General features: G+C 69.7%; 57 protein-coding genes (2 of these 57 running past the window's edge). 37 read left to right on the top strand and 20 right to left on the bottom strand.

Features of this window, described 5'->3' with window-relative positions; genetic code table 11:
• Nucleotides 1-836: the 5' portion of a helix-turn-helix domain-containing protein gene (locus ACGFIE_RS00840; RefSeq protein ID WP_393289650.1), read on the bottom strand. The gene continues 427 nt to the left of window position 1, outside the view; 836 of the gene's 1,263 nt are visible here — the first part of the coding sequence; the start codon lies at nt 834-836; its stop codon lies off the left edge, out of view.
• Nucleotides 837-997: 161 nt separating this feature from the next.
• Between ACGFIE_RS00840 and ACGFIE_RS00835 the strand changes: the two genes are divergently transcribed.
• Entirely contained in the window at nt 998-1,615 is a 618-nt protein-coding gene (locus ACGFIE_RS00835) for a class IV adenylate cyclase (protein WP_393289648.1), read from the top strand.
• A 425-nt stretch (nt 1,616-2,040) separates the two neighbouring features.
• Complete coding sequence (locus ACGFIE_RS00830; RefSeq protein ID WP_309232006.1) at nt 2,041-2,751, top strand: creatininase family protein; 711 nt, start codon at nt 2,041-2,043, stop codon at nt 2,749-2,751.
• Nucleotides 2,752-2,857: 106 nt separating this feature from the next.
• On the opposite strand, the gene ACGFIE_RS00825 is transcribed toward ACGFIE_RS00830, so the two are convergent.
• The 8 genes from ACGFIE_RS00825 to ACGFIE_RS00790 all read right to left on the bottom strand — a co-directional run bounded on the left by ACGFIE_RS00825 (nt 2,858) and on the right by ACGFIE_RS00790 (nt 10,225).
• Entirely contained in the window at nt 2,858-3,316 is a 459-nt protein-coding gene (locus ACGFIE_RS00825; protein WP_393289646.1) for a PPC domain-containing DNA-binding protein, read from the bottom strand.
• A gap of 10 nt (nt 3,317-3,326) precedes the next feature.
• Nucleotides 3,327-4,361: an asparaginase gene (locus tag ACGFIE_RS00820; protein WP_393289643.1), complete on the bottom strand. Its 1,035-nt coding sequence runs from the start codon at nt 4,359-4,361 to the stop codon at nt 3,327-3,329.
• Nucleotides 4,362-4,421: 60 nt separating this feature from the next.
• Nucleotides 4,422-5,942: a helix-turn-helix domain-containing protein gene (locus ACGFIE_RS00815; protein ID WP_393289640.1), complete on the bottom strand. Its 1,521-nt coding sequence runs from the start codon at nt 5,940-5,942 to the stop codon at nt 4,422-4,424.
• 212 nt (nt 5,943-6,154) lie between these two features.
• Nucleotides 6,155-6,949 carry an endonuclease/exonuclease/phosphatase family protein gene (locus ACGFIE_RS00810; protein ID WP_393289637.1) on the bottom strand — a complete coding sequence of 265 codons (795 nt, stop codon included), beginning with the start codon at nt 6,947-6,949 and terminating at the stop codon, nt 6,155-6,157.
• A 15-nt stretch (nt 6,950-6,964) separates the two neighbouring features.
• Complete coding sequence (tmk, locus tag ACGFIE_RS00805; RefSeq protein WP_393289635.1) at nt 6,965-7,564, bottom strand: dTMP kinase; 600 nt, start codon at nt 7,562-7,564, stop codon at nt 6,965-6,967.
• Complete coding sequence (locus tag ACGFIE_RS00800) at nt 7,561-8,664, bottom strand: radical SAM protein (RefSeq protein ID WP_393289633.1); 1,104 nt, start codon at nt 8,662-8,664, stop codon at nt 7,561-7,563. The genes tmk and ACGFIE_RS00800 overlap by 4 nt, the downstream gene beginning before the upstream one ends.
• Nucleotides 8,661-9,641: an aminoglycoside phosphotransferase gene (locus ACGFIE_RS00795; RefSeq protein ID WP_393289631.1), complete on the bottom strand. Its 981-nt coding sequence runs from the start codon at nt 9,639-9,641 to the stop codon at nt 8,661-8,663. Before ACGFIE_RS00795 ends, ACGFIE_RS00800 begins: the two co-directional genes overlap by 4 nt.
• Nucleotides 9,638-10,225, bottom strand: coding sequence for a metal-dependent phosphohydrolase (locus tag ACGFIE_RS00790; protein ID WP_393289629.1), 588 nt, complete (start codon nt 10,223-10,225; stop codon nt 9,638-9,640). The genes ACGFIE_RS00795 and ACGFIE_RS00790 overlap by 4 nt, the downstream gene beginning before the upstream one ends.
• A gap of 36 nt (nt 10,226-10,261) precedes the next feature.
• Between ACGFIE_RS00790 and ACGFIE_RS00785 the strand changes: the two genes are divergently transcribed.
• Nucleotides 10,262-10,708 (top strand): hypothetical protein, encoded by a 447-nt coding sequence (locus tag ACGFIE_RS00785; protein ID WP_278124660.1) that lies wholly within the window; start codon nt 10,262-10,264, stop codon nt 10,706-10,708.
• On the opposite strand, the gene ACGFIE_RS00780 is transcribed toward ACGFIE_RS00785, so the two are convergent.
• Entirely contained in the window at nt 10,698-11,288 is a 591-nt protein-coding gene (locus ACGFIE_RS00780) for a hypothetical protein (RefSeq protein ID WP_393289627.1), read from the bottom strand. The two genes, ACGFIE_RS00785 and ACGFIE_RS00780, sit on opposite strands and share 11 nt — an antisense overlap.
• Nucleotides 11,289-11,667: 379 nt before the next feature.
• Here ACGFIE_RS00780 and ACGFIE_RS00775 point away from each other — a divergent pair, with 379 nt between their 5' ends.
• The 17 genes from ACGFIE_RS00775 to ACGFIE_RS00695 all read left to right on the top strand — a co-directional run bounded on the left by ACGFIE_RS00775 (nt 11,668) and on the right by ACGFIE_RS00695 (nt 27,477).
• Nucleotides 11,668-11,883 carry a hypothetical protein gene (locus ACGFIE_RS00775; protein WP_203147232.1) on the top strand — a complete coding sequence of 72 codons (216 nt, stop codon included), beginning with the start codon at nt 11,668-11,670 and terminating at the stop codon, nt 11,881-11,883.
• Between the two features lie 20 nt (nt 11,884-11,903).
• A complete protein-coding gene (locus ACGFIE_RS00770; protein WP_393291231.1) occupies nt 11,904-14,402 on the top strand; it encodes a nitrate- and nitrite sensing domain-containing protein in 2,499 nt (832 codons plus the stop codon).
• On the top strand, nt 14,399-14,806 hold the full coding sequence (locus ACGFIE_RS00765) for a roadblock/LC7 domain-containing protein (protein WP_393289625.1): 408 nt from the start codon (nt 14,399-14,401) through the stop codon (nt 14,804-14,806). The genes ACGFIE_RS00770 and ACGFIE_RS00765 overlap by 4 nt, the downstream gene beginning before the upstream one ends.
• 24 nt (nt 14,807-14,830) lie before the next feature.
• Complete coding sequence (locus ACGFIE_RS00760) at nt 14,831-15,391, top strand: hypothetical protein (protein ID WP_278124655.1); 561 nt, start codon at nt 14,831-14,833, stop codon at nt 15,389-15,391.
• Nucleotides 15,388-16,743: an ABC transporter substrate-binding protein gene (locus ACGFIE_RS00755; RefSeq protein ID WP_393289623.1), complete on the top strand. Its 1,356-nt coding sequence runs from the start codon at nt 15,388-15,390 to the stop codon at nt 16,741-16,743. The genes ACGFIE_RS00760 and ACGFIE_RS00755 overlap by 4 nt, the downstream gene beginning before the upstream one ends.
• Nucleotides 16,744-16,763: 20 nt before the next feature.
• Nucleotides 16,764-17,579 (top strand): class I SAM-dependent methyltransferase, encoded by an 816-nt coding sequence (locus ACGFIE_RS00750; protein WP_393289622.1) that lies wholly within the window; start codon nt 16,764-16,766, stop codon nt 17,577-17,579.
• Between the two features lie 24 nt (nt 17,580-17,603).
• Nucleotides 17,604-18,482, top strand: a complete 879-nt coding sequence (locus ACGFIE_RS00745) for a branched-chain amino acid ABC transporter permease (protein ID WP_393289620.1) — start codon at nt 17,604-17,606, stop codon at nt 18,480-18,482.
• Nucleotides 18,479-19,468, top strand: coding sequence for a branched-chain amino acid ABC transporter permease (locus ACGFIE_RS00740; RefSeq protein WP_393289619.1), 990 nt, complete (start codon nt 18,479-18,481; stop codon nt 19,466-19,468). The genes ACGFIE_RS00745 and ACGFIE_RS00740 overlap by 4 nt, the downstream gene beginning before the upstream one ends.
• Nucleotides 19,465-20,976 carry an ATP-binding cassette domain-containing protein gene (locus ACGFIE_RS00735; protein ID WP_393289617.1) on the top strand — a complete coding sequence of 504 codons (1,512 nt, stop codon included), beginning with the start codon at nt 19,465-19,467 and terminating at the stop codon, nt 20,974-20,976. The genes ACGFIE_RS00740 and ACGFIE_RS00735 overlap by 4 nt, the downstream gene beginning before the upstream one ends.
• Before the next feature lie 202 nt (nt 20,977-21,178).
• Nucleotides 21,179-21,541 (top strand): hypothetical protein, encoded by a 363-nt coding sequence (locus ACGFIE_RS00730; RefSeq protein ID WP_393289615.1) that lies wholly within the window; start codon nt 21,179-21,181, stop codon nt 21,539-21,541.
• Between the two features lie 14 nt (nt 21,542-21,555).
• Nucleotides 21,556-22,347, top strand: a complete 792-nt coding sequence (locus tag ACGFIE_RS00725; RefSeq protein ID WP_393289613.1) for a methyltransferase domain-containing protein — start codon at nt 21,556-21,558, stop codon at nt 22,345-22,347.
• Nucleotides 22,348-22,481: 134 nt separating this feature from the next.
• The gene (locus ACGFIE_RS00720; RefSeq protein WP_393289611.1) at nt 22,482-23,153 is read left to right on the top strand and encodes a hypothetical protein; all 672 of its coding nucleotides are present in this window, start codon (nt 22,482-22,484) and stop codon (nt 23,151-23,153) included.
• A gap of 18 nt (nt 23,154-23,171) precedes the next feature.
• The gene (locus tag ACGFIE_RS00715; protein WP_393289609.1) at nt 23,172-24,314 is read left to right on the top strand and encodes a tetratricopeptide repeat protein; all 1,143 of its coding nucleotides are present in this window, start codon (nt 23,172-23,174) and stop codon (nt 24,312-24,314) included.
• On the top strand, nt 24,311-25,048 hold the full coding sequence (locus ACGFIE_RS00710) for a hypothetical protein (RefSeq protein WP_393289607.1): 738 nt from the start codon (nt 24,311-24,313) through the stop codon (nt 25,046-25,048). Before ACGFIE_RS00715 ends, ACGFIE_RS00710 begins: the two co-directional genes overlap by 4 nt.
• 214 nt (nt 25,049-25,262) lie before the next feature.
• On the top strand, nt 25,263-25,514 hold the full coding sequence (locus ACGFIE_RS00705) for a hypothetical protein (RefSeq protein WP_393289605.1): 252 nt from the start codon (nt 25,263-25,265) through the stop codon (nt 25,512-25,514).
• Between the two features lie 349 nt (nt 25,515-25,863).
• Nucleotides 25,864-26,556, top strand: coding sequence for a hypothetical protein (locus ACGFIE_RS00700; RefSeq protein WP_393289603.1), 693 nt, complete (start codon nt 25,864-25,866; stop codon nt 26,554-26,556).
• Nucleotides 26,557-26,952: 396 nt separating this feature from the next.
• Nucleotides 26,953-27,477 (top strand): GNAT family N-acetyltransferase, encoded by a 525-nt coding sequence (locus ACGFIE_RS00695; protein ID WP_393289601.1) that lies wholly within the window; start codon nt 26,953-26,955, stop codon nt 27,475-27,477.
• A gap of 410 nt (nt 27,478-27,887) precedes the next feature.
• Here ACGFIE_RS00695 and ACGFIE_RS00690 read toward each other — a convergent pair whose 3' ends face one another.
• From ACGFIE_RS00690 to ACGFIE_RS00645, 10 genes are all read right to left on the bottom strand, one after another.
• Nucleotides 27,888-28,430, bottom strand: a complete 543-nt coding sequence (locus ACGFIE_RS00690; protein WP_393289600.1) for a hypothetical protein — start codon at nt 28,428-28,430, stop codon at nt 27,888-27,890.
• Between the two features lie 31 nt (nt 28,431-28,461).
• Nucleotides 28,462-29,460, bottom strand: coding sequence for a hypothetical protein (locus tag ACGFIE_RS00685; protein ID WP_393289598.1), 999 nt, complete (start codon nt 29,458-29,460; stop codon nt 28,462-28,464).
• A 1,465-nt stretch (nt 29,461-30,925) separates the two neighbouring features.
• Nucleotides 30,926-31,492 carry a hypothetical protein gene (locus tag ACGFIE_RS00680; RefSeq protein WP_393289597.1) on the bottom strand — a complete coding sequence of 189 codons (567 nt, stop codon included), beginning with the start codon at nt 31,490-31,492 and terminating at the stop codon, nt 30,926-30,928.
• Between the two features lie 353 nt (nt 31,493-31,845).
• On the bottom strand, nt 31,846-32,298 hold the full coding sequence (locus ACGFIE_RS00675; protein WP_393289596.1) for an XF1762 family protein: 453 nt from the start codon (nt 32,296-32,298) through the stop codon (nt 31,846-31,848).
• Nucleotides 32,295-33,452, bottom strand: coding sequence for a DNA-methyltransferase (locus ACGFIE_RS00670; protein ID WP_393289595.1), 1,158 nt, complete (start codon nt 33,450-33,452; stop codon nt 32,295-32,297). The genes ACGFIE_RS00675 and ACGFIE_RS00670 overlap by 4 nt, the downstream gene beginning before the upstream one ends.
• Entirely contained in the window at nt 33,449-34,330 is an 882-nt protein-coding gene (locus ACGFIE_RS00665) for a hypothetical protein (protein ID WP_393289594.1), read from the bottom strand. The genes ACGFIE_RS00670 and ACGFIE_RS00665 overlap by 4 nt, the downstream gene beginning before the upstream one ends.
• Nucleotides 34,299-34,811: a DNA cytosine methyltransferase gene (locus tag ACGFIE_RS00660; protein ID WP_393291229.1), complete on the bottom strand. Its 513-nt coding sequence runs from the start codon at nt 34,809-34,811 to the stop codon at nt 34,299-34,301. Before ACGFIE_RS00660 ends, ACGFIE_RS00665 begins: the two co-directional genes overlap by 32 nt.
• 28 nt (nt 34,812-34,839) lie before the next feature.
• Nucleotides 34,840-35,730: a hypothetical protein gene (locus ACGFIE_RS00655; protein ID WP_393289593.1), complete on the bottom strand. Its 891-nt coding sequence runs from the start codon at nt 35,728-35,730 to the stop codon at nt 34,840-34,842.
• A complete protein-coding gene (locus tag ACGFIE_RS00650) occupies nt 35,727-36,644 on the bottom strand; it encodes a TRM11 family SAM-dependent methyltransferase (protein ID WP_393291226.1) in 918 nt (305 codons plus the stop codon). The genes ACGFIE_RS00655 and ACGFIE_RS00650 overlap by 4 nt, the downstream gene beginning before the upstream one ends.
• A 49-nt stretch (nt 36,645-36,693) precedes the next feature.
• Nucleotides 36,694-37,596 (bottom strand): hypothetical protein, encoded by a 903-nt coding sequence (locus tag ACGFIE_RS00645; protein ID WP_393289591.1) that lies wholly within the window; start codon nt 37,594-37,596, stop codon nt 36,694-36,696.
• 1,323 nt (nt 37,597-38,919) lie between these two features.
• On the opposite strand from ACGFIE_RS00645, the gene ACGFIE_RS00640 reads away from it, so the two are divergent.
• The 17 genes from ACGFIE_RS00640 to ACGFIE_RS00560 all read left to right on the top strand — a co-directional run.
• Nucleotides 38,920-39,786 (top strand): hypothetical protein, encoded by an 867-nt coding sequence (locus ACGFIE_RS00640; protein ID WP_393289589.1) that lies wholly within the window; start codon nt 38,920-38,922, stop codon nt 39,784-39,786.
• Between the two features lie 613 nt (nt 39,787-40,399).
• Entirely contained in the window at nt 40,400-40,783 is a 384-nt protein-coding gene (locus ACGFIE_RS00635) for a pilin (RefSeq protein WP_393289587.1), read from the top strand.
• Between the two features lie 13 nt (nt 40,784-40,796).
• The gene (locus ACGFIE_RS00630) at nt 40,797-41,714 is read left to right on the top strand and encodes a type IV secretion system protein (RefSeq protein WP_393291223.1); all 918 of its coding nucleotides are present in this window, start codon (nt 40,797-40,799) and stop codon (nt 41,712-41,714) included.
• A gap of 35 nt (nt 41,715-41,749) precedes the next feature.
• Nucleotides 41,750-42,670 carry a PrgI family protein gene (locus ACGFIE_RS00625; RefSeq protein WP_393291221.1) on the top strand — a complete coding sequence of 307 codons (921 nt, stop codon included), beginning with the start codon at nt 41,750-41,752 and terminating at the stop codon, nt 42,668-42,670.
• Entirely contained in the window at nt 42,670-44,460 is a 1,791-nt protein-coding gene (locus ACGFIE_RS00620; RefSeq protein WP_393289584.1) for a VirB4 family type IV secretion system protein, read from the top strand. Before ACGFIE_RS00625 ends, ACGFIE_RS00620 begins: the two co-directional genes overlap by 1 nt.
• Nucleotides 44,457-46,991, top strand: a complete 2,535-nt coding sequence (locus ACGFIE_RS00615) for a type IV secretion system DNA-binding domain-containing protein (RefSeq protein WP_393289582.1) — start codon at nt 44,457-44,459, stop codon at nt 46,989-46,991. Before ACGFIE_RS00620 ends, ACGFIE_RS00615 begins: the two co-directional genes overlap by 4 nt.
• A 254-nt stretch (nt 46,992-47,245) precedes the next feature.
• Entirely contained in the window at nt 47,246-48,169 is a 924-nt protein-coding gene (locus ACGFIE_RS00610) for a replication-relaxation family protein (RefSeq protein ID WP_393289580.1), read from the top strand.
• Nucleotides 48,170-48,689: 520 nt separating this feature from the next.
• The gene (locus ACGFIE_RS00605) at nt 48,690-49,037 is read left to right on the top strand and encodes a hypothetical protein (RefSeq protein WP_393289578.1); all 348 of its coding nucleotides are present in this window, start codon (nt 48,690-48,692) and stop codon (nt 49,035-49,037) included.
• A 305-nt stretch (nt 49,038-49,342) separates the two neighbouring features.
• Nucleotides 49,343-50,176 (top strand): hypothetical protein, encoded by an 834-nt coding sequence (locus tag ACGFIE_RS00600; RefSeq protein WP_393289575.1) that lies wholly within the window; start codon nt 49,343-49,345, stop codon nt 50,174-50,176.
• Nucleotides 50,177-50,301: 125 nt separating this feature from the next.
• Nucleotides 50,302-50,877: a hypothetical protein gene (locus ACGFIE_RS00595; RefSeq protein ID WP_393289572.1), complete on the top strand. Its 576-nt coding sequence runs from the start codon at nt 50,302-50,304 to the stop codon at nt 50,875-50,877.
• A gap of 357 nt (nt 50,878-51,234) precedes the next feature.
• Nucleotides 51,235-52,158 (top strand): hypothetical protein, encoded by a 924-nt coding sequence (locus ACGFIE_RS00590; RefSeq protein ID WP_393289569.1) that lies wholly within the window; start codon nt 51,235-51,237, stop codon nt 52,156-52,158.
• A gap of 112 nt (nt 52,159-52,270) precedes the next feature.
• Nucleotides 52,271-53,077 (top strand): MarR family transcriptional regulator, encoded by an 807-nt coding sequence (locus ACGFIE_RS00585; protein WP_393289568.1) that lies wholly within the window; start codon nt 52,271-52,273, stop codon nt 53,075-53,077.
• Nucleotides 53,078-53,174: 97 nt separating this feature from the next.
• On the top strand, nt 53,175-53,810 hold the full coding sequence (locus ACGFIE_RS00580) for a GGDEF domain-containing protein (protein ID WP_393289566.1): 636 nt from the start codon (nt 53,175-53,177) through the stop codon (nt 53,808-53,810).
• An 81-nt stretch (nt 53,811-53,891) separates the two neighbouring features.
• Nucleotides 53,892-54,488, top strand: a complete 597-nt coding sequence (locus ACGFIE_RS00575) for a hypothetical protein (RefSeq protein WP_393289564.1) — start codon at nt 53,892-53,894, stop codon at nt 54,486-54,488.
• Nucleotides 54,489-54,784: 296 nt separating this feature from the next.
• The gene (locus tag ACGFIE_RS00570) at nt 54,785-55,297 is read left to right on the top strand and encodes a hypothetical protein (RefSeq protein WP_393289562.1); all 513 of its coding nucleotides are present in this window, start codon (nt 54,785-54,787) and stop codon (nt 55,295-55,297) included.
• Nucleotides 55,294-56,331: a hypothetical protein gene (locus ACGFIE_RS00565; protein ID WP_393291219.1), complete on the top strand. Its 1,038-nt coding sequence runs from the start codon at nt 55,294-55,296 to the stop codon at nt 56,329-56,331. Before ACGFIE_RS00570 ends, ACGFIE_RS00565 begins: the two co-directional genes overlap by 4 nt.
• 243 nt (nt 56,332-56,574) lie before the next feature.
• Nucleotides 56,575-57,054: the 5' portion of a hypothetical protein gene (locus ACGFIE_RS00560; RefSeq protein ID WP_393289560.1), read on the top strand. Its footprint extends 189 nt past the window's final position; only the first 480 of its 669 coding nucleotides appear in the window; the start codon lies at nt 56,575-56,577; its stop codon lies beyond the right edge, outside the window.

Raw genomic sequence — 57,054 nt, 5'->3', positions numbered from 1 at the left:
AGCCGCAGGGCGGCATAGGCCTGGGCCTGCTCGGCGGCTATCCGAGCTCGTGCGGCGGGACTGAGATCTGTGGATGCCTGGTCGGCCTCGTCGAGCAGCCGCAGGCCGATCATGACGTCACCATCGGCTTCGATCAGCGTTGCAGCTTCGAGGTTGCTCTCGAACATTCGTGCGGTCGCGCTGATCCGGCGGTCACCGAGCCTGTCGCCCAGCTGGCGGGCGTAGGCGCAGTGAGCGATTGCGAGAGCACGGTTACCCCGCGCGCTCCACAGCCTGCTGGCGACGACCGAAGCTTCGCCGAGCATAGCTCCGATATCAGCACGGATGGGCGCACGGCCGGCTTTGCGATAAAGCGTCGACAGGCATTCACGGTGCGCCTCAATCAGCCCCAGAAGCACGTCAGGTGACACAGCCTGGCGTTGCTGCGCAAGCATGTTGGTCAGAGTAGAGAAAGTGTTCCACTCGCCCACCAGGTAGTCGCCGCGTGGCCTGAGGGCAAACGTCTCAAGAGCTGTGGAGGGCGACGGCCCCGGCGTAACCTCGAACGGCTGAGGTGCAGGCATGCCGCTCGGCACCTGCCCGAAGCTGATGTGCCGGATTCGATCGTACTCTCGGGCCAGGCTGCCGCCGGTGCGCAAGATCTCATCGCTTCGGGACCAGAAGCTTCGTCCCACTCGCTGACGTCCGGTTTCCACGTTCGCGATCGTGCTTCGTCCGTAGTTGGTGAGAGGCGCGAACGTCTCTTGTGTGTAACCGGCGACTTTGCGGCTGCGGGCGAGCATCTGACCAAGAGTGAGCCATGCCGCGGCGATTTCCTGGGGTGAATCGTTCGGCATCAGCGGCTCCGGATCGATACGACGAACGTCCGCGCGAGGCGAGACGCGGTGGCGTGAGGGCACTGTAGCTGCAGAGGCGCCGTGCGTCGGGTAGTCGCCGGCTGGTTCCAACATTCTTCCGACAAAGTTCCGACATCACCGTCGCGGTGTTTCGAATCCGCGTGACCGCGATCCTCGTATGCTGCCTGCTCGTGACCCGCGCGCTAGCCAACAATGATCATGAGGTTGAAGCCAAGTACCACGTCAGCGACCTAAGAGAGCTGATCAAGGCGCTCGCCCAGCGGCAGGTGGCGTTGACAGAGCCGTCGGTACAGGACGACCAAGCGTACGCGCCAGCCGGCTGGACGTACGGGATGTCGAAAATCGGCGTTCCGTTCGCGCGTCTACGCACGCAGGAAGGGCGCCATCTGCTCACTGTGAAGAAGCCGATCGACAACGAGATGGCATGTCTAGAGCACGACTGCGTCATCCACGACCGTGACGCGATGCACGCTGCTCTCACCACGATGGGTTGGGTGCCAACCGTGCGAATCGTCAAGCAGCGCCGAACCGGCGAGTGGGACGGCGCGACGGTATGCGTAGACGTAGTCGACGGCCTCGGCACGTTCGTCGAACTGGAGCGTCTGGTTAGCTCCCAGCATTCGGGCGAGCAGGTGCAGCATGGGCTTGATGCGATGATTCGTTCACTGGGCGTGCCGGTGCTGCGGATCGTGGACACCTACGACACGTTGATATGGAACCTGGCGAGCGCTGCTGCTAGAACATCGGCCCCGGCCTGACGTGGTCGAACCCACGCCTGACGCCGTCCCGGCTGCGAACTGACCGCCAGGCTGGATCTGCTGATGACACCGGTCAGCCTGAACTGCGGCACCCGTTAATCGTGCACCGCGATCGGGCTTTTTACAGGGACGGCATCGCTGCCGACGCGGGTGGTCGGTGTGATGGGAGCGAACTGCTCGCCACCCATCGGCCCGCCTGACCATGGCCGCCGCCTGCCCATCGGCGGCGGACTCGCCTGAATAGATTCGCGGTTCCGCTCCAGGCGCAGCACCTCTGCGAGGTCCGGCGGGACGAGCTGCCGCACCTCGGCATTGCTGGCCAGCAGAAGATTGCGATGCTGCGGAGTGCGGAGTTTGAAAGGGCTTCCGGAGAGATCGCTCGGGCGCGCGGACAAGGCCGTCGCCGCTCGTGGCAGGCTGTCCGGGTGACCTTCCTGCTTCCGACCGCGACGTCTGGTGACGAGCGTGTCCGTGCTGCGCGGACGGCGGTGTTGCCGGTGGGCAGCTTTGAGCAGCACGGAGAGTTCCTGCCCTTGATCACGGACACGGCCGTTGCGTGTCTGGTGGCTGGGCGGGTTGCTGAGGACTATCCGGTGTTCTTGCTACCGCCGCTGACGATTTCGTGTTCGCACGAGCATGCGGGGTTCGCCGGGACAGTGAGTATTAGTGCGCGCACATTGCTCACGGTGATCGAGGATGTCGACGAGTCCTTGCGGGCTTCGGGCGTGGAGAACTTGGTGATCGTGAACGGGCACGGGGGGAATTACAGCCTTCGCAACGCTGTTCAGCAGGCCACGACGGTCCGGCGGCGGATGGCGTTGTTCCCTGCCGCGGAGGAGTGGAACACCGCGCGGGTCGAGGCGGGGTGTGAGACCACCGCTCACGAGGACATGCATGGCGGGGAGCTTGAGGTCTCCCTGCTGCTGCACGGGGCGCCGCAGTTACTGCGCGAGGGATACCAGGCGGCTGACCATTTGGCGGACGAGCGCCCTGATCTGCTCACGATTGGGATGCGCGCGTACACGTCGTCCGGGACTATTGGGCGGCCGTCGATGGGCAGCGCGGCCAAGGGTGCGGCGGTGCTGGACAGTCTGTCTCGGTCGTTCGCCCGAGTGCATGAACTGCTGGAGGGGTGAAGCGGTCGTCGACGCGCCGTCCTGGGTCACGTCACCGATGCGCTGCCACACCCTCTGATCAGGTACGTCAACTAGGTTTTCGTTACGCCGTCGCAATCGATCGTCTTCAGGGGAACTGTAGGAGTGGCACTCCGTAGAGGTCGGCTTGGCGGACGCGCGTCATGGTTGGTTCGACAATCTCCACGATGATCATTTCGGTGAGGAATTGAACGGTCGCGGCGAGCAGGTGGCTGGTGTGGGCGGTGGCGCTGTGTGCTTTCAAGCCGACGGTGAGGTGGATGTGCGGCTCGATTGTGTCGGTGTCGGGGTTGTAGGCGAGGGTGCCGCCGCCGAGGGCCTCGATATTGGTCAGGTGGACTTTGGTCCACACGGGGGCGTCGGGGTTGTCGAGGCGTTCGCAGGTGCCGACGATGTCGGCGGTGGCGAGGCCCGCAATAAACGTGGGGATGTAGCCCTGGCGGATGTCATGGGTGCGGCAGGTGCGGTCGAGGGCGTCGTAGAAGTCTTCCCCGTGGTCGAAGACGGCGACGATGGTACGTCCGGTGACGACTTCGCGGCTGCGCAAGGGGGCTCCTTCAGACGGTCGGGGCGTTGGTGGGCGGCTGCTGCGGCCATGGCCACGGCTCGCCGGGGTAGGCCACGGCGCGAAACGCCGCTGCCGCCTCGTGGGCGGTGGCACCTGCGGCAAGGGTGAGATGGAGCAGGATCCGGGCCTTGTAGGGGTCGAGGAAGCCTGCGGGAATGAGTCCGCGTTCGGTGAGATCCCGCTCGGAGCCTGGGAAGCCGTAGGTGCTGGTGAGCACAGGTCCCGCACCGATGCGGGAGGTGAGGACCACGGGTATCTGCTGGGCGAGCGCCGTGAGGGTGGAGACCCAGGTGTCCGGGACGTGCCCGACGCCGAAGCCAGCGATGACGAGGCCGTCAAAGTGGGCTGCCGTTGCGGACAGGTAAGTCGCGTCGTCGCCGACTGTGGCGGTGTAGAGGCCCACGCGCGGCTGGCGTACGGGTGTCGGTACAGCGTGGCGGTGGGCGGTGTGGCTGAGGAAGCGGGGTTCGCCTTCCACGACGTACCCGAGTGGGCCGCCGTTGGGTGAGGTGAACGCCTGAGTGTTGACGGAGTGCGTTTTCCGGACACGGTCGGCGGCGTGGATCTCGTCGGCCATGACGACGAGAGCGCCGCGGTCTCGGGCATGAGGGCTGGCAGCGACCCTGGTGGCGGCGAGAAGGTTGGCGGGCCCGTCGGGACCGGCGAGGGTGGGGTTGCGCATGGCACCGGTGACGACGAGGGGCTGCGGTCCGGTGTGCAGGAGATGCAGGTAGTAGGCGGTTTCTTCGAGGGTGTCCGTGCCCTGGGTAATGATGATGCCGCAGGTGCCTGCGGCGGCGGCCTGGTGGACGCTCCGGGCCAGGTCAGCCAGGTCGGCGAATGTCAGGGAGGCGCCGGGGCGGCTACGGAAGTTGACGACGTCGACCGCGATGCCGGTATCGGCAAGGCCGGGCACAGCGGCCACAAGATCGCCGGCGGTCAGTGCGGGGACGACGCCGTTGCCCTCTGAGGTGGTCATGGCGATAGTGCCGCCAAGCCCGAAGACCGTCACCCGCGGCGACACTCGCTTTCCCGATGACAATGTTCTGGCCTCCCGACGGCGACGATCATCGCTGTCGGAAGACTAGTCGGTCAATGCCGCGGCGTCGGCGAGGTAGCGGCAGGCGCGGTCGATGCCGGCGGTAGACAGATGCCTGCTGCGGGGCTGCACAACCTTGGCGCACCCCTGGTCGGCGAGGTCTCGGCAACGCCTGGCGAGCGTCTCCCAGTTCAGATCCAGGTACTCGGTCAGGACACGCAGGCGTGCGGGCGGAGACGCAGCGGCGATAACCGACCGGCCGCTGGCGTGGTTGATGGCCGCGCCGTACTGGCGCACGGTGCGGTGGTCGTCGGTGACGTCGACATGCCAGATGCCTTGGGCGCCAACCCAGTTGGCGAGCACCGCATGACGGTCACGATCCGTCACGAAGCCGGGTGTGCCTGCGTACTCCGGCTCGTCGGTGATGACGACCTCGATGCCGTACGACTCCATCAGTGCCACCGCCAACAGCAGGAGAATCCGCTCGCCGCGGGGGGAGGCGTCGACTGCCGCGCGAGGAATGCAGAACGCGCGGATGATGCGGTGACTTCCGGCGCGCGCGGCGGTGAGGTCCAGATACCTCTGCTTATGAGCGAACAGCAGCCAGGTGCTGGCTTCCTCGCCACGTTGTTCGCGGGTCCAGTAGGCGGGGGTCGAGGTGAGGGCGTCTGCGTGTCGGTGGATGTGTCCGGCGCAGAAGACCGACCCGAGCCACATCCTGCCGACGTCGCTAAGATCCGCGGCAAGATCGTGGCTGACCGCGGATCGGCTCATCTGCTCGTAGGAGGCCAGTTCAGCGGTGGCCTGCTCAATACGGGCGTCGTCGGCCAGAAGCGCTTCGTCAAGGTTCGCCACAGCCCACAACAGTGCGAGGACCAGCTCGTCAAGCTGGTACGCCTGCGGGATGACGAGCCGCGCGTCAGGGGCCGCCTGGGCGAGGCGTTGGCGGGCATGGCGGGCGTCCAAGCCGAACAGTTGGACACCTTGATCAGTTTCGATCCGCCCTACCACCAGACTCCGTCGCGGGGTGCGCAAGAGCCGGTCGTCGCAGTAGCCGGCCGGTACCGCCGCGAGAACTCGGCTGTCCTCGGCCACCGCAGGATGAACGTAGGCCGGTATCGCCAGTCCAGGAAAGAACCTGCCGTCAGGTGCCCACAGGTCAACGGCGTACGTCTGGGGGGCGAAATCGCCATTTGCTGCCTGGGGCGCGAGCAAGGAAAGCGCCGTTGGCCCGGGTGTTTCTGTGCGGGTGGCGACCGTGGCCCCGCGTGTGCGTCCACCGTCGAAATGTCCTGCGGTGTTGCGCGTTACCAATACTCGGAGCCGGTCGTACTCCGCTGCGAGCACACCGCCGGTATGCAGGATCTCGTCGCAACGAACCCAGAAGTCTCGGCCGATGCTCTGGCGACCGCGCTCCACGTTCGCGATCGTGCTGCGGACGTAGTGCGTTAGCGGCGCCAGCGTCTCTTGTGTGTAGCCGGCGGACTTGCGCGCTTCGGCGAGTCTTTTGCCGAGGTCAGCACGGGCTTGGGCGAGCTCCGGCGGCGGGGCAGCGGACACGATCACGCTCCGAGGAGGACGAGCGGGACAAGCTATCAAGACATGAGCATTGAGGTGACCTACCGTTACGACTCTAGCTGGATTCCGTAAAGAATCGTGCCAGGGAAGTCCGGGTTCACGAGGCGCAGCCCGCCGTCCGCTCTGCTCGGCTCCTTACCCCCAGCAGGCGGGAAGCGGACTCGGCGATGACCGCAGACGGTATTCGAGGCCGACACTGTTTAGAACAGTGCTGGCACGGCAGTAGTTAGCCGCTCGGCAACGGCGCGCGGGGTGACGTTGAGGGAGGCGGTGAGTGCCGCATGGTCGGTGAGCTTCGCCTGGCGGGGCTGGTGTAGGTAGGTGCTGGACACCACCGTAGGCATGAGCGCGGCGCCGACGTGGAGATAGTCGAAGCGGTAGCCGCTGCCATTTCTACCGATCCAGCTGTACGCCTGCTCGTCCGGGTGCAGGGTCCGGTGGACGTCGGTGAGCTTGAGCGCGGCGAGGGCGTCGAGGAATTCGTACTCGAAGGATTGGAAGCCGGGGTAGCGGGGTTGGTGGTCGCGGCTGATGACGTTGTAGTCCCCGCCGACGATCAGGTGTGCGCGGTCGTCGGCGGATAGCCGGATCAGGGCGTCGGTGACGGTGGTGAGGAAGGCTCGTTTTTTGGCGAGTTTGGCTGGTGCTCGGTCGCTGGAGGGGACGTAGAGGCCGAGGATCGTGATGTTGGGGTGGGTGTCGAGGGTGACGGCGGGGGCGCGGCCGGGCAGGCTGAGTCCGGCGGTGAGGTCTGGGGCGGGCCGGGTCGTGATGCGGCTGGCGATAGCGCAGCCTCGGTCGCCGTCGAGTGAGGGCTGGTGGGTGACGGACATCCCGGCCGCGCGGAGGCCGGTGAGCAGGTGCCGGGTGCCGGGTCCGTTGCTGGTTTCGGTCAGGATGATCAGGTGGTCGTCGCGCTGGAGTAGCCAGGTCAGTAGGTTCTGCGCGCGTGCGAGCGCGGCGGCCTGCACGTTGATCGTCAGGATGGACAGCACGGTGAGCCTCGCTGGTCAGGGGCCGTCGGCGGGTAGCAGGTCGAGGATAGTGTCCACGACCTGCTCGGGGGTGTGGCCGTGGCAGACGACGACGTGTTGGCGCCACTGCTGCCGGTGCAGGTGGGTTGCCGCCTCGCGGTAGAGGGCGAGCTCCTTCTCGGGTGAGCCGGCGAGCTCCAGCCTGGTGAGGTGTGGCCGAGCTGCCAGGCGGGTGCGGATGACCTCTGGGTGGTCTTCGAGGTAGATGACGGTGGCGGGTAGGACGTAGCGGTTGTAGGACCAGATCTCGCCGAGGTCGAGCCCGTCGATGCGTTGCAGCACCAGTGAGGAGGCGACATACCGGTCGGTGACGACGTGCAGTCCGTCGTCGAGGCGGGGGATGATCTCTGTTTCGATATGCGCTGCGCGGTCGGCGGCCAGGGCGAGGGCCAGGGCCTTGCCGTGGAGGAAGGACTCCTGCCGACGCAGGAGTTGGCCCAGGGGTGTGCGGGTGGGCTCGCCGGTCAGGTGGACCCCGGTCGATCCGTGTTCGGCGAGACGGTCGGCCAGGAGGCGGGCGATCGTGGTTTTGCCGACGCCATTCGGGCCCTCGACGGCGATGAACAGACTGCTCACCCCTTCGATGGCGACAGCGGCAGCAGGCGACGGCCGCTGGGTGCGGTGATGGGGCACTGCTCGGTGTCGACGTCGCCGATGCGACCACCTGCGGCGACGACCGCGGCCGGGCAGCCCTTGCCGCACTGCCCGGCCATTTGGCAGGAGCCGCAGGTCGGGTTGGCGCCGAGCCGGTAGCGGGTGTGGAAGTCGTAGGCGTCGAGGCTGGGAGCGGCCTCCCCGTCGAGGATGTTGCCAGTCAGGAACTCGGTGTCGCGGTGCGCTGAGGCGGGCGTGCGGGCGGCGAAGACCAGGTAGGGGCAGACGGCGACCTGCCCGTCAACGAAGACGTAGATCAGCTTGCCGGCGTCGCAACCACCCAGCGGAAGGTTGTCGTTGGGGAAGCGAATGCGCACGAGATCGAGCTGGTCAGCGAAACGGTCGGTCACCGCCCGGATCGCGTCCATGGCAGTCGTGGTCGCGGCGAGCTTGCTGCGGCTTTTCACTCCTCGGCCGAAGGAGGAGAGCGGGTTCATCAGCACGTATTCGGCGCCGACGTCGACGGCGAACGCGCACAGATCGGCGAACTCCTCGGGCGTGGTCAGCGCGTTGGGCGTGGACAGCAGGCCCTTGAGTAAGCCGGCGTCGGCGAACTTGCGGGTGGTCGCGACGGTGGTGTCGAACGACGACCGGTCGCCGCGGAATTTGCCGTGGCTTTCGGGCCGGAATCCGTCGAAGGACACGTTGATGTGTACGTTGCCGAGGGCGGCCAGGGCGTCGATGTCGGCGTCGCGGGTCAGCGTCGCGTTGGTGCAGATGCCCAGCGGTAGTCCTCGGTCGGCTACTGCCTGGCACATGGCGATCAGGTTGGGGTGCACGAAGGGCTCGCCCCCGGTGAGCGTGAGGCGTTCGACGCGGGCGTCGAGCAGCCGCGGCAGCACGCGGGTGGTGAAGTCGACCCGGGACAGGTCGGAACCGGCTGCGGTCGAGGACACGAAGCAGTGGGCGCAGTGCAGGTTGCAGCGTTCGGTGATCTGCACCAAGGCCTTGCGCCCGTTGCCTCCGACGGAGGTGCGGAAGTAGCAGGACGAGGCGTGGGTGTCGACGACGAGGCGCTTCACGAGGATCTTCCTGTAGTAAGTGATGGGCGGCTAGCGCTAATGGGCGGCGGTGCTCCAAACAGGTCCACTGCGCCCTGGAGTTGCCGGAGGACGACTTGGGTATGGCGCCGATCGGCGGAGGCAGGGTGGTGGCCAGCGGCGGCGGTAGTGAGCAGCCACCAGGCAGCCCACACGCGGTGCCAGCCCAGCGCCCATCGGGCAGCGGGAAGCCCGCCCCGGTCGGCTTCGGCGTCGGGATGGCCGCCTGCGGCGACGTAGGCGTGGATGAGTTTGGTGAGGAGTCGGGGTTCGGTGGGTGTGCGGGTGCCGAACCAGGTGGCCAGGTCGAGTAGGCCCGGTCCGGTGAATGCTTTGGCCCAGTCGACGAGGCGGCAGCCGGTGCGGCTGACGTGCAGCGACGTGCGGTGGAATTCGCCGTGGCACAGTCCGAACGGTGGTCGCTCGGCACCGTCGGCTCTGTGTTGTGCGGCGGCGGCGAGTCGCTGCAGCACCGCTTCGATCCCTTTCGCGTCGTGGGTGAAGCGCCCTTGTCGACGGAGCTCGTCTAACGCGTCGAGTCCTTGCTCTGGTAGCCGCGCCAGGCCCGCTTCGTCGAAGGCCGGGAGGTTGGGGATGGCCGCAGTGGCGTGAACCCATCGGGCCGTGGCGGCAGCCTCCGCGAACGTCGCGGTCCGGCTCGCCTCGCCCAGGTCTTCCATCAGCATGCCCACCCCGTCGGGGCGCATCGTGTAGCCGTTCAGCAGCGGGACTGGGGCTTGCTGGTTGTTGAGCGCGCGAAGGACGGTCGCTTCGCCGGTAAACGGTGTGGTGGCGATTTTGCAGATCAAGCTGCTGCTATCGAGGAAGAACCAGCGCTCTACCGAGGACAGCTCCCATGTCTGGATGATGTGTCGCCGCGTCGGTACTCGTCGTGATGCGGCGAGCAGGTCGCCTCGTAGCTGCGTGCAGAGCTGCTCGTCGAGCTTGTCGCTGCTCACCGCGCACCCACTCGCTGTGCAGCAGCAGTGGCGCGCTCGAGCGGCGTGAGGGCGGCGTCGAGATGCGCCGACATGCTGGCGGGCAGCTGAGGATGTGCGGCGTGTTGGAAGGCCCGGAAGTGCGGCAGTAGCCCGCACAGCACCGGGCGCCGGTCAAAGAAGTCCGGTGCGTTGCCCGTGCTTTGGGCCCGGCGTAGCAGCGAGGTCAGGGCGACAATCTTGTCGGCGGTGGAGGCAAGTAGCACCGGTTGGTCGTCGACGCGGATGGGCGGGTCGGGTTCGTCAAGGGCGCGGTGTTCGACCTGAAGGGCGGCGATGATCCGGGTGACCTCGGTCCCGTAGCCAGCGGTGAGGGTCTGGTAGACGTCCCGCTCTGTCGGGGCGAATTCCGGTGCGTCGTGTAGGAGCGCGGCGATGATGACGTCCTGTGCTGGGGCGGGGACGTGTTGCCCGATGGTCACTGCGACGCGCAGCGCGTGGACCAGGGCTGGTCGGTCGTCGATGGTGTGTCCCGCGCACCAGGTTCGAGCGTCGCGGAGGGCGCGGTCGATGGCGGCGGGGCGGGGAGGCGATAAGACCGTCATACCCTGGTACCTCCTGATTGCCGTACGATCGGCGGCATGTCGGGGCCCCTTCCGCAGTGGTGTGAACAGACCTGCGTGGTGTGTCCGGCTCAGCAGTTGGGGCCGGGCCAGTTCGATGTCATCGACCGGCCGGGACCCGAATTCGCGTACCGACCTGCGCTCGGGTGGCGGGCAACCGCGGACGGGGTCGCCGTCTGCGTTCATCCGTTCCGGGTGGGCCTTCCCGCCGGCCGGTACGCCTCGCAGGGGGAACTAGTCCCCGATCAGGCGCCCCGACCGACGCCGACGGCGGCGGCGCTGGAGATGCCCGCCGACGTGGTGGACCTGGAAGGCTGGCTCGTAGCCGTCTTGCGGCAGGCACCCGCCGAAGGGATCTTCGCCGCTGTTGCCCGCGCCGAGCGGCTTGCCGCCGAACGGTTCGGAGCGAAGAAGGCGGTGACGGCCCTGCGGCGGGTGCTATCAGTGGAGTTGGCTAACCGCTGACCCCGGCGCCGACCGGCTCGTTGGGGTCGAAGTCGAAGTCGTGGCTGCGTCCGTCGCGGCCGAGGCCGGCCGCCTGGTAGTGCTCGTTGAGCAGGTTGAGACGTCGGTTTACCTCGGCCGAGTCCAGCCAGTACCGCAGTGGTTGCTCTCCCCACCCGGCGGCGGCGTAGTAGGCGTCGGTGATGCCGCCGCGGGTATAGGTGAACTCCTCCAACTCGGTGGCATGGGGGAACACGACGCCCAAGTCAAGCTGCAGGCGCGTCATCAGCGTGAACTGGGCCAGCACGGCGTGGATCATCTCGTCCACCGGCGCCGGCACCAGCAGTTCAGCGGCGCGCTCGTCACCCCCGGAAAGGTCGAACACCGCTGCTTTGAGCGCCAGCACGCGCAGCGCTTCGTCCAGCAGCGGAGCGGCATCGCGCTCCAACGACCAACGGCTGATAGCCGGGTAGCCGGTGAACGTGGCCCAGCAGGTGGAGTACCTCATCGACGAGCTCTGCAGCCGGCCGTAGGCCGGGTGCTCCTGCATCTTGTCGAGGATCTCGGCAGCGCGACGGCCAACCTCGTCGACCTCTGGCATGGATGAACTGGTCATGGTGCATGCCCTCCCAAGGGGGTCGTGGACACGACGGACCGTCGCGCCGCATCGCGGCTGCGGTCCCTCATCGCCTGCTCAGTCGACGCGGGCGGTGACTCAAACATCAAAAGGCGTCACCGGTGGTGTCGATAAGGGATGTCATCCAGTTCCGACAATCCGCTGACATTCATCTTCGACGGATATTGCTGATGCCGGGAATGTTGGCGGATTGTCAAAACTGCTTGGCAGGGCTGGCCGACATTGATCGATCTCGTCTTAGGTCGCTCTATGCCGGCGTCACCGCCGCTGCTGCGCTGTACACACCAGCCAGCGATACCAACTCACCGAGGGAAGGTTCGCCGTGCCTGTTGCCAGGAGGTTCATGCCTCTGCTGATCACGCCGCTGGTGGCGCATTTGGCCATCGCGCCGCAGCTGCTGGTGTCGACCGGCCGGCAACTCTCCGCCGGCAGACCCGTCAACGAGCAGGCGCTTGCTACGGCGACCCTGTCGGCGACCGGGCGGCGCTCGCCCCGTGACACGGCGTGGAGCAGGCGTGGCTGCCGGGCCGCATCCACGGACAGTCGGGCGGCGGTGTGAGCGCGACCAGTGGCGGTGCGATGCGGGTCTCACGGGTCAGAGTGGGCCGCCGGTTGGCGGATATGTCGGTGCGGTGGAAGGCCGCGCTGATCGTGCTGCCGACTGTGCTCGTCGCGATGGTGTCGGCGGGCTTCGGACTGTGGTCCTCCGTGGGGGAAGCCCGGACCGCCGAGGGGGCCGGGGACTTGTTCTCCGTCGGTGCGTCGGCGACCGAGGTGACTCAGCGACTGCAGGCGGAGCGGATTACCGCAGTGGGTCTGCTGCTGCCGGGGTCGAAGGTGACGCCAGCGGATTTCGAGCGGGCCGTGCAGCGCGCCGATGAGGCGATCTCCCGATTTCGGTTTCTGCGAGGAGAACTCGAAGACCCGCCCGGGGGCGTGCGCGCTGTCCTGGCCCGCGCTGACGCCGGGTTGGCGGATGTGCAGGCGCAGCGGCAGCGGGTGCGCGGAGACGGCCCGGTGGCGCTGTCCGCCGTGGCATTCGGGTACCGGGTCGTTCTCGCTGATCTCGGTGATCTGCTGTCGGCGGTGGCGCAGAGCGGTGTCGAACCGCAGTTGGCGGATGAGATGCGGGCGTCGGCGGCGGTGTCGCGGGCCCGTGAGGCGGTGGGTCAGCAGCAGGTGGCGGTGTTGCAGGCAGTGGCGGCGCGCCGGTTGACCCCGGCGCTGCACGCGGAGATTGTGGCCGCCCGGTCCGGCCAGGACGAGGCGCTGCGCGAGTTCGACGCCTTGGCGCGCCCGTCATGGAAAGCGCGGTTAGGGCGGACGTTGACCGGCGCGGACGTCCTCGCCGCGGTGCGCCTGGACGGGCTGGTCTCCGGCACCGGCGTGTATGAGCCGGTACGGCTTCCGGGCGGCGCCGAGCAATGGAGCCGGGTGATGACCACTCGGGCAGACCTGTTGGCCCAGGTACAGGCAGCGGTAAACGCTGACATCGCGGCTGCCGCTGATGACCTGTGGATGGCCCAGGTGCGCGCGGCGGCGGTGCAAGCCGCGGTCTTGATGGTGATGTTGCTGGTCGCCGCGGTGACGGCGGTGCGCGTGGCCCGTTCGCTGGTTGCGCAGTTGTCGTCGCTAGAGCAGGGCGCACGCCGAGTCGCGGACGTGGAACTGCCAGCCTTGGTAGCGCGGCTGCGGGCGACATCGGATCCGGCGGCGGCCCAGCGGCTGGCCGAGGGCACCGATGGAGTGGCGGTGCCGGTTGTCGGCCGGGACGAGGTCGGGCAGGTCGCGAACGCGTTCAACCTGGTGTTGGCCGCGGCGGTAGACGCGGCGGTGGGGCAGGCACGGGGACGCGCCTTGGTCAGCGCCATGATCACCTCTGTCGGCCGGCGAGTACAGGCGCTGACCGATCAACTGCTCGGCAGCATCGATCGTCTCGAGCGTGACGAGGAAGACCCGGATCGGTTGGAGATGGTGTTCGCCGCTGACCAGCAGGCGACCCGGCTGCGCCGCTTTGGGGCGAATCTCCTGATCGTTGCCGGTGGTGGCCCAGGCCAGTCACAGCCGCATCCGGTGGTGCTCGCGGACTTGGTCAACGCCGCGTTGTCGGAGATCGAGGGCTTCGTCCGAATCACGATGGAGCAACTGGTCGAGGTCGAGGTCGATGCCCGCGCGGTTGACGCCGTGAAGTCGATCCTCGCGGAGCTGCTAGACAACGCGACCCGGTTCTCTGCCGCGCAGGTGCGGGTGTTCGCGGGGTGGTTGGGACATGACGTGCAGATCCTTGTTACCGATTCCGGTCTCGGGATGGGTGTGGAGCAACTCGCCCGTGCCAACGCAGTGTTGGCGAGCCCGGAGATGGAGGTTGCGGTCACTGACCAGATGGGCTTGGTCGTGATTTCCCGGCTGGCGGCCGAGTTCGGGGTGCGGGTACGCCTAGGTGCTACCCAGCCGACCGGCGTCACCGCCGAGGTCATAGTGCCGGCCGAATACGTCACCCGGGTGCACGTACGCGAGATCGTCGTACCGAGCCAGATCCAACGCCCGACGCGGCCTGCTCCCGCGCCGGCCGCTCATCCGGTCGCGGCGCCGTGGACGGGGACTGGCTGGACCGGTCCGACCAGGCAGACCCCGTTGGTGCCGGCGCCCCCAGCACCCCCGCAAACGGACGCGACGATGGAGCTGCCGCCCGTGCCCCGCCAGCGGGGCCCGATGTCCTTGCCGGTCGGCGCGCCGCGACCGCCCGATCCACCGATGTTTCAGGCGATGGCAGCCCAGTCGCCATGGCTGTGGCCGCCCCGCAGCGACGAGCGTGGCTTCAGCACCGATGCCGACGCGGGCTGGCAAGCGGCGGCGTCCGCCGCCGAACCAGCAACCGATGGACGCACTCCCTCCGGTCTGCCTAAACGTCGTCCCCAGGCGCACGTCGTCCCCGGTGGCCTCCCGGCGCAGCGGACCCCCTCGGAGCCCTACGTGCAGATCGACCCGGCGGCGATCCGGGCGCAGGTCGCCGGCACGATGCGCGGCCTGCGAGCCGCGCCGTCCACTGCCCCCCTCTCGACAGGAGAACGCCGATGAGCCTCGCCACTACTGCTCGCAATGCGCAGCTGTCCACCGTTCTGAACACTCTGGCCAACCAGATACCCGCAGTGGCCCACGTCGTCGCGGTATCCGGCGACGGCCTGCTGCTGGCCAGCACCGATGCGCTGGACACCGACCGCGGTGACCAACTCGCGGCGATCGTGTCCGGCCTGGTCAGTCTGGCGCGCGGGGCCACCGACCTGCTGCAGACCGGCGGCGTGCACTTCCAGATGCTGACGATGCGAGACGGGATCCTCGTCGTGCAGCAGGTGCCCGACGGGTCGTCTCTGGCGGCGCTCGCTCGCATCGACTGCGACCCGTCGCAGGTCGCCTACGAGCTGGCCACCATGGCGACGCGCATCGGCGACGCGGTCAGGCCAGGGCCGCGAACGGCCGGCTGAGCCGGCGTGCGGGCGGCGATGAGCATGAGCGCGGACTCGGGCGTGATCGGACGTGCCGCCCCGACGGTCAAGGTGCTGGTGACCGGCGGCGCGGGTGTGGGCAAGTCCTGCTTTCTGCGGGCCGCTCAGCGTGGCCGCTCGACGCTACCCGGCCAGCCGGGAGAGGTCGGAGAGATCGGTTACGCAACCCTGTCTACCGGCGCCACCGTTGTCCTGCACGTGACGCCGGAGCTGCGGCGCTGGTGGTGGATGTGGGACCACCTCGCGCTGGGCGCCACAAGCGCGGTCGTGCTGGTCGACACCACCCGCCTGCCGGTGTCCTATCCGGCGATGGACTACCTCGACGCCCGTGATCTGCCGTACCTGGTCGCGATCAACCGGCCGCTCGGCGGCACCCGCAACCGCCACGAGATCCGCGATGCCCTACAGGTCAGCGCGCAGGTGCCGGTCCTGACCTGCGACGCCACGGAACCCGCCTCCGTCCTGGCCGTCCTGCACCGCTCGGCCAGCCCTGTCGTACCACCCCAGCACCACGCACGGCCCTCGCACCATCCCCTCAGAACGGAAGGACGTCGACTCTCGTGACTCCTCAACCAAACGGCCGCCGGCACCATCGCTGGCGAGCGGCGATCGCCGTCATCGCTGCCACCACCCTGCTCGTTGTCGCCGGCTGCGCCGGATCGAGTCTCAGCGACGCGGATACCACCGCCACCGAGATCCGCATCGGCTTGATCGTGCCGAAGAGCGGGCCCTACAAGGCGATCGGTGATGACCAGGCCGCGGGGTGGCGGCTGGCCTTGGACAAGTTGGGCGGCAAGCTCGGTGGTCGACCCGTGAAGGTGATTGAGGCCGACGAGGGCGACGGCAAGGCCACCGCGCTCGCGTCGGCGCGCAAGCTCATCGAGCAGGACAAAGTCCTTGCCCTCGTCGGCGGGGGGACCGCCGACACGGTGCAGACCTTGTATCCGCTGCTGAACGAGTCGAAGGTGCCGCTGATCGGCATGGGTGGGCGGCCCTCCACGATCGCCGACCCGACCTATCTGTGGTCGACGTCGTGGCTGAGCCAGGAGACCGGCGCGTCGATCGCCGGCTACCTGCGCACGACGGTCGGCAACGGCCGGGTGTGGGTGATCGGCCCGGACTACATCGGCGGTCGTGATCAGATCGGTGGTTTCGTCACCGCCTTTCGCAAGGCGGGTGGGCAGTTGGCGAACCCGGGTGGAGAGCCGACGTGGACGCCGTGGGCGCCGGCGCCGACGACCGAGTTCTCCCCGTACCTGACGAAGATCAAGGAGGCCAAGCCGGCGGCCGTCTACACCTTCTACGCCGGTGCGTCCGCGATCGAGTTCGTCAAGCAGTACCGCCAGTACGGCATCACCACGCCGCTGTACGCCTCGGGCTTCCTGACCGAAGGCGCGCCACTGGCGGCGTTGAAGGAGCAGGCCAAGGGTATCTACACCGCCCTGAACTACTCGCCGACGCTGGACAACGCGGCCAACAGAGACTTCGTTCGCCGGTTCACCGCAGGTAACGACGGGAAGCTGCCGAACGTGTACCACGTCTGCGCGTGGGACGCGGCGCTCGTGTTGGACAGGGCCATCTCGGAAGCGCTCGCTCAGCCTGATGCCCCCGCGACTACACCCAGCACCACCGGCACCGCATCCGCCTCCAGCAGCCCTGCACCGAGCGGCAGCCCGGCTGCCAGCCGCCCGGCTGCGTCGTCCGCCGCCGCGAGTGGGGCGGCCACCGGGCTGACCTCGCAGACGCTCACCGCGGCGTTGCCGCGGGTGGGGTCGATCGATTCTCCTCGGGGCGCCTGGCAGTTCGGGCCGACGAACCACACCCCTGTGCAGGCGTACTACCTGCGGGAAGTGGCCCAGGACGGGCAGGTGTGGGTCAACCGCACCGTGCAGACGCTCACCACCCTCGGTTCCTGACTCCGAAAGGCATAGACACTATGAGCGCGACGACGACCGGTGAGCAGCAGGCCGGGTACATGTTCGACAACGCCACGGACGAGGCCGCCAACCAGCTTCGTCACCTCGCTGTGATCCTCGACGCTGGCACTCGCCGGACCCTGTTCGAGCTTGGGGTCGGGCCGGGCTGGAAGGTCACGGAGATCGGCGCCGGGGCGGGCACGCTGACGACCTGGCTGGCCGACCAGGTCGCCCCGGACGGGCACGTCACCGCCGTGGACCTCGACCCCCGATACATCCCCGGCGGCCCCAATGTCACCGTCCGGACCGGCGACATCCGTCAAATGGAGCTTGAGGGGTCGCAGCAGGCGATCGTCGCCCGTCTGGTGCTGATGCACCTGCCGGAGCGGGAGCAGGTCCTCGCCGACCTGACGCGCGCTCTCGCCCCGGGCGGCGCGATGGTGGTGGCGGACTGGGACTGCACCTGGCGGGACATGATCCGCCGCAGCCCCAGCCCTCGGGCCACCGAGCTGATCGAGCGGTTCCAGGACGCCCTGCTCGCCTTCGGCGAGTCCCGTGGGGCGGACATGGGCTGGGCGCAGCGGGCGCCGGAGGTGATGCTGCGCCTCGGCCTGGTCGACGTTGACAGCCGCATCGAGTCCCGCTCGTGGCGCGGCGGCACCGGCATCTGCCGGCTGCACCACTCCAACTCGATTCAGCGCGAGGCTGAGCTGGTCGCTGCCGGCATGAGCCTTGACGACCTGGTCGAGCTGCGGGAGGTGCTGATGGATCCGGAGCTGATGCTGTCGGGCTATCTGATGCACACCACCATCGGCCGGTGCCTCGCCTCCGCCTGACCTGCGTTCGGAAGGAGAAGTGCCGTGGGCCTGAGCGGGCTGGTCAACCCCTACACGATTACCGCGGTGGACGGGGTCGCGTACGGACTGCTGCTGTTCGTCATCGCGGCCGGACTCACGCTGATCTTCGGCGTGGCCGGGGTGTTCTCGATGGCCCACGGCACCCTCTACCTCGCTGGCGCGTACCTCGCCTGGCACCTCGCCGATGGCGGTTGGACCGGCCTCGGCCTGGCCCTCACCGCCGCGATCCTGATCGGCGCACTCGGGGGCGCGGGCCTCGCCGCAGCCGTGCGCCCCCTCACGGACCGGCCGCTGGACCAGGTGCTCGCCACCCTCGGGCTGGCGTATATCGCCGCCGACCAGTTCAGCACCGTGTTCGGCGCCGAACCGCGCTCCGTCGACCCACCCCGCGCGCTCGCCGGGTCGGTCAGCCTCGGCGGCTACCAGTACCCGGTCTACCGGCTGGGGTTCATCGCGGTCGCCGCCCTGATCGTGGTGCTGCTGTTCTGGCTCGTCGAGCGCTCCCGCACGGGAGCGGTCGTGCGGGCCGTGGTCGCCGACCCCGCCATGGCCGCCGCCACCGGACTACGCACCCGCACGACTAGGGCCGCCGTGCTGGTCGGTGGGGGAGTCCTCGCGGTCACCGCCGGCGTGCTCGGCGCCCCGGTTATCGGCCCGGCCCCCGGCGTGGACACCACGATCCTGGTCTACTCGCTGATCGTCTGCGTGGTCGGCGGCCTCGGCAGCATCCGCGGTGCCTTGCTCGCCGCCCTCGGTGTCGGACAAATCCTCACTCTCGGCGTTGCTCTCGTTCCTGGCGCCGCCGCGTTTGTCCTTGCCGCCGCGATGCTGGTCGCCCTCACCGTCCGGCACCGCCCTTCGCTTGCGGGACGGCCTGCGTGACCACCACCCTCACACCCGCACCCAACACCGCCACGACGGAACACCGACCCGTCGGCCGGGCGGCGCGCCTGATACCCGTCGCTTCGGGGATCGTCATCGTGGCGGCCGTGGCGCTGCCGTGGATGGTCAACGCCTACGTCGTCTCGCTCGCCGCCACCGCCCTGGTGATGGCCGTGCTCGCGATGAGCGCGCAGGTGCTGGTGGGGCTGGCCGGGCAACCACCGCTGGGGCAGGCCGCGTACCTCGTCGTCGGCGCGTACACCGCCGCGACCCTCGCCACGGTGACCAGTCTCGGTCCGGTTCAGTTGCTCGCGGCGAGCGCCGCCGGGGCCGTCGCTGCGGCCGTGACCGGCGTGCTCGCGGTGCGGGTCCGAAGCACCACTTTCCTCATGGTTACCTTCGGGCTCGGTGAACTCGTGAACGCTGCCGCTGGTCAGTGGGCGCCGGGTGGCAGCGAGGGCACCCACACCTCACCGGTGGTGGCGCTGCCCGGCCTGGCACCGATGGTCCGGCCCGGCTGGGTGTACCTGTACGTCCTGGCCTGCACCCTGATCATTGGCGCCGCCGTCATCGTCATCGCCCGCACCCGTTTCGCCTTGCTCCTGAGCGGCATCGCCGCCCACGAGCCCCGCGTGCAAGCCACCGGCCACCACACCAGTCGACTCCTTCTCGCCGCGTACGCCCTTGCCGGGGCGATCGCTGGCGCGGCCGGCGCGCTGCTCGTTGCGGTGACCCGCTACGTCTCGCCCGCTGACGCCGCCTTGGGTATCTCCGCGATCGCCCTCGCCGCCGCGCTGATCGGGTCCGGCAGCATGATCGGCGCCTGCGCCGCCGCGATCCTCCTCGTGGCCGCCCGGGACTGGGCTGGCGGCCTGCTCAGCGGCCACGGGAGCACCCTGCTCGGCCTGAGCTTCCTCGCCCTGGCCTACCTGCCCCGACACCGGCTGGCCGGGCTTGTCACCCGACGCGATCGGGAGCGGACATGAGTACACCGCTGCTGCGACTGGACACCGTCAGCCGCGCCTACGGCGCCCGCCGAGCCGTCGACGAGGTCAGCCTCGACCTGCACCCGGGGGCCCGGCACGCGCTCATCGGACCTAACGGCGCCGGCAAGAGCACCCTGCTGCACCTGATCGCCGGCACCCTGCGCCCGACGTCGGGGCGCATCCACTACGCCGGACACGACATCCACCGCTGGCCGGCCCACCGCCGCGCCCGCGCCGGAATCGCCCGCACCTGGCAGCATCCCGCCCTCGCCCGGCCGCTGACCGTCGCGCAGAACGTGCTACTCGCCGTGCCCGGGCAGCACGTGGCCACTCTGCGCCTGCGGCCCCGCGCGTCGGCGGCGGCCCTGGACGCCCTGGCCCGGGTAGGGCTGGCCGAGCAAGCCCAGCGGACCACCAGCCAGCTCTCGTACGGCGACCAACGCCGCCTCGAAGTCGCCGTCGCCCTGGCCGCGCAGCCGCGACTGCTCCTGCTCGACGAACCCTCCGCCGGCCTCGCCAGCACCGAGGTCACCCGCCTCGCCGAGCTGATCCGCGCACTGCCCAACGACATCGCCGTGCTGCTGGTCGACCACAACCTCGACTTCGTCACCGCAGTCGCCGACACCGTCACTGTCCTGCACCACGGCCAACACCTCACCACCGGCATCCCCAGCGAAGTGCGGGCCCACCCCGACGTGCGCCGCGTGTACCTCGCCGAGGCAGACTCCACCAACCACGTGCCCACAACGCCGGGGGTCACCACCAACTCGCCCGCAGCTGCGCCGCCCGTCCTGCGGGTGCGCAACCTGCGCGCCGGGCACCACGGCGCACCCGTGCTCACCGGCGTCACCCTCGATGTGCAGGCCGGGAGGGTGAGCGCCGTCGTCGGCCGCAACGGCGCCGGCAAGACCACTCTGATCAACACCATTGCTGGCCTACACCCCGCCCTGCCGGGCACCGAGATCCTCCTGCACGACCGACTGGTAATCGGACTCGATGCCCGCCGCCGCTGCCGCGCCGGCATCGGCCTCGTTCCACAAGGACGCCGCCTGTTCGCGGGACTCACCGTCGCCGAGCACCTCGCGCTGCCCCGACCGCAGCCCGGCCGCACCCGCACCATCACCGCACGGCAGATCCTCGACCTGTTTCCCGCGCTGGCCGAGCGCCGTCACCACCGGCCCCACCAACTCTCCGGCGGCGAACAGCAAATGCTCGCCTTGGCCCGCGCCCTGCTCGCCGGGCCGCAGGTGCTGCTGCTCGACGAACCCTCCGAAGGCCTCGCCCCCGCCATCGTCGGCCAGCTCGCCGAAATCATCACCAGCCTCGCCGCGACCGGTAGCGCTGTCCTGCTCGCCGAGCAGAATCTTGCCCTGGCCCTCGACATCGCGCACGACGTCGCCGTCCTCGACCGGGGCACCATCGCCCTGCACGCCCCCACAGCAGACCTGCGTGCCAATCCCGACCGGCTGCACGACGTGCTTGCCGTACCCACGGGATCCCCACGATGACCGCCAGCGCCACCGTCCGCAGCCCGGCGAGGCGACCTCGGCGCCTCGCGTACGCCCCTGCACCTGGCGGATCCGGCCCCACCAGGTGCAGGGCCGCCGTCCGAGCATCCAGCGCGGGCGGCGGTGGGTGGTTGGCGTCGCCGACCCGAACGGCGCCGCCGACCACCCCACCCCCCTTCAAGCAGGCAAAGGCGGTGACATCGTGAACGACGACGACACTAGCCTCTGGCTGCTTACCGACCTGGCCCGCTGCACCACCTGCGAGCAGTACCTCCAGCCCTACGCCGCTGCCCCGCGTCGCCGGTTCTATGTCTGCTTCTGCCCTGGGGTCCTGTACGACGCGGCGCATCTGGAAGCGCTCGTTGTCGGCTTCGCCGCCGCCTACGACCGGCGCACCTCGGCCACCCGGCCACTCATTACCTACCAGCGATGGCAGGAGTCCACCCGAGCCGACCTACGCCAACACCTGATCCGGCTTGTCGAGCAGGCACTCGTCCAGAGCCCTGAATCCGTCGAGCTGCGTTGGACCCACAGCGCCACTAGCGTTCTCGCGAACCAGGGTTGAACCAGGAGGAACCGATGACGTCCACCCACCAGCGCCACCAGTTCTACAGCAGCACGCCGCCCCGAGACCTGCCGAACGTGTTCGACCCGATCACGACACGCGAGTTCACCCGCATCGGGATCAAGGATGGGCAGCGCGTCCTCGATGTCGGCGCCGGAGCCGGTTCGCTCACGCGTCACCTCGCCGGCCTGGTCGGATCGTCGGGTCGTGTCGTCGCCGTGGACAGCAACGCGAAACTGCTCGACCCCACCGCGATCGTCCACGTCTACGAACGCGACCTGCGCCACGGGCTGCAACTACCCGCCGAAGCCGCGCCGTTCGATCTGATCAATGCGCGCTGCGCGCTGGCGCCGCTTGCCAACCGAACCGATGTGCTCGACGAGATGATGTCCCTACTGAAGCCGGGCGGATGGCTCGTCCTCGGCGATATCGTCTACTCCCGCATGTGGGTGCACCGCGCGCCCTCCCCCGAAGACGCGGAACTACTCGCCACCGTTGTGCACCGCGTCCTCGACGTCCTCGCCAGCCAGGGCGTCGACCTGCACTGGGGCGACAGGGCAGCCTCCCTGCTGCTGCACGCCGGGATGAACCACGTACACGCCCGCACCACCGCCCGCACCTGGACCGGCGGCGGCCCCGGCTGCCAGCTCTACGCCGACAACGTCCACCAACTGGCCGACCAGCTGCTGGTCGACGGTGCGACGGAAGAGGACCTGGACCGCTTCGCCGAGCTGATGGCCGACCCGATGGTGGTGCTGCGCTCCTACCAGTTCACCTCCACCATCGCCCAAGCCCCCGCCCACTAGCGCGCCCGCGCCAGAACGAAACCTCAGCGCCCGGCCGCCACTGCAGGCACACCGACGTGAGTGGGCACCTGGCGGCGGCTCGCGCCTAGCCCCACAGTCCCCGCCAGCCCGTCGACTAACGCAAGGGAATAACCGTGCACCTCACGATGCCCCGGGCACCGCAACCAGCGCGAGGGCTCTCCCAGACGCCCGCTCGCAGGGCAATCGACCACGCCGCCGAACGACAGACGCTCGGTGATCTCCATGACGCCTACCAGTGGGCGGTCTACGCCCACACGCTCGCTCACCGCAGCAATCATTCCGCGGAGCGCCTCGACGCGACGGCGATGCTGGCACCCCTGGCCGCGCTGACCGGACACGCCGACCAAGCCGTCACCGCCTACCGCGACCTGGTCGACCTCGCCACCGCCGAACTCGGCGCTAGCCACGAGCGGACCCTGTACGCCCGCGCCGGCATGGCCGAGGCGCACCACCGCGTCGGCCGCTGTGAGAAGGCAATCCGAGACCTTGCCGACGTCTACACCACTGCCGCAGAACGGCACGGACCCGAAGCGCCGGTCAGCCTGAAAACGCTCACACAACTCGCGTGCCTCTACCGCGACTGCGGGTGGCACGACGTCGCCCACCGCTGCCTCGCCGCCGCCACGACGATCGCCGCCCGCTACCTGCGCAAAGGCGATCCCATTCGCGCCCGCGTCACGAACATCGCTCAGACGCCCGCCGGTGAAAACCACCGCGCCGTCTGCACCCAGGCAACGCCCTCATGGCCAGCACCGAGTGGCTTGTCAACCGCGAGAACCACCTGATCAGGGAAGGAACAGGCCATGCCGTCGCGGACCTCACCGGCTACCCCATGGACGCCGGCGTTCGTTGCCGACGCGGTCGCCGCGACGCTCAAGCGCGCCGCCGAGCACGACCTGCACCATGCGATTACCGAGGTGGCCCGCGAGCGCGGCTTGTCATCGGCCACGATCGACGAGTGGGTGGCCCGAGCCCGCGCGGTGCCAGCCGCACCAGTCCCGCCGGGACTGGTGACCTGCCATGACTGCCACCACCCGATGATCCTGGTGCAGCTTCCCAAGTGCCCGCCGGTCTACCTGTGCATGCCGGCCTGCGGCCGGGCACCCGTGCCGGCGCAGTCGCTGCGCGACGCGGTCGCCCGGGCGGTGCTGCACCGCGCCCCGCACCTCGTGCCCAAGGACAAGATCGATGCCGCTGCCGCGTACGCCCCCGGTGGCATTCACCGGGTCGCAGTCGGTGCCTCGCCCAGCGATCTGCACTTCACGTGGCGGTCCAACCCGCGGCAGCTCGTCGGACCGCGGATGTCCCCGGCTCAACGGCTCAACTATGCCCGTGCTCGCGCCAATCATGGTGATCGTGCACGCGCCATCGAGGTTCTGCACACCGGCCTGCTGCACACCGACCCCACCGATGACAGCTCCGCCCTGGACGTCGCCACTGCCAACTCTGCCGCGTTACTCGCAGAACTCGCTCTCGCCGACGGCGACCCCAACGCCGCGATGCCATGGGCCGGGTGGGCGCACCGATCCCTACGTCGTCTGCGCGGTGCCACGTCACCGGAGGCGACTGCCGCGCTTAAGGTCCTCGCCGCCGCGTACCGCCGTACTGGCAACCTCCCCGAAGCGGCCGACTGCTACCGCGATCTCATCCGCCACCACACCTCCGCCGACGGCCCCCGGGCATTGCCCACCCTCGCCGCCCAAGCGACTCTCGCGCTCGCCCTTTATCAAGACGGGCACTGCGCCCAAGCGCGCCAACTCCTCGCCCGGGCCGTCGCCGAGCACCGCGCCGCGCACCCAGGCCACCGCGACGGCCCGCGCCTGCGCCAAGAACTGAACCGCATGCGTGCCACCTGCGTCGACCAACGCCACGGCCACCCGGCCGGAATCGACGACCCGCCGCACGACATCGCGGCGGCACTCACCAAGGGGAGCTCAACACCTTGACTCACAGCACTAGCCACGCTGATCAGAACAACGACACCGACGCGCCGATCGGCGGACAGCAATGGCGCACAGCGGCACAAACAACACTCACGCGACTATTGACCGACCAACTGGACCGGGTCAACGTCAGCACCGGGCACCGAGTCTTGGACCTCACCGGCGCCGCCGACATCGCGCACGTGTCCCGGCTGGTCGGCCCGAGCGGACACCTCACCGCCGTCGACGCTCCAAGCGGGACGGATCTACCCGCTGATCCACGCGGCTTTGACATTGTGCTCGCCCACCGTCAGCCAGACCAACTCGACGCGATCGCACCGATGACCGCATTGCTCCGCTCCGAAGGCTGGCTCATCCTCGCCGGCACCATCGTCGCCCCGCCGATCGTCTACAGCGCTGTCCCGGGTGGCACCACCGTCATCGACTTGGTTATCCGGGCGATCCACGCTCTCACTCCGTCTCCGGCGGCCTCTCCCTCGACCGACGCCACCATCGGGCTACTCGTCGCCCTGGGTATGGACCAGGTGTGCGCCACCACCCACACCGAGACCATCCGCGGCGGCGGTCCCGGATGCGCCCTCTACCGCCACGCCGCCCGGCACCTGCGGGATCAGCTCACCGGCACTGTCGGGTTTACCAAGGCCGAACTCGACCAATTCGAGAGACTCATGCAGGACCCGGGGGTCCTGCTACGCGCCGGCAGCAACGTCACCCTCCACGCCCGCATGACCACCTGATGCTGACTTCCCCGAAGCCGGCGACCACGCACGCCGGTCGGCATAACGCCGGGTGGCTCGCCGCGGCCACCATCGGCTTACCCGCCGACGTCTCCGACCAGCCGATGAGGAGACGCCTATCGCGACCGACACATCGCCCAGTGACCGTGACCCTGTCCTGCGCGGCAGGCCAATCTGACCAGGCGGTGAGAAATTGCGCTCGGACGGTAGGTCGATGGCGGGCAAGCGGCGCCGCATCTACACGACGCTGCTCGAGGATCCCACGCGGACATGGACGGTGCGTGAGCTGGCCGCCATGGTGGACACCTCTCCAGAGGGCACTTCGGAGGGCACCGTCCGCGACACCTTCAACGTGCTGCTCGCCGACGGACACCTGCGGCAGGTGCCACACCGGCGTTCCCTCACGGCCATGCTCACCAACCGCGGCCAACAGGCACTGACCAACCTGCTCCGCAATGCCACCTAGCGCCTACAGCCAACGGAAACACAAGGAGCGGCGTACGCGCGCTTACGTCCCAACTGCCACCGACGACACCAAAGCCGGGCCGTCTGAATGCCGAAGCCGGCCAGCGACAGCCTCTGACCAGTTACCGATCCAGCGAGGAATCAGTACCACGATGCCCATGCCCCGACGGGCTGCCTTCGCCCACCTGCTGACTGCGAGCGCTCTCGGAGTCCTGCTCACTGCCTGCCAATCAAGCACCCCCGCCGGCCAAGACCACCCGCAACCTGCGTCCGAAGCACCACGGCAGCAAAGCACCACGACGCCTCCAACGGCCGCCACGGATCCCGCCCTCACCCCGCACCAACGCCTGATGGCCCTCGCCGGGAACGTCGGCAGCACCCCCGCCGACGCCGCCACCGGATTGCCCTACACCTACCTGCACACCCAGTCGTGGACCCGCGCCACCAACAAGATCACCCGCACCGACCTTAGGCGCTGGCGCCGCGACGCCGACGACTCCGGCCGCGAGGTGACCCGCCGGCTCCCCGACGTGCCTGGCCTCGCCCACCGCCCGACCCGGGCCGAGCACGGCCAATTCGCAACAGCCCAAAAGACGACCACCCCATACCTGGCGGGCGCCCTGAAGCCGTACCTCACCGAACCGCTGCCCACCGACGCCACCGCGCTCGCCAGCGCGCTGGCCCCGCGCGAACTGGCCGGTAGGCCCGCCTACCCGCGAATGCTCGTCCACGGCGTCACCGGCCTCGCCATCCATCAATACCTCAACCAGGACCAGCGCCAGGCCACTCTGCGCGTCCTAGCCGCCGTACCGAACATCGCCTATCAAGGCGAGCAAACAGACCTCGCCGGACGGGCCGGCCTCGGCTTCACGGTGACCGCCGACGGCTCCACGACGCAGCTCATCATCAACCCCGGCACCGGTGAACTCCTCTCCGCGCGCGAACAAGTGTCCGGCACCCGGCCGGGCCTGTTCTCCTGCGTGCTGATCCTCGAGCGTGGCCACGCCACCAACGACACCGGAACACCTTCCACGCAACCCTGAGGTAGCCCGGCTAATGACGGGTCCCTGCCCACCCCGAACAGCAACCGATACTTGAAGAGACCGTTGTTCGAAATCGGCCTGTTTCAGGCTCTGCTCCACCGGACTGCCGGGTGCGGCCTGACGACCGAGGCCCGGCGCCGTCCGTAGATCCGGTCAAGCGCTGCGGCTCGCGGCGGGCCAACGGCGTGCAATGCGCGTCGATTGGACCCGACGCGACCCGCGCGTAGCAGCCGACTGCTGGCCAACATTGATCACGCACTCGGGTTGCCCGTCGAGGACCGGCAACACCTGCACGCGGTGCTGACACCGTGATTCCCGAACGAACCGCCGCATCGATGATGTCGGATCTGGCCTGTCGGCATCGTGCTCAAGCGGTGCGTCTGCCACGCTTGTCCGATGACCGAATGGCTGCCGTTCTCGCCTGAAGGAGAACGGGTGAGGTTGCGGCCACCGGGTTACGGCGATGAGCCAGCTTTGATCGAGATGGCAACCGACCCGCACGTTCGTTCATACATCGGCGGTCCGATCGATCCGACGGTCGCGGCAGCCAACGCGATGCAGAAAATCAGCGCCCAGGCGTGGGGCCAGTTCGTGATCGTCGGGCGCGTGAGCGGCGAGGTCGTTGGAAGCGGAAGCCTCGCGCGGAAGCGTGGCCCCTGGGAGGTGTCCTACCAGCTCCGGCGCGCGTACTGGGGGCACGGGCTGGCCGGCGAAGCGGTCGAGCTGATCCGCGTCTGGTTCTTCGAGAACCTCGACGAGAACCTGCTGATAGCCACGACTCAACGAGCGAACGATCGATCCAAGCGGTTGCTGTCGCGGGCGGGTGCGGTATTCGCCGGCACGTTCGAGCAGTACGGGTTGGTGCAGGAGCGGTTCGAGTTCCACCGTGGCGGGCACCCGCCACTGTGCCCTGACGCGTGAGGGCTTCCGCTCCTCATCGCCCCGTGCAGGTCGACGGCCGGGCAAGCAGACCGACCGCGGACCTGCCAAGCTAGGTGTCTTGCCGGGCCAACAGCTCGTTGCTGGCCTCGCTGTAGCTGGCAGTACCACGTCTGAGATAGCCGTGGATCAGTGGCGAGGCACCACATCTCCCGTACACCGACCACGGGTGCAGGCTGCTGAGCCTTTTCCGATCGAACTCGTCGGAGTCCACCCGCGCGAGCGACGAGCGCGGCGGCGACGGCTCCCTGGATTCTGGCTATGAGTGATGACCGTCGGTCTCTAGGCCTGGACCGCGGGGTGCAGCTCGAACCCGCCTCAAGGACGAGGCCCGCCCACCCGTCGCTCCGCCGTGCTGCCCCCGCCGCTACGAGGGGCGGACGCACCGCTGTTCAAGCACAACGCCTATGTTCGCCATCGATCGCCATCTCCCGAACCGGCTCACCAGCCGCGATCCTCTCGCAAAGCCGCAGCAGACCAGGATGCTGACGCAGGCGCACATACCCCTGTGGCGGATGGAAGCGGCCGAGTTCGGCGCGCACTTCCGCCACGGAGAGGCCCGGATACTCACGGATCCGCCGAACCGGAATGGCGAAAGCCTGATCAAGATCTTTAACGTACTCGAGGACGGTTGAACCGTTGCCCTGGCGAACCCGCTCAGCGATCTCGGCGATGCGCTCGGGAGAATCCACGATCGCTGGCGCAAGGTCGATGACAGGCCCTAACCGACTCACGGGCGCGGTGAGGTAAACGAACCAACGTGTCGCTTGACCTTGGATGAACCTACGACGGAACTCGTGAACCTTCGCATGCCGCCAAAAGAGTGCATAGTAATCCGGATTCAGGGCCATCAGGACGGGCTCAGGGCCGGCTAAAGGGTCACCCTCCCCGAAGAGAGACTCCTGCACCGAGGCGGCACGCCACGCGTTGGACATCAGGCATAGCCTTCCGACGACATGGCCAGCTCTAGGCCGGCCCAGCCGCCTGGATGCGGGCGGCGAACGGACGGATCCCGGGCAGCATTCCCCCTCGATCGCGGGCAAGGAGGTCAGCGGTCAGATCCTGCGCCCAAGGCCGATACCGCACCTCTTGGGGGGCCGTCGCCTCGGCCTCCTGCAACGCCACCCACGCCTCCGCGACCCGGCCGCGACCCATCCATGCCAGCGCGACGTCTTCCCAGTAGCGGGCCCGACGCTCAGGCGTCGTGAACCGTTCGATCCGCACTCGGGAAGCATGATCGACGGCGGCGCCGAAGTCGCCGAGCGCCCGTGCGATTCCCGACCGGTACAGCTCAAGATCGTTCGATCCAAATCCGGACGCCGTGCCGGAAGCCAACGCATCTCCTGCCTCCGCAGCCAGTGTCCACGCATCGTCGCGTCGGTCTGCGCGAGCAGCGGTGTAGGCGGCCGTCGCCAGCATCGACGCGTACAGGGACACATCCCTGCCGGCTTTCAAACGGGTGTGCTCCCGGAGGTGAACCGCAGCCTGAATGACCATTCGCTGCGCCTCATCGTGGCGGCCCGATCGGCGCAACACCACGGCGGCCGTCCGGTATGTCTCCGCGAGCACGTGGAGGTCGTCGCACGCGCGCGCCGCCTGCACCGCCCGGACCGCCATCGACCACGCCACGCCAGGATCGTGCAACTTCACGCTGAGGCGCGTCGCCAGACCATAAACCTCAGCGAGCACCGTCTGCACTGAGCCCGCCCGGTCGGCCGGTGCCGCGTCACAGGTCGCCTCGGCGGCGCGCAGCAACTCCGGCAGTTGTCGTGCGAGCTGCTGATAGCGGACCCCGTGGAAGTTGGCTGACGCTTGCGACACCGCCGCTCGCAGGGCGTCGATGGTGACGGGTGCCGCGCCTGGGGCGGCGGGCTCAAGCAGCAGCCGGTAGCGACCAGCTACGGCTGCCGATCCGGTTGCCGGCGCGGACGCGCCCAGCACGACACCGCCGAGCGTCCCGGTCACCAACGTCCGTCTCCGCATGTCGCTGTCCTCTCTCTCACCGCTCAGGGCTAGCAGCCGACCCGGCGAGAGCGACCGCCTCGTCTAACGCCCCCAGCAGACGCGGCGCCGGGCCTCCGCAGCGCCACGGGTTGGGGTAGACGGGCCGGCCGCAGTGCACGGACTCCGCTAGCCGGGGGCAGCCCTACCCTTTCACCTCCCGGAGCCTTCGGACGTCAGGCCCGGGGGTGTCGCCAGGTGTTGCCTCGGAATTGGCGCCAGGCGATACGACGCCGAGCTTGTACTAGCTTTATCCCTCGTCGCCGCAGGAGGTGGCAGACCAGGGATACCGCTCCTTCTACTGGCCGACAACGGCGTTGGCCAGCGCCCCTATCCGAACCGTCGGGTGTGGCGTTCAGCGCTGCAGCGGCCGGCACGGACCCCCACGCCCGGCCGCCACTTTGCAACGACTGCGAGGCCGGTCCGTCCTGCAAGGGAAGGACCGCCCTCCTGGTGGGGAGGATCGGGGGCTGCGGGCGATGACCTCACGCTCGGGCAGCGGCTCTCCGGGCCCGAGGCTATCCAGGGGTGCGGTGGCGGGCTATCAGCAATATTCGGGTGCACTGCGGCGCTGGCCCAGGAAGCCGAAGTCATCGCGCCAGCCCTGTCTCCCTGACGAGCGATACAGGCCCCTCCCATTGTCGGAGGGGCCTGTATCGCCATCGTGGGACTGCTGTGTTGCTGAGAGTGTCGGCTTGCGCCATGGCATAGGCGGTGGAGCGGGGCAGTCCGTAGATCTGCCCGACGGTGGCGATGTCGGTGACGGTGCCGAGCGCTCGGATTTGATCGATGGTCCAGTTGAGGTGATCGGGGGTCGACGGGCTGGCTGGTGAGGGCTGGGAAGTCATCGTGGTGTGCCTTTCATGAGGCGGTCAGTTGCCGGTGGGAGTGGAGCCGGTTGCCCTCTGCGGGGGTGCCGGACTTGGTGAGGTGCGATCACTCGAAAGTGCGAGCCGTCGGCGGTCAGCCTTAAGGCAGGCTCGCGTATGGAGAGATAGCTCCGCTTCCGCACCCAGCTGACGGTGAGCTGCTGTGTGCAGGTGACCGTCCTTAGGCTGCCGCGAAAGCAGCTCTGCGCGTCGCCGCCGCTGGGCGGTGGTGCGAGCGCGGTCGCGGTCCGGCGCGGTGAGGGCGACGCCGATCAGGACGATTGGAGCGCCGCGTAGATGCGCTTCCCGCTGATCCGGGGATGCGGCAGGTCGCCGACGATCCGCGGCGTGGTGATCGCCTTAACGGCCGGACGGTCGGCCGCCCGCGGTAGGGGCTGCGGGGCTTGCAGAAATCCGATGTGTAGATCAATGAGAGCGGTGACGAGCGCCTCTGCGGCAGCCCGCGCTCGCCGCGCGACGGGCTTCAAGTGCCTGTCTGTGGGCGCGCAGTGAAGCTGGTGGCGGGCGGCGTAGCCGGGTTAGTGCGGCCGGTGGGGCGGTTAGGTTGTCATCGCCAGGACGTGGTGGGTCATCTCGGTCCAAGCGACGCCGAGCGCGTTGGGATGGTCGTCGAAGCAGAGCGCGAGACAATGTCCGCCAGAGCCGTCGATGAAGGCGTAGGTGACCGTTGGTTGGCGCGACGCCGCTTGATGGGTCTCTACGACGAGGCTCCACCGGTCGCCGTGGAGTACGACCGCAGCGGGTTCGCCGCGCAGGTTCCGGCCTACACGTATAGCAGCGGGCGTCGGTGCGGCGACGAGTTGTAAGGCCTCGTCGATGATCGTGGTTATCCGGGGGATTTCGTCAACCGGTGCGGTCAGGGCCAGAACTGGGAAAAGGCTCGGCCGGCCGGTCCGGGCGGCAACGGTCAGCCCGGTAGCGAGTTGGTCCGCTACCCGCCGTCGGTGTCGTTGGGTGACCGTGAGGGTGGGGAGTTTGATCGTCGCCGGTCGTACGGTGACGACCGGCCAGCTGAGGTTGTCCCGTTGGCGCGGGTTGCGCGACGCGCGACGCGCCGATGGTCCGGTCGTGGGCGGCAGGTCGTCGGGGCGGTCGGTCTTAGACATTTCTCCTCCTTCGTGAGCATCGTGGTGTCGGGTGCAGCTCCACAGCCGATGTCGACGCGAAGTCGGTCGTTACGTAGGCGCCCCTGTTGGCGGCTTCGAGGTCGGGCTCTGTGCGTGTCCGGTGCTGTGGCTGCTGCAAGCCGCGTGGGTGCTTTGCACCCACAGGCCGCGCGGCGAGAACACGCTGCGCTAGCCGCCGACGAGTGGAACCGACAGAGATCAAAGGTGACAACGGACATTCCTTCGATAGTGGGGGTGGGTTGTGTTGGCAGCCGTGGGTGGGCGCCCTACGTAACTCGATGGGCGCCCACCCTGGGTGGCTGGCTTCGGTGTGAGGTGGCCGGGAGCGGGCGTCAGCGCGGCGGTTGCCAGCGGAGGCGGGCGATGTGGTCGACGCCGTGGTCGCTGCGGGGTCGGGCAGCGCGGGACCAGCCGGGCGTAGGCGGCCGGGCGGCGACGACGCGCCACCCGGCCGCCCGCAGGCTGGCCCCGGACTCGCCCTGCTGGGTGTAGGTGACCAACCGTCGATAGCCGAGCGCTTTCGCGGCTCGCCAAGCGGCGCCGTAGAGCATGCTGCAGCCGTTCGGAGCGGTGTCGGCGACGGCGACGCGGGTGACTTCGAGGGTGTGGCCGTCGTCGAGCATCCGCGCGACGGGCCGGCCGACCACCGCCACCCCGACGAGAACGTCGTCCTGGGCGACGCCGATCGAGAACTTGTGTCCTCGGGGCGGGCGGTGGTGGCGATGCCAGTCGGTGATGAACTCGCCGGCCTGAGCGAAGGTGACCGGCACGAGGCGCAGGCTCATGTCGTGTCCTGCGCCAGGTGTGGACGTAATCGGGTGATGGCCTCGTGGTGGAACTGCTCGGCGATGTCGATGCCGAGGTAGCGCCGGCCGAGGTGCATCGCGGCAAGGCCGGTGGTGCTGGCGCCGGAGAACGGGTCGAGGACCACGCCGCCGGCTGGGCAGCCGGCGGCGATCGCCCGTAGTGGCAGGTCGATGGGGAACGGCGCGATGTGGGAGCCGCGGTAGGGGCGGGTGGCGATGCGCCACACGTCCCCGGGGTTGCGGCCCCGGACGTGTGCGGCGGTGTGGGCGTGCCCGAGCGGTTTGAGGTTGCCCGCCGAGGCGCGTGGCTCGGCGGTGTTGGTGGCGGCGTACTTGCTGCCGTAGGCGGTGGCGCCTCGGCGACGGGCGGTCGCCCCGATCCCGCCGGTGGCGCCCTTGCGGGCGCCACCGATGACTCGGCTGCCGTCGGCCGCCGCTGGGTGCGCCAGCGGTATCCGGATGGGGTCGAGGTCGAAAAAATAGGTGGGTGATGGGGTGAGCAGGAACAGCAGTTCGTAGGTGGTGGAGAGGCGGTCGCGGACGGACTCGGGCATCGGGTTGGTCTTGGACCAGATGATCGCGTTGCGCAGCCACCAGCCGTCGGCTTGCAGCGCGAACGCGACCCGCCAGGGAACGCCGATGAGGTTTTTCGCCGCAAGGGTGTCCTGCGCGCGGGGGCCCGCCGGCCGTCGGCCTCCTGGCTGTGGCCGGCCTGCTTGGGGTGCGCCGCTGGAGGCGCTGCTGTAGCTGTCACCGAGGTTGAGCCAGCAGGTGCCGGTGGGTGTGAGCACCCTGTGCACTTGGCGGAATACGTCGACCAGCCGGTCGATGTATTTGTCGAGGGTGGGTTCGAGTCCGTACTGCGGATCGGACCATCGGGCGGGGCATCGCCGGCAGGTGGCGCCGTCGACCTTACGGCTTGCTTCGTGCGTGCAGTCGGGGTTGCCGCCGCTCCAGCGGCCGGTGCCGTAGTCGCGGAGCCCCCAGAACGGGGGTGAGGTGACGACGCAGTCGACGGACGCCTCGGGCATGGCGGTCAGCACCTGCCGGGTGTCGCCGAGGTAGAGGGTGACTGGCCCTTCCTGGTGGTACTGGTATTCAGCCAGACCCCCCGGGCGATGATCTTCGGTCATGACGGTGCCTGCCAGCGGTGCGGGCACAGCAGCAGCCGCAGCGCGGCTGCTGCCTGCTGGGGGACGACGCCGTTACCCAAGACCCGCAGCGCGAGGGTGCGCGGCAAGCCCAGCGTGGGGTCGGTGACGTGGCCGTGGTTGAGGCCCATCAGCCATTCCACGAACGGTGGGGCGAGCACGGGCTTGCCGTGCTGCCCGGCCTGGGTGGGTTCCGGTGCGCCTCGGCCGAGTAGCAGCTCCCATCGGGCGATGGCGGCGGCGTAGCCGCCCCATCGGTGCTCGTCGAGGTCGCCGAGTTCGGCGACGGTGGTGCGCAGGTCCGTCCCGCCGTCGCCGTGGTGTCCGGGGCCGCGCCCGTCGGATGCGCGGGGTGTGGGCAGGGTGCGGGTGGGTACCCGCACCGCTGCTGAGGGCAGGGTGAGGTCGCCGTGCGAGCCGCGCTGCCCCGGGCAACCTTTCGCTCCGTCGGTGGCCCTGGGGGTGGGCAGCAGCACCTGCGACAGCGGGGGCCGGAACCCGGCCCCCGCCTTACGTCCGGGGGTGCCGGTGTCGCTGGCCCTCGGGGTGGGCAGCAGCCGGGTGGCATCGGTCAGCGTCCGGCCCTGATGCTCGATCGGCGTGACGCGGCCGGCGGTGACGTTGGCCGAGGATCGGCTGTCCGCCACCGTCGGCGTTGGCATGAGCTGCCCGGCGACGCCAGCCAGGCTCGGCCGGCGGCTCGCCCCGGCGGACGGGGACTTGTTCGACCCGTATGCCACCGCGGTGGGGGTGGGCAGCAGGCCGTGGGTGGAGCCGGACGGTTCGATCAGGTCGGGTAGCCCGTACTGGTGCCCGGGGCCCTTCCCGTCACGGGCGCATGGTGTCGGCAACGTCCGCACCCCCTCGGTGAGGTTCTGCGGGTGTGGCCAGCAGGAACAGTCGGTCGCGGCGGTGCGCGGCGCCGATGTCGGATGCGCGTAGGCACGTCCAGCTCGTGTCGTACCCGAGCGTGGCCAGGTCGGCTTCGACGACGTCGAAGCCGCGGCGGAGGAGCGCGGCGACGTTTTCCACGAAAACGAGCGGCGGGCGAAGGTGGCGAACGGCGTCGGCGACAGCGCTCCACAGGCTGGAGTGCGCACCGGTGATGCCGGCTCGCTTGCCGGCGTTGGAGATGTCCTGGCAGGGGAATCCGGCGGTGAGGATGTCGACGGGCGCGACGGTGCTCCAGTCGACGGCACGGATGTCGCCGAGGTTCGTGACGCCGGGCCAGTGGTGGGCGCAGACGCTTGCGGCGTGTCGGTCGGTCTCGGCGTACCAGGTGAGCTGGCCGCCGAGCACCAGCTCGACGGCCATGTCGAGGCCGCCGTAGCCGGTGCACAGCGATCCGATGCGGGGTGGGAGGTGCCGGTCAATCGCGCACCTCCCGCCCCGGCGCGACCGATGAGTCGGGCGTTGGCTCGGTGGCCGTGTCTGGGTGGGGACAGGTCCACGGCCCGCACCCCGGCACATCCGTCTGCGCCTCAGTCCTGGGGCGGAGGGTGACCTGGTCGAGGGGGACGCGCTGGCGGTGCAGAAAGAACTGCCCCCGCAAAGGCTGCCCGGCGGCGTTGGCCCGCGCCGACCCGTGGCGGATCGCCGCGTCGAACGCCACCGCGTCGACCCATCCGGTGGGGTCGTCGCGGCGCAACCGCACCCACTCCGCGTCGGTGCGGAACGGGCATCCCACGCACGCGCTGCGCGGGGTGTCCGCCCACCCGTGCGCGGCTAGGTAGGCGAGGCAGTCCTTGCGCCGCCAGCCGAGATCCAGCAGCGGGAAGACGTTGCGCATGTAGGCGACGTCGGCGTCACGGGCCCGGCCTATCTCGTCCAGGCTGATTCCGATCGCCATTTCGGCGATCACACCAGCGGGGACCCGGGCGGGGTGCGGGTAGCCGAGGCGGCGCCGCACCTCCACCTTGATCGGTTTGATCTTGTACTCGCCCGTGCACTGGCGGCGTGCCATGCCCCGCTCACCGTTGGGTCCCAGGGTGAACAGGGGCATTGAGGCGAAGCGGTGGTCCGGATCGAGGGCGTCGCGGCGGATGTCACCCGCCGCGACCCGGACGACCGGAATCCCCGATCGGGTGACCAGCTGCTCCAGTCGGCGCAGTTGTGCGTAGACCGCGGCCGGTTCCCAGCCGGTGTTAGCGAAGATCGCCGCGTCGAACGTGGGGACCTGGCCGTGCGCCGCGAGCAGCAGCAGGGTGGAGCTCTGCACGCCGGCGCCGAGGCTCAGGTATCGGTGGGTGGGTGCGTTCACGCGATCACCCCGCCCTCGGGGGTGTTCAGGATCGGTGAACCCGGGTCGCCGCCCGGCTGGCGGAAGATCAGCACGTCCTCGTGCGTGATCAGGTGCAGCGGGGTGCCGCCGGCGCGGGCCTTGCGCACGGCTTGGAGTTGGAAGAACGACGGACGGGCGACGAGCTGCCCGTCGCGTACCGCCGCGAGCAGCGCGACGCACCGTTCGGTGGGCACCAGGCCGGCGCGGACGCCGGCGGCGATCACGGCGCTGGGCAGGTCGACCAGTTGCCCGTGCTTGCGCCACGGCCGGGCAGTAACCACGACGGTGCCGCCGGGCCGCAGCAGGTCCGCGCAGCCGCGCAGGATCTGCTCGAACCCGTCGGCGAGTCCGGTGAGGTCACGGTAGGCGAGGTTCCCGCGGTCGGCGCCGTCGTTGTAGGCGTTGTCGAACTTCGCCACCCCGTCCTCGCCGGGTCGGACCAGACCGTGCACGGTCGGCCCGTACGGCGGCGAGGTGACCACGAGAGCGACCTGTCCCGCCAGAGCGGCGGGCAGGAGGGTGGACAGGCGGGTGGCGTCGCCGCGGACCACCGACGCCCGGCCGGTCGCGCCGTGGTGGTGGGCGTGGGTGATGTTGGCGTCGGCGATGTTGGACCAGCGCGGTTCGTACTCCACGCCGATGGCGTCGCGGCCGGCGTGGATGGCCTCGACGAGGGTGGTGCCGATCCCGCACATCGGGTCGAGGACCAGGTCCCCAGGCTGGGTGTAGGCGTGTACGGCGTGGGCGGCGATCGCCGGGAGCATTCGGGCCGGGTGTTTGACCGACTCGGGCACGTACCGGCCGCGGCGCTGCACCGGTCCGGTCCGCTGGGCGGTCGCCCACACCGACAGACCTTCCGGCTGCGCAGGGTGGCGCTGAGTGCTGTCGCCCAGTGTTGAGTCCTGGGTCGGCTCCTGCGACTCGGCGGGAAAAGCGGTGTGGTCAGCCACGGCTCTCACCGCCGCCGTGGCGCTGCTCGCGCGCCTTGTTCGCGGGCGAGAACACCAGCAAGTCCGCGTGGACCCGCACGTGCGCCACCCACTGCGGATGGGTCAAGGTGAGCAGTTCCTCGTCGGTGACGTGGTAGACGAACGCGTCGCCGTCGGTGTCGGCACCGACGGCGACGATGTGCTGCAGGTAGCCCAGGCCCACCTGCGCGGCGGCGGTGGCCACCGGGGTGAAGTCCTCCGGGCCGCCGGCTGCGGCGGTGGGGACGGTGACGACCAGGACGAGGCAGCCGCCGGGGCGCAGCAGCTGCGCGCACTCGTTCAGCAGCCACGCCAGCCGGACCCGGTTGGTGGTGCCGTCGGGATCCAGCGGCCAGCAGGCCACGACCAGGCTCGTCGCCTCGCCGAGGGAGGTGAGACCGTCTGCTGCGGTGGTGCGATCGGTGGGCGGTTGCCCGTCGGTGAGGTCGTCGCCGAACCAGGCGGTCATGTCCGGAAGGCCGTCGCCAATGCCGTCGCCATTGCCGTCGCCGTCGTCGTCGAGGGCGGCGGGATCGGTTCGCGCCGGCGGGGTGGCCGGTCCGATGATCAGGCTGGACGCGTCGGTGAACCAGCCCGGGTGGTGCCGCCGGCCGCCCGCGGCGCACACGGCGCTCAGGGCGTGATCGGCGGTGAGGTCGACCACGACCTCACCGGGGCGGGTGTAGGCGGCGACGAGCCGGTAGGCCAGGCGGGCGCCGAGGCTACGCCCGGCGTCGGCCGGGTCGTGGGCGGTGCGCCACACGGTGACAGGCACCGGCGGGTCGCCGGCGACCACGTCGATCAGGGTCGGGTCGACCACGCGCGGGTCGACGGGGTGGATAGGGCGCTGGTGGTGCTGCGACGTGTGCTCGCTCATGTGGTGTCGGCTCCACGCCGCGCATGCAGTGCGCTGACACTTGTAAACCCGCGCCTGTGTGCTCTGGCGAACGCCTGTCAAACTCACAGCCGCTCACAACACGACAGGGACCGTGCTGCGCGCCGACGGCCGATACCTCACCGACCACCGCACAGAAGCCCAGTGAACGGTTGACTCGGCAGCGAGGCACACGACAGCACGGCAGCACCGCGTCACGCCTGACCATCGACTGCCGGCGATGACGCGAGCCGATGACAAACTGTCCGCAGCGCGCTGATGCGAACCGTGGTGACAGCCCGAAAGCCGTCCTTGTCTTGTCCCGGCAAAGTGGCCAGGGCCGACGCGCCGCAGCGTCACAGGCGGCTTGATCGCCGGCTGGCGGCGGCGTGGGCGCGACCACGTCCGGCGCCGCGCCGTTGCCTGCCGTGCGCACGTGTGACCGATGTCAACGTCCTGCTCACAAGGACCTGCGGACAAAATGTCAACGACAAAGCTCTATGTCAGGATGACCGCCTGTCATGGGACGGTGTCATCGCCGACAGTCGCGGCGCCGCCGCGGCAACCTGTTGGTCGCAGGCGTTGTCAATCCGTCCAGGGGCATCGAAAGCGATCGTTGACATTGTCACTGTGGCAGAGGGGCGCCGGCTGCGGCGGCGGCGCCCGCAAGATGGCCTTGATGACACGCCCAGCGCGCGGTCGTCATGTCACCTCGGCCACAGCCGCGTGCTTGCCGGACAGGATTGCGGGGACCCGCCCCGACGTCGTTCGGACGACACCCGAACGTGTCGATGACTCCGTCGTCGTACACACGTCTCGGGAGGCCGCTGTGAGCGACTGTGAGCCGCTGTTAGCGGCACGACGAGCCACCGTGAGCGGCTGTGAGCGGCACGACGGGCCACTGTGAGCGGCTGTGAGCGGCGCGACGGGCCACTGTGAGCGGCTGTGAGCGGCGCGACGGGCCACTGTGAGCGGCTGTGAGCGGCGCGACGGGCCACTCTGAGCGGCTGTGAGCGGCGCGACGGACCACTGTGAGCGGCTGTGAGCGGCATGATGGGCCGCTGTGAGAAGCGCCGTGAAACCGGGCCGGCGTGGGTTGGATTGTCGCTCACAGCCCTGGTCAGCGGTTCGCGCGACAACGAGCGCCACTGCCGAAGGCGGTGCCGAGGCGCAGCCACCCGCGCCGTGGTGAGGGCACCTCTGACAGCGGCATAAGCGCGCTGACCTGCGCTGTGAGCGTCTGTGAGCCACGCATGCCGTAATCGGTTGCTCAGACGCCGCCCCGATCGGCGGCGACACCGAGATCGACTCCGAGGAGTGGCAATCATGAGCACGACTTCCCCGCAGTGGCCGCAGTCCCCGCTGGACGCCGCCGAGGTGGCGTTCGCGGCGTTGACCTGCGACCCCGAGCCCTTGTCGATCGACCTCGACCAGCTCGGCCCGGACGTCGGCCTACCGGCGGGTGTCATGACGGTGCTGGCGGTGCGCGACTGGCTGCTGGCGCATCGCACGTCCTTCGAGGCGCGCGACGCGGTGTGGGTCGAGATGATCCGCCGGGCCCGCCTGGACGGGCCGCAGTGGGTCATCGGCGCGGTCGGCATGGCCCTGCCAGCGCTGCGCCGCTACACCCGGCAGCTGTGCAAGGGCTACCCCGGCGACCCCGACGACATCGAGGCGGAGGTCCTCTCCGGGTTCCTGGTAGCGCTGCGCGATCACGTGGATCTCGCCCGGCCCGCCCCGTATGCCGGGTTGTGCCGCGCCGGCTGGCGCGCCGGGTTCAAGCTGCGCCAGCAGGCGGCGGAGGTGATCCCGGTCGAGGACGTCGAGCACGTCATCGGCCCGCGCACCCCGCAGATTCCCTACGGTCATCCCGACGTGCTGATCAACCGCGCCGTACGGCTCGGCATCCTCGACGCCGACGACGAGCAGTCCTACATCGACGTGCGGCTCGGCCGGCGGGCGATCGAACCGATCGCCGCGCTGCGGGGCCTGAGTACCGATGCCCTACGGATGCGCCTGGGGCGCATCGACACCCGCATCGCCGAAGCCCTCGCCTCGGGCCTACTCACCGGGACGGCATCCCCACAGGCCGCCAAGGCCCTCGCCGCACAGGCTGAACGACGCAGCAACCTGCGTGCTGCCAGCCGCCGCACTGCCCGTCAGGACACGAGCCAGGCGGCAGCCGCCGCCTGAGACCCGCCCCGCACGCGTTCTCGCGGCGCCCCACCGGATCCCCGGTGCGGGCGCCGCGGCCATGTCCGCGCTGCGCCGACGGCATCCCCCGGGCAGGGCTTAAGAACCTGTCGCGGGAACGCCTCCACCCAATGAAACGCCGGGGAAGAAGCACCGGCGCCCAGATCATCTCGACTCAGAGAACCGGCCTTCCGAGCAGAAATCGACAAAGTGCAGGTCAGGCGCGAGAAGACCTGCTGTGTGTGAGCGGCTGTGAGTCCCTGTGAGTCGCTGTGAGAACGACAGGCGTTCGCCAGAGCACACAGGCGGCGGTTTACAAGTGCGAGACCACTTCACCCGCCATCAAGCGGGCGTGACGGTCCCGCCCGCCGCCAGAGGGCCGGGCCCACACCGGGCCGCCTTACGCACCGGACGTCTCCGGGTGCCGCGCAATTTGGTGCGCTGACACCACACCGAACAGATCGCTACCCGACAAGGGAGGACGTGCTCCTCCCGGGGACGGTCGTGCTTCGAGGCGCTGTCCGCGCCCGCGCCCCTCTGGCGGCGGTCCACCCACCCGGACCGCCGACAACCGCCCCGCCCTCACCCGGCCGGGGCCGGAGGTGAACGCTCAATGTCCCGCATTCCGGCACGTCTTCGTGCCCTCACCCGCTCCCGCACCGCCCGTCAGGCCGGCCGCGTCGCCGCCGTCACCGGCGAAGTGCTGCTGTTTCTGTCCGTGCCCGCCGCCGCGTACGCCGACACCGGCGTGCCCGTGCTGGCGGCGAACTCCCTCCCGGTCGTCATCCTCAACATGCAGATGTGGTTGATCGGCATCCTCGCGGCCGTCGCCACCCTGTTCCTCGTCCTGGCCGGCGTCTACTGGGCCACCGCCGGAGGAGACCCAGCGCAGGTTGACAAGGCCAAGAGCGCGCTGAAGAACGCCCTGATCGGCTACGGCCTCGCCGTGCTGGCTCCGATCCTGCTCGGGATCGTCCAGGGCATCGTCGGAGGCTGACGCCGCCATGGGAATGAGTTATCTGCTGGGCCAAATCCTCGACTGGATGGCGGCGGCGATCCTCGCGACCCTCGACGCGCTGCTCGGGGTGATCAGCAGCGCGCTGCTGATCACCCCGGACGTCACGGTCCTGCCGCAGGTGCAGGCCCTGACCGGCCGCTCGATCTGGGTCGTCGACACCGTCTTCGTCCTCGCGTTCGTCGCCGCCGGCGTGCTCACCATGACCGCCGGCGGCGGCGAAGCCTCCCAGTACACCGTCAAGGACCTCATGCCGCGGCTGATCGTCGGGTTCGTCGCCGCGCACTTCTCGCAGCTGTGGTGCCGCATGCTCATCGACCTCGCCAACGCCCTCACCGCAGCCCTGACCACCCCCGACGGGGACAGCGACGGCGCGTTGCGGGCGATCAAGACGCACATCAGTGCGGGGCAGGACAAGACCGCGGTGCTGTTGTTCGTGGTCTGCGTGGCGATCATCGCGGTGCTGCTCGCCTCGACCGCGTTCAGTGTGATCGTTCGCTTCGCGACGGTGCTGGTCCTGACGGCGTTCGCGCCGTTGGCGCTGGCGTGTCACGCGCTTCCGCAAACCGATCCGATCGCCCGAATGTGGTGGAAGGCCTACGCCGGGACCCTCGCGGTGCCGATCGTGCAGGGCTTCACCCTCTACGCCGGGCAGTGGATGCTCACCGACCCCGACAACCTGCTGCCCGTGCTCGGGCTGCCGGTCGACCCGGGCGGAGTGATCAACCTGTTCGTCGTGATGGTCATGCTGTGGACCACCCTGCGGGTGCCCGCGATGATGAAAAGCTTCATCTCCACCGGCAACGGCCGCGGCGCGAACATGATCGGCGCCGCGGTGCGGGTGGTCCTGGTGCAGCAAGCCACCCGCTCGATCCCCGGCCTCGGCCGCGGACTGCGGGCGGTGCGCCGATGAGCGCCAACGACCGCACCGAGGCAGGCCGTGCCAGGATGCCGTCAGACGTGGACGCCCCGGACAAGGTGCTGTATGGGCTGACCTTCCGTCAGCTGGCCATCCTCGCCGTCGCAGCCCTGGCCTTCTACGGCGCTTGGCGTGCCCTGCACCACCTCGTGCCGGCGCTGGTTCTCGTCGGCGCCGCCGTGGTCCTCGGCGGCCTCGTATTCGGTGTCGCCGTCGGCCGCCGCGACGGCCTGCCGCTGGACGTGTGGCTGCTCGCCGCCGTCCGGCACGCCCGGGCGCCCCGGGCGCTGTCGACGACGGACACGACGTCGACGACGCCGGACTGGGTCCAGGCACCGAAGAGCAGGGTCATGGTGCCGGCGCCGTTGACGCTGCCCGCCGACGCGATCGACGACGAGGGAGAAATCCGCCTGGGCGGGGCGCGGGCGGCGATGGTCGCCGCGACCAGCGTCAACCTGGCGCTACGCACCGCCGACGAGCAGGCCGCCCTGGTCGACACGTTCGGCCGCTGGCTCAACAGCCTGTCCACGCCGACGCAGATCGTCGTGTCGGCGCAGCCGGTCGATCTGCACTCCGCCGCTCGCACGCTGTCGCAGGCCGTGGAGTCGCTGCCTCACCCGGCGCTGGAAGACGCGGCAGCTGACCACGCCCGCTTCCTCGACGACCTCGCGACCCGACGGGATCCGCTGCGCCGACAGGTCCTCATCGTCACCCGCAGCAGCGCGGGCGAACGCGGAGACCACGCGGCGCGCCGACGCGCCGACGACACCGTCCGGTCTCTGTCCGGTCTGGGGGTCACCACCCGCGCCCTGGACGGGGCGGCGGTCACCGCGGCGATCGCCGCAGCGGCCGACCCGTACCGGCCGTCGCGCCCTGGCGGGCTCGCCGCCCCCGACGCCGTCATCACCGGCCCACACACGCACCCCGACACCAGAAAGAAGACACGCTGATGAGACTTGGAAAACGCTCCCGCACGGGTACTGGCGGCCTCCGCCCGCCGTCGTCGCTGGCGGGCGCCGTTACGCCCGCCTCGGTCGAGGTCACCCCGCGGATGCTGCGCGTCGGCGACGGCTACGCCGCCACCCTCGTCGTCACCGGCTACCCCGCCGAGGTCGGCCACGCCTGGCTGGAGCCGCTGCTGTCATGGCCGGGCCGCCTCGACCTGGCCCTGCACATCGACCCGCTACCCGCACCGATCGCGGCGTCTCGGCTGCGCAACCAGCGCGCCCGCTTCGAGTCCACCCGCCGCGCTGGCGCCGAAAGCGGAAAGCTGCCCGACCCCTACGTCGAGGCGGCGGCCGAGGACGCCGCCGACCTCGCCCAGCGCCTGGCCCGCGGCGCGGCGAAACTGTTCCGCGTCGGGCTGTACCTGACCGTGCACGCCCGCACCGAGGACGAACTGCTGCAGGCCTGCGCGCAGGTGAAGGCCGCCGCCGCGTCCACGCTCATCGAGGTGCAGCCCGCGACCTGGCGCCACCTCGCCGGTTGGACCACCACTCTGCCCCTGGCCACGGACTCGCTACAGATGCGCCGCACCATGGACACCCAAGCCCTCGCCGCCGCGTTCCCCCTCGCCTCGGCCGACCTGCCCGCGCCGCTGCCCGGCGACCCACCCGCCGAAGGCGGCGTGCTCTACGGGGTCAACCCCGACTCGCAGGGCATCGTGTGGTGGGACCGCTGGGCGCAGGAAAACCACAACTCCGTCGTCCTCGCGCGCTCGGGCGCCGGCAAGAGCTACTTCGTGAAGCTGGAGATCCTGCGCAACCTCTACCAGCAGGTGCAGATCGCCGTCATCGACCCCGAAGACGAATACCTGCGCCTCGCCGACGCCGTCGGCGGCACAGTGGTACGCCTCGGCGCCACCGGCGTGAAAATCAACCCCCTCGACCTGCCCGCCGGAGACACCCGACCCGACGTACTGACCCGCCGCGGGCTATTCCTGCACACCTTCATCGCCGTCCTCCTCGGGCACCAACCGCCACCAACCGAACGCGCCGCCCTCGACCGGGCCATCCTCGCCGTCTACCGCCGAGCCGGCATCACCGCCGACCCCGCCAGTCATCACCGGCCCGCGCCGCTGCTGCGCGACCTCACCGCCTGCCTCGAAGACGACAGCGACCCGGCCGCCGGGCAGCTCGCCGCCCGCCTCGCACCCTGGGTGCACGGCTCGTTCTCCCAACTGTTCGACGGCCCCTCCACCACCCGCCTCGACGGGCACCTGGTCGTGTGGTCACTGCGGCAACTGCCCGACGAACTGCGCACCGTCGGCACCCTCCTCGCCCTTGACGCGATCTGGCGGCAGGTCGACGCCCCCGGCCGGTCAGAGGCCAGGCGACTGGTCGTGGTGGACGAGGCGTGGCTGCTGATGCGCGACGGCGAAGGCGCCAAGTTTCTCTTCCGAATGTCGAAGGCGGCCCGTAAACGCCACGCCGGCCTGGCCGTGATCACTCAGGACGTCGCCGACGTCCTGGGCACCGACCTGGGCCAGGCCGTCGTCGCCAACGCCGCCACACAGGTGCTGCTCAAGCAGGCACCGCAGGCCATCGACGCCATCGGCGACGCGTTCGGCCTCACCGCCGGCGAGCGGCGGCTGCTGCTCGCCGCCCGCGTTGGCACCGGCCTGCTGATCTCCGGCACTAACCGCACCAGCTTCGAGGCGATCGCCTCCGACACCGAACACCAACTCGCCACCACCCGCCCCGGCGACCTGGCCGGCCTCGACGACGAAGAGGACCTGTGAACCTCACCGCCCACCTCGCCACCGTTCCCGCACCCAGCGCACCCCCCACAGGTATCGCCCCGCCCACCGGCATCGCACCCCCGACGGGCGCGACTCGATGGCTGCTCGACGCCGCCGCGTGGGCTGGGCAGCGACCGTGGCTCTTCGCGGTCGCCGCGATTGTGCTGGTCGCCGTTGTAGCCGCTCGAAACCTGCTCGCGACGTGGCGGCACCGCCGTCACGCCGAGGGCGCCCGGCTGGTGACCATCGCCCCACCGCCGGAGGTCGACCCCCATAGCGCCGCCGCGCTGTGGGCCAACCTCGCCGGCACCCTCACCCCCTCGCGGCGGCGCCGGCTGCGGTACGGCAGCCCCCACGTCGTGTGGCAGTACACCTGGAGCGGGCGGCGGCTGCTCATCTCCGTGTGGGTGCCCGGCACCGTCCCACCCGGCGCCGTCGAAGCCGCCGTACGCGCCGCGTGGCCCGGCGCCGCCTGCACCACCGACACGGACCCCCAACCGCCGATCCCCCTGGACACGGCGGCGGTGGGCGGGCACCTGCTGCCCGTCGCCGCCGAGTGGCTGCCGCTGCGCACCGACCACGACACCGACCCGCTGCGCGCCCTGATGTCCGCCGGCTCCAGCCTGCGCGCCGACGAGCACGCCTGCGTGCAGATCCTCGCCCGCCCCGCCGCCGCCCGCCGCGCCCAACGGGCCCGCCGCGCCGCCGGCCGGCTGCGCGACGGCAAGACCGCCCTGCCCACCATCAACCCGGCCGCACCGCTGCTGTGGCTCATCGAGGCGTTCCTACCCGGGCGCACCGCCGGCACCGGTAGGGCCGCGCCAGCGACCCGCCGCGACCCGAGCGTGGAACGCGACGTACGCGCCATCCTCGACAAGACCGCCCACCCGCTGTGGGAGACCGCCGTACGCTACGCCGTCGCCAAGGACACCAGCCGCGCCAGCACCGACCAGCGGCCCCGGCTGCGCGGCATCGCCGACACCATCGCCTCCGCGTTCGCCGTGTACTCCGCCCGCAACCGGCTCACCCACCGCGCCCGTATGCCCTATCCCACGGCGGTGTTGGCTCAGCGGCGTCTCGGCGCCGGTTTTATCACCAGCGCCCCCGAGCTGGCCGCGCTCGCCGCACTACCCCAGGACCTGGCCGTACCGGGCCTGGACCGGGCCCGCGCGAAGTCCATGCCGGCCCCGGTCGCCGTGACCGTAGGCGGGCGCGGAGAAAAAATTCTCGGCGACGCGCAAATGGGCGGGCACCGTGTCGGCCTGTCCGTGCCGGATTCGAGGTATCACATGCACGTGATCGGATCCACCGGCTCGGGCAAGACCACCATGTTGGTGAACATGGCCGTCGACGAGATCAAAGCCCGCCGCGGCACCGTGGTCATCGACCCGCACGGCGACCTGGTCCTGGACATCCTCGACCGGCTGCCCGCCGACGTCGCCGACCGGGTCGTGCTGTTCGACCCCGACCAACCCAACCCGCCCACGATCAATCCCCTCGAAGGTGACGACCCCGACCTCGTCGTCGACAACCTCGTGTCGATCTTCGGCAACATCTTCGCCAAAGCATGGGGCCCCCGCATGGACGACGTCATGCGCGTGGCGTGCCTGACCCTGCTGCGGCACGCCAACGTCACCCTGCAACACATCCCGCCGCTACTCAACAGCGCCCAGTTCCGCTCCGCGATGACCGTCGACCTCGACGACCCGGCCGGACTCCACGGCTTCTGGCAGTGGTACGACGAGCTCAACCCTGCCCTGCGCTCCCAGGTCATCGGACCGGTCCTCGCCCGGCTGCGCTCATTCCTGCTGCGTGACTTCGTCAAACGCACCATGCAGTACCCGCGCTCCAGCTTCGACATGGGCAAAGTCCTCGACGGCGGGGCGCTGCTCGTCCGCATTCCCAAGGGGCAGCTGGGGGAGGACACCAGCAAGCTGCTCGGTTCGCTGATCCTGGCGCAGGTGTGGCAGGCCGCCACCGCCCGCGCCCGCCTCAGCCCCGACCAGCGCCGTGACGCCACACTGATCATTGACGAGGCGCAGAACTTCCTCACCCTGGCCAACAGCCTGGACACGATGCTCGCCGAGGCCCGCAAATACCGGCTGTCCCTTGTCCTGTCGCATCAGGACCTCGCCCAGTTCCCCAAGGACCTCCTCGCCGCCGCGTCGGCCAACGCCCGCAACAAGGTGTACTTCTCCTGCGCGCCCGAGGACGCCCGGGTGCTGGCTCGGCACACCCTGCCGGAGCTCGACGAGCACGACCTGACGCACCTCGACGCCTATACCACCGCGACCCGCCTGGTCGCCGACGGACGCCAGACGCCAGCGTTCACCATGCGCACCCGCGCACCGAAGCCCGTCGTCGGCGAGGCCACCGCCATCCGCGAAGTGGCCGCGGAAAAGGTCCTGCCCCAGGACAAGAGCGCCATCGACGCCCTCGTCGAGCAGTACTCCCGCCCGAAGAAGGACGACACCGCGACCCCTGAGGACAGCACCCGCGACTCGGAACGGACTCGCCGTCCACGCCGCTGAGCCTGACAAATCGCCACGGCACGCCTTCGGCTCGGCACCACCTGCGGCGACTCCAAGGGCTTCGGTAGCACCTTCGCTCCGGTCTTCGCCGTGCCTTCACCACCCCTAACCGCCGTCGCCGGCCATCACACCGGCCGATCGGCCCGTCACTGCAGCACACCGCCGGTGACCACTGCTGCTCATCGGCGGTGACAGTTCCAGACTCCCTCCTGAAAGGAGGGGGATTCCTCTCTACTCTCCCTGAGGAGATCACCATGTCTCGCCAATCACACACTCCTGAACCTGACCCGTCCGAACCTCGACCCACCCCACCCGCTCGCCGGCTCAGCAAGGACGAGCGGCTGGCCCGCCTGCGGCTGCTGACCCTGCGCGACCACGACCTGCTGGACTGGCTCGCCGAGCATTACCTGCTCTCCGCCGACCAGATCGCCGCCGCCCTGTTCCCCTCGAAGCGCTCCGCGCTGCTGCGCCTGGCCGCCCTGCACCGCTACGAGGCCGTGCACCGCTTCGGTGACACCCGAACCGGCACCGACCAGTACCTCTACACCCTCGGCCCGCTTGGCATCGACGTGCACCCCCGCGCCTACAGCGACCCGCTGCGGCCGGACGCCCCCGCTCCCCGCACCAGCGTGGAGCGCGCCCACCGCATCATTGGCAGCGGCCGAATGAGCCACCTGCTCGGCACCAACCAGCTCTTCATCGACCTGCACGCCTACACCCGCGCCGACCGCGACGCCGAACTTCTGCGGTGGTGGTCCGAGCAGCACGCCACCGCCGCCTACGCCATCGCCGGCGTGCGACCCGACGGCCATGGCATCTGGCGCGCCGCCGGCCGCACCGTCGGGTTCTTCCTCGAACACGACAACGGCACCGAGCCGCTGCGCGTCGTGCTGGGCAAGCTGCGCGCCTACGAACGCCTCGCCGAGTTCGGCCCCCGCTACCCCGTCCTGCTTCGCGTGCCCAACCGCCGACGCGAAGCGAACCTGCTCGACGCCCTCGCCGGCGTGCCCACTGCCATGCCGGTAGCCACCGGCCTGCACCACGAGCACCCCGCCGGCCCCGCCTGGACCCTCACCTCCGACCCCGGCGCACGCCGCTGGCTGCACGAGCTGCCCAGCGACCACGGCCCCGACACCGCCACCAACCCCCACCACTACGGCGACCCCGACGACGCCTGACAGCCCCGCCGGCTCGCCCACAGCCGCTCACACCGCAGGTCAACCGCCATCCCGCAGCCGCACCGGAGGCTCGGGACGCCCGACCGCAAGACGAGCGTCTGTGAGCGGGCCCGCCACTCACAGCGACTCACAGCCACTCACACCAGAACCGCCCGCAGCGGCCGGTGATCTCTCACACCGCAGGTCAACCCGCCTGTCACGCCATTACACGGCCCGCCGCCGCTGTGAGTGCCCAGGGCTACCGTTCAGGTCACTACCACACCCCACATATCGCTCCACCCCGGTTCGGTCCCACCTCAGGGACACCCGCCGCACCCAGCGGTACGCGACGCCCACCCGCATCAGCCGGTCGGCCCGCGCCCCGCGCGACGGCCCTCGAGGTCGCACCAACCACCCGCCGCACCATCGGCGAATCCCCGACCTGACTCACGCACCCGGTGACTCGGTCCTTCCCGCGCGCCTCCTGGCGCCGACACCACACCATCAGACAGCCCCGTCACGACCAGAAAGGAACACCACCATGCCCCACCTGTGGAACATCGATCACCCGCACTTCGCAGTGACCGGTCACGAGGAGGAATTTAACTCGTTCGATGAGCTGCGCCAAGCAATCGACGATCTCGACGAGGGCATGAACGTCGTCTACCGCTGGGACTGGAAAGACTGGTCCAAGGATGCCTTCTTCGCAGACGAAGGCGAACATCTGTTCATCTACCTGATGATGCCTGGCAAAGAGAAATTCGCCTCCTTCGTATGCCCCATCTCCAAAGACCAAGAAGACGCCGTCGCGACGTGGCTACGCGGCCCTCGCGTCCTCGGCGCACTGCGCCAACTCTGGGAACCGCTGCTGGACACGACGACGCCATAGACAGCCACGGACGTCATGACGCCGCAGCTGAACCCTGGCCCGCGGCTAACCATCGACTCGTCGCTCCGTCCGCTAACGGGCCCCGCGCCGAACACCGGCCCGTCACGCCCGCCTAGGCCGCCCATCTGATCCTTGCTCGAACGGGCGCTCCACCGCCACGAATCCCTACGCTGCCGGGCCCGACACTCTCACCAATCACCGGCTGAGAGCGCTCCTGGACAGCACCGAAACCGCACCGCCCAACCCGACCCACGTACCCGGTGGGACGGGTCATCCGCATGCCCACACATGGAGGAGAACCGCGTATGTCCGCTCTCAACGGCACCCCGCTGACCCCCCACGGCAGCCGCGTGCCCGCCATCCTCGCCCGACCGGCCCCCGCGAAGGCCACCGCAGCGCCCGCGCGCCCACCGGCCCCCGCCCGGGTCAGCAGTGTCGTCCGTAGGCCCGTCACGCCGGCGCCGACCATCGCCACGATGGTCATCTGCCTGCCCGACGAGGTGCCCGCCGAAGCCCTCACCGCGCACCAACTGCGCACCCACTTCGGTGTCACCGGCACCCTCACCCCGCTGTTCTGGGCGGTACCACAGCTGCGGCTGTGGCAGCGCAGCCAGATGATCGGCCTGCGCAAAGGCCGCCCCGCCCCCTGTGCGGGAGGGCCCCTGCGCCTGCTCGACCTGCAAGGCATGCGCCACGCCGCCGCCATCGGCGCCGCGATTCGCTACCAGATCTGGCAGCAGACGGTGCATGGCACCCGGGCGGCCACTCCGTGGCCGGCATTCGAAAGCCGCCACCTCACCGACCCGCAGAAGTACCCGTACGACACGGCGGTGGCGGACTTCCACGCCCAACCCCGCGTCAACGCCATGCGACTGCACGCCGCCGTCACCCCCGGCCCCGGCCAACCCGGCGTCGGAGAACTGGAGATGTACCAGGCAGGCCAGATGGCCTACCAGCACCACCGAGCCGCGAGCGCCGTCGTCGGCGACGCGATGCTCACCGTCGACGGCCACAAGCTGGCCCCGGTCAGCGACGCCCTCAGCCACCGGGTGACCTACCTCGAACAAGCCCTGCGCCACCTCGACACCCTCGAGCCCAGCCAGCGGCTACTCGCGGTCGCCCTCGATTCCACCGCATGAGATTCGCCGGACGGCGCGCCCTCAGTCCCCGCACCCGGGGGGAACTCAGGCGCGCCGCCCGGCGCTTCCCATAGCCCGTACGGGCATCGGCTTCTACCTCAACCCGCACGCCTAGGAGGCACCTCATGAAGGCAGTACGTCGCGCCACCGTCTTGACAGCCGCGCTGACCGCTGTCGAAGCCCTCGCCGACGAGGAGGGCTTTGATGCGTACCCCACCCTGCTCGGCCTGTTCGACTCCACTTCCCTGACAGGGGCAGGAAGGCTCGACACCGCGGTCGTCCCCATCGACACGCAGGTGTGGAGCGAGCACGCGATGCCCGGCACGAGCCTCACGCTGCCCTACTGGGTTGGCCTTCGCGCGATCACCGACACGCTGAGCACCGCCAAGGCCGGCGACCTGCGGGCGTGGAGCCGCGCGCAGCCGGGACCCCTGCTCGCTATGGCGTTCCTCGGCGAGGGACTCGACACCAGCGAGTCTGGCCGCCACGCAGCCGTCGCCCTGGGCATACCGGCCGCCGACGACGGGATCCCGGTACGGGCCCTGACCGCGTGCGACGTCGACGGCCGCCACTACCAGATCCTGCGCTACCGCAGTGCCGTCGCCACCACGAGCGTCATGCTCAACGACCCGCCGGCCCAGATCACCGGCAGCGGCATCCCGGCCGACCTGCGCCGCCTGCTCAGCACCGCTAACGCCTGACCTGCGGCGACCCGGCAACCCGCAACGCACACACGCCCGCTCGGCCCGCACGCACCTTCGCAGCCGACGAGTAACGCCGACGCCCCACATCGCAGGCCGCAAAAGCCGCGGTCGCCGGCCAACGGCGCCGCATGGCCCCGCGCCCGGGTATCACTCACCGACCGGCTTGGCCTTATCCCACGCCTCAGCGCGCCGCCACCGGCAGGCCCGGGTCCGTGCTTCTCGCACCGGTAGCGCCGACGGTTCACGCCCCGACGCGCCAGGCGCCCCGGGCATGGGGCTTTCGCAGCACCGGCCTGAGACAGGCCGCCCTATTCCTCTTCCCGCACAACACACCCTCACGGAGGTCCCTTCACCATGTCCCGACTGTGGTTCCGCATCGAGGACGTCCTGCCCCTGGCAGAACACGCCCTCGCCAGCCCCACCCACCGCCTCACCGCAGGGCAGATCGCCGCCGGCGAGCTCAACGGCCCGGCGCTGAGCCTCAGCCGCAGCGGCGAGCGCGCACAGATCCGGTCCAACGGCGTCCCCATCTGGCACACCTACGACGGCGACGAGCAGATCGCCTTCAGCGCCTCCTGGCGCCGCACTCCCGCCGCGAGCCCCGATCGCGAGCGGGTGCAGCACCTGTACATGCCGCTTGGCTCATCCACCGCCGCCGAGCGGCGGCTGATCGATGTCCTGCGCGGCGCGCGCCACCTTGAGCGCAACTGGCTGGCAATCGACACCCCGGTGTGGCCCGGCGCAGCTCTCAACGCGATCCACCTGCAGTCCTTCGACCACCGGATCGACATCGCGCCACCCGACGCGCGCTGGCGGCCCGTGATGGTCTCCTCGCGGCAAGTCCGCAATCAGAGCTATCCCGCCCTGGTGGCCGACGACTCCAGCACGAACGCTGGCGGTCTCATCTGCCGCTTCGACCCGAGCACCGCCCGACGGATCGCCGACGACCTGACCGGCCGGTGGCGGATGGGCAGCATGCCCGGGGAATACCCGCTGCTGCGCTTCGACGGTGACATCGCGGCGCTGCTGGAAGAACGCGACACCGGCAGCGGCGAGATCGCCCTCGATCTCGACGAGCGCTGCCACCCCGATCGGGACGGCTACTACAGCATCGGCGCCCACCGCTGGTTCTGGACCGCCGACACCTGGACCCCCATGCCGCGGCGTGCCCGGATGCGCCTGCACCTGACCGCTCTGGCCGGTCGGCTGCGCACCAGAACCGCCACCCACCTGCCGCCTCGGGAGGAACCCGCTGCGCTCAACGAGCCGCCGTTCTAACCGGCGGCGACCCCGACGATTATCGCTCGTCCGCAGATCCGGCCATCGCACTTGATTCGTCCCGCGATCGAAGCGTGGATCAGTGCTGACCTCACACGACAAGGGAGATGCCATGCCCGACCAACCGGAAACCGTGCCACCGCACGCCCTATTCAAGGTGCTCGCCGCCCTCGCTGATCTCGGCGACGCCACTGCCGCCGCCGTGGCGGAGCACGCCGACCTCGGCTACTCCACCGCCACGGCCAAGCTGCGCGTCTGGGAGGGGACCGGACAGACCGAACGCGTTCAGGGCGAGGACAAGCGCGCCGTGTGGCGGCTGACCGAGTCCGGTCACGCCACCGTCGGTGCCGCCCGAAACGCCTCGCCAACGGTCGCCTCCGCCGGCCCCGAATCGCCGCCCGCCGACTCGCCCAGCACCGGCGACGCCGTTGATGACGATCCCGGCGCAACCAGCGACATTGAGCGGTCCGGCGAGCAGCCCACCACGCCGACGGCTGACGAAGCCGCCGACGGCGAACCTCCCGCCGCCGACCCGCCCGCTCGCGCTGATGAGCCGACCGCAGACGACGACCCTGCACCGACGGTCGACGACGACCCACCGCGCGCCGGCACGCTCGACGACGGCGAAGCGGAGGCTGTCTCCACCTCGGATGCGGCGAGCACGGCACCCGGACGCAGCCACCGGGCGAAGGGCTCTCTACGCGCGGCGGTGCTGGACATCCTCGAAGCGCACCCCGACCGGGCCTACAAGACCGGCGAGTTGTGCAAGCTCATCGACGCCGCGAACGTCGGCACCGACGCGAAGAAGGCCAGCGCCGGCGCGGTCGTCAACGCCGCCGACAAACTCGTCGGCGCCGGCAAGGCCATTCGGACCGAGGAAAAGCCCGTCACCTTCCAGCTCGCCCCCGCCGCTCAGTAGCGGCTGTACCGCACACACAGGCAGCCCGAGGGCGGGCGTGAAGTTGGTCGCTGCTCGCCCGCCCCCGGTGCTCCTTCCGAGAAAAGGAGCCATACCAGTGTCGCAAACCATGCAACAACTGCTCACCTGCGCCGGCGGAGTCGTCGCCGGTCTCGCCCTCGCCGCACCCGTGCTGTGGGGACAGCAGCGAGCCCTCATGAGGGCTCGCTGGGTGGCAACCCACGACGACATCACCGGGCTGCCCAACCGGCGGCTGTTCCTCACCCACGCGCGCGCCGCCCTGGCCGACAACACACCGGTCGGGGTCGTGCTGCTGGACCTCAACAACTTCAAAACCGTCAACGACACCCTCGGCCACGAGGTCGGCAACGACCTGCTCAACCAGGTCGGCCGACGCCTGTCCAGCCTTTCCACGCCCGTGCGAATCGCCGCGAGGCTCTCTGGCGACGAATTCGCGCTGCTCGTCACAGGTTCTCGCGAGGACACCGCCGCCGCGGCCAACGCCGCCTGGCAGGCGATCGCCAAAGGCACGATCCGGGTGACAAACGGCGACCTGCCCGTGACGGCCTCGGTCGGCTACACCCACACCCACCATCCAACCCTCAGCACCCGGGAGTTGCTGACCCAAGCCGACAGCGCGATGTACGAGGCCAAGAGACTCGACGGTGCGGCCCGCGAGTACCTGCCCCACCGAACCGCAACGGTGCGCAGCCGCGACCGGCAGCGCCACTGAACCTCGGCCCGCCGAACCTCACGCCCCAAGGACCCCGCAGCCAATCCGGCCGCGGGGTCCTTGCCGTCGTGGACCCCTGAGATGGGAGACCCCGTGCTGTCCTTCACCGCCGTCCACAACCTCTCCACCTGCCTCATCGAGGCTTCCACCGACTTAACCCGATTCGCATGGAACCAGCCGCCGACGCTGTTGCTCGTCCACGACTGGCCGCTGATCACCGCTGCTACACCGCGAGGCCTGGCGATGCGCAGCCTGGAGTTCCCGGCGCACCCCGGCGACATGCTCGACAACCCGGCCGGACTACCCGCCCTCCTGGACCGCCTCGCGGCCACCCTGCACAGCACCCCGAGGGTCACGCCTTACCACCGCACCCTCGACACGATCATCACCCGGATACGCGAGGCCGCCCCGGACACGCGACTTATGGCCTGGGCCGCCTGCTACGCAGACGTTCACACGCTCGACGGCGAACCCCGACAGGTCCGCCGCGTCGACGCTGTCGACACCGACGGGAGGCTCTACCAGCTCACCCACCTCACCGGCGAGGAGCACCCCTTGGTGCTCGTCGACGACAGCCCCGACCCCCGCGACCTGCCCGCCACCTACCCCGGTCTGGTCGCGTTGCTGGCCGCCACCGCCTGCTACGCCCAACCCGCGTCCGCCGAAGCCAAGGCATGATCCCGGCCGCCGCAGCCGACGCCAGCGCAGACGAGCCGATCTTCAGCCGATGCGGACCCGACGGCGGGTCCATCCGGTGCCGGATCTGCTGCGCCGTCGACGAGGTCGTCGTCACGGAACTGCCAGCGTCGATGGCCGCCTACGGCGAGAACACCACTGCTCGCTGCTCACGCTGCGGGTCGAGCGAGACCACCGACCCGGCCTACGGCTGGCGCGCCAGGCCCAGCACCCCGCCTGCCCCAGACCGTGCCCCACGTGAAAGCGCTACCCACACCTGCGTGCGAAGGAGCCTGTCCGTGAGTACCACCTGCTGCATCGGCGCCATCGACCCCGACAACTCAACCCTCGTGCGCGCACGGATCGTGCACTACGACGGATACCCGTCCAACGTGCTGCCGACCCTGGCCGCGATCTGGGCCGCCCACGCTCACCACGACACCGCCGCGCTGATCACCACGATCCTCGCCAACGACTGGGAGCAGCTCGACGAGGACACCACCGCCAGCACCAGCTCGAACTTCGCCGGCCAGAAACCGGTGCCCGGAGTCGGCATAACCCTGGCCTCCACCAGCGACGGCGTGACGGTAGACCCGCCGGAGCCGGTCACCATCTTCCCGCTCTGCCACGCCGGGCACCTCGACGTCGAATGGATCTACCTCATCGATGCCGCCACCGACACCATCGTCGTGCACACCGGCGACGGGACCCCCGTCTCCGTCTACCCGCTGCTTGCCTGCCTGAGCACCGACGGCGCCGGGACGGCTGAGCGGCGGTGCGGATCGCAACCACCAGCATCGGCACCACGATGAGTGCCCGCGCACTCGGTGCGGTCGCCGCCGGGGTGGTCGCTGTGCTGGTGCTCTGCGCCGGCGGCATCGCCGCGCTGTTCGGCGGAGGCGGCGGCGCGTCAGCCGCCTGCTACACCGCTGTCGGCCCAGACGGACCACCGCTGCTGCCCACTCTCGCGGCGTCGCCGCCAACTGACGGAGCTGGGTTCTGGAACAGCGAGCAACTCGCCAACGCCCGCACGATCATCACCGTCGGCGCGGGACAGCAGGTGCCAGCTCGCGGCTGGATCATCGCGCTCGCCACCGCCATGCAGGAGTCCGGGCTCCGTAACCTCACCGGCGGCGACCGTGACTCCGTCGGCCTGTTCCAGCAACGCCCCAGCCAAGGCTGGGGAACGCCGGCCCAACTCGGAGACCCCACTTACGCTGCCGGCAAGTTTTACGACAAGCTAGCCACCGTCACCGGCTGGCAGAGCATGCCACTCACCGAGGCCGCGCAAGCAGTCCAACGCTCCGCCTACCCCGACGCTTACGCGAAGTGGGAGGACGACGCGACCTCACTTGTGCAGGAGCAGGTCACATCAAGCGGTGGCGTCGAGCTCGACTGCTCCTTCCTGGCACTCGGCACCGCCGAACCGGCTCCTCGTAACTCCGATGGCTCCTGGCCGGAAGAGGACTGCGCTATCCGTCCTGATCCGACCACCGGCACCGGCTGCGTGACGCCCCGGCTACTCCATCTCGTCCAACAAGCCACCGCTGCCAGCTTCCCAAAGCCAGGCTGCTACCGCGTCGATGACCACGGCGAACACCCGAAAGGCCGCGCCTGCGACTGGATGATGACCTCCGGCGGCGAAGCGTCCGGCACCCAGAAAGCCCACGGCGACGCGATGGCCGCGTGGGCCGTCGCCAACGCCGACCGTCTCGGCATCCAGTACGTCATCTGGTTTCGCCAGATCTGGACCGAGTCCGAAGGTTGGCACCCCTACAACAACCCATGGGGTGGTAACGACCCCTCCGGATGGCACACCAACCACATCCACATCAGCGTCCAGTAAAGACGCCAGCCTGCATACCTGCACCGCAGTAGAACCTGCAGCCGCAGCGGGCCACCAGATCACCGCAGGAACGGGCTCACCGAGTGCACCCGCAGCCCTTACCCCGCACAACGAATAACGCCGTCTCCCAGCGCAGGCCCTAGCGGCGAAGCCGGCGGACCCACGATCACCCGATTCGACGGCGCCCGGCCGTGGGCGACCCGCCGCATCCCCATCCACAGATCCCCAGGAGGAGGAAGGCACGTGAGCGCACCCGCACTGATCGGTGTCGCCGCACTCCGCGGCAGGTACACCGCCCGCTCCATCCAGCTCGGCGAAAACCCGGAGATCCTGGTGCCGCTGTTGCGCCGGATCTGGACCGAGACCTTCGGCCGCGACACCGCCGCGATGACCGGCGCGCTGCTGGCCCGCAACTGGTGGAGCCTCGCGGTCAACCCCAAGCCCCGGCGATGGCACCGACAGCCGCCCGTAGCGGGACTGGGCTACCCGGCCGTCACCGAGAACAACACGATCCGGCAGGGGTCGCTGCGGGAGAACCTCGACAGGTCCGACGAGTGGATGTACCTGCTGCGCCTCGACCAGCGGTTGCTGGTGGTGTACGAGGCGACGGTCCACGGCCGCTGGCTTCGGCACAGCATGCACCACCTCGACCCGGTCGAGGACCTGTTCGTCACCGCACCCGCCCTCGACGAGGGCGGCTCGGTGATGACGGTGTGCACCGTC

Source organism: Micromonospora sp. NPDC049275, assembly GCF_043197115.1.
Taxonomy (GTDB): Bacteria; Actinomycetota; Actinomycetes; order Mycobacteriales; family Micromonosporaceae; genus Micromonospora.
The sequence above is the reverse complement of the archived record's forward strand: the minus strand, read 5'-3'. Positions and strand labels throughout refer to the sequence as shown.

What these genes read in the sequence shown, in the direction of transcription:
- ACGFIE_RS00790 (WP_393289629.1), bottom strand. Translation starts at nt 10,225, where the DNA reads ATGACGGTCTTATCGCCTCCCCGCCCCGCCGCCATCGACCGCGCCCTC.
- ACGFIE_RS00785 (WP_278124660.1), top strand. Translation starts at nt 10,262, where the DNA reads ATGTCGGGGCCCCTTCCGCAGTGGTGTGAACAGACCTGCGTGGTGTGT.
- ACGFIE_RS00780 (WP_393289627.1), bottom strand. Translation starts at nt 11,288, where the DNA reads ATGCCAGAGGTCGACGAGGTTGGCCGTCGCGCTGCCGAGATCCTCGAC.
- ACGFIE_RS00775 (WP_203147232.1), top strand. Translation starts at nt 11,668, where the DNA reads ATGCCTCTGCTGATCACGCCGCTGGTGGCGCATTTGGCCATCGCGCCG.
- ACGFIE_RS00770 (WP_393291231.1), top strand. Translation starts at nt 11,904, where the DNA reads ATGCGGGTCTCACGGGTCAGAGTGGGCCGCCGGTTGGCGGATATGTCG.
- ACGFIE_RS00765 (WP_393289625.1), top strand. Translation starts at nt 14,399, where the DNA reads ATGAGCCTCGCCACTACTGCTCGCAATGCGCAGCTGTCCACCGTTCTG.
- ACGFIE_RS00760 (WP_278124655.1), top strand. Translation starts at nt 14,831, where the DNA reads ATGAGCGCGGACTCGGGCGTGATCGGACGTGCCGCCCCGACGGTCAAG.
- ACGFIE_RS00750 (WP_393289622.1), top strand. Translation starts at nt 16,764, where the DNA reads ATGAGCGCGACGACGACCGGTGAGCAGCAGGCCGGGTACATGTTCGAC.
- ACGFIE_RS00735 (WP_393289617.1), top strand. Translation starts at nt 19,465, where the DNA reads ATGAGTACACCGCTGCTGCGACTGGACACCGTCAGCCGCGCCTACGGC.
- ACGFIE_RS00725 (WP_393289613.1), top strand. Translation starts at nt 21,556, where the DNA reads ATGACGTCCACCCACCAGCGCCACCAGTTCTACAGCAGCACGCCGCCC.
- ACGFIE_RS00715 (WP_393289609.1), top strand. Translation starts at nt 23,172, where the DNA reads ATGCCGTCGCGGACCTCACCGGCTACCCCATGGACGCCGGCGTTCGTT.
- ACGFIE_RS00705 (WP_393289605.1), top strand. Translation starts at nt 25,263, where the DNA reads ATGGCGGGCAAGCGGCGCCGCATCTACACGACGCTGCTCGAGGATCCC.
- ACGFIE_RS00700 (WP_393289603.1), top strand. Translation starts at nt 25,864, where the DNA reads ATGGCCCTCGCCGGGAACGTCGGCAGCACCCCCGCCGACGCCGCCACC.
- ACGFIE_RS00695 (WP_393289601.1), top strand. Translation starts at nt 26,953, where the DNA reads ATGACCGAATGGCTGCCGTTCTCGCCTGAAGGAGAACGGGTGAGGTTG.
- ACGFIE_RS00690 (WP_393289600.1), bottom strand. Translation starts at nt 28,430, where the DNA reads ATGTCCAACGCGTGGCGTGCCGCCTCGGTGCAGGAGTCTCTCTTCGGG.
- ACGFIE_RS00680 (WP_393289597.1), bottom strand. Translation starts at nt 31,492, where the DNA reads ATGTCTAAGACCGACCGCCCCGACGACCTGCCGCCCACGACCGGACCA.
- ACGFIE_RS00675 (WP_393289596.1), bottom strand. Translation starts at nt 32,298, where the DNA reads ATGAGCCTGCGCCTCGTGCCGGTCACCTTCGCTCAGGCCGGCGAGTTC.
- ACGFIE_RS00670 (WP_393289595.1), bottom strand. Translation starts at nt 33,452, where the DNA reads ATGACCGAAGATCATCGCCCGGGGGGTCTGGCTGAATACCAGTACCAC.
- ACGFIE_RS00645 (WP_393289591.1), bottom strand. Translation starts at nt 37,596, where the DNA reads ATGAGCGAGCACACGTCGCAGCACCACCAGCGCCCTATCCACCCCGTC.
- ACGFIE_RS00640 (WP_393289589.1), top strand. Translation starts at nt 38,920, where the DNA reads ATGAGCACGACTTCCCCGCAGTGGCCGCAGTCCCCGCTGGACGCCGCC.
- ACGFIE_RS00635 (WP_393289587.1), top strand. Translation starts at nt 40,400, where the DNA reads ATGTCCCGCATTCCGGCACGTCTTCGTGCCCTCACCCGCTCCCGCACC.
- ACGFIE_RS00630 (WP_393291223.1), top strand. Translation starts at nt 40,797, where the DNA reads ATGAGTTATCTGCTGGGCCAAATCCTCGACTGGATGGCGGCGGCGATC.
- ACGFIE_RS00625 (WP_393291221.1), top strand. Translation starts at nt 41,750, where the DNA reads ATGCCGTCAGACGTGGACGCCCCGGACAAGGTGCTGTATGGGCTGACC.
- ACGFIE_RS00620 (WP_393289584.1), top strand. Translation starts at nt 42,670, where the DNA reads ATGAGACTTGGAAAACGCTCCCGCACGGGTACTGGCGGCCTCCGCCCG.
- ACGFIE_RS00610 (WP_393289580.1), top strand. Translation starts at nt 47,246, where the DNA reads ATGTCTCGCCAATCACACACTCCTGAACCTGACCCGTCCGAACCTCGA.
- ACGFIE_RS00605 (WP_393289578.1), top strand. Translation starts at nt 48,690, where the DNA reads ATGCCCCACCTGTGGAACATCGATCACCCGCACTTCGCAGTGACCGGT.
- ACGFIE_RS00600 (WP_393289575.1), top strand. Translation starts at nt 49,343, where the DNA reads ATGTCCGCTCTCAACGGCACCCCGCTGACCCCCCACGGCAGCCGCGTG.
- ACGFIE_RS00595 (WP_393289572.1), top strand. Translation starts at nt 50,302, where the DNA reads ATGAAGGCAGTACGTCGCGCCACCGTCTTGACAGCCGCGCTGACCGCT.
- ACGFIE_RS00590 (WP_393289569.1), top strand. Translation starts at nt 51,235, where the DNA reads ATGTCCCGACTGTGGTTCCGCATCGAGGACGTCCTGCCCCTGGCAGAA.
- ACGFIE_RS00585 (WP_393289568.1), top strand. Translation starts at nt 52,271, where the DNA reads ATGCCCGACCAACCGGAAACCGTGCCACCGCACGCCCTATTCAAGGTG.
- ACGFIE_RS00575 (WP_393289564.1), top strand. Translation starts at nt 53,892, where the DNA reads ATGGGAGACCCCGTGCTGTCCTTCACCGCCGTCCACAACCTCTCCACC.
- ACGFIE_RS00565 (WP_393291219.1), top strand. Translation starts at nt 55,294, where the DNA reads ATGAGTGCCCGCGCACTCGGTGCGGTCGCCGCCGGGGTGGTCGCTGTG.